The 57,671-nt window shown below is 45.0% G+C and carries 41 protein-coding genes and 1 tRNA gene (1 of these 42 running past the window's edge); 26 read left to right on the top strand and 16 right to left on the bottom strand.

Annotated features, from left to right (window positions below; genetic code table 11):
• Together WD077_13455 and WD077_13450 are read right to left on the bottom strand one after the other, a co-directional pair.
• On the bottom strand, positions 1-690 hold the 5' portion of the coding sequence (locus WD077_13455; GenBank protein MEX0968241.1) for an electron transfer flavoprotein subunit alpha/FixB family protein. The gene continues 282 nt to the left of window position 1, outside the view; 690 of the gene's 972 nt are visible here — the first part of the coding sequence; its start codon is at positions 688-690; its stop codon lies beyond the left edge, outside the window.
• 72 nt (positions 691-762) lie between these two features.
• The gene (locus WD077_13450; protein ID MEX0968240.1) at positions 763-1,503 is read right to left on the bottom strand and encodes an electron transfer flavoprotein subunit beta/FixA family protein; all 741 of its coding nucleotides are present in this window, start codon (positions 1,501-1,503) and stop codon (positions 763-765) included.
• A 45-nt stretch (positions 1,504-1,548) separates the two neighbouring features.
• On the opposite strand from WD077_13450, the gene WD077_13445 reads away from it, so the two are divergent.
• The 4 genes from WD077_13445 to WD077_13430 all read left to right on the top strand — a co-directional run bounded on the left by WD077_13445 (position 1,549) and on the right by WD077_13430 (position 5,083).
• Positions 1,549-1,869 (top strand): tetratricopeptide repeat protein, encoded by a 321-nt coding sequence (locus WD077_13445; GenBank protein ID MEX0968239.1) that lies wholly within the window; start codon positions 1,549-1,551, stop codon positions 1,867-1,869.
• Positions 1,870-1,914: 45 nt separating this feature from the next.
• Positions 1,915-2,664 carry a 23S rRNA (guanosine(2251)-2'-O)-methyltransferase RlmB gene (gene rlmB, locus WD077_13440; protein ID MEX0968238.1) on the top strand — a complete coding sequence of 250 codons (750 nt, stop codon included), beginning with the start codon at positions 1,915-1,917 and terminating at the stop codon, positions 2,662-2,664.
• Between the two features lie 13 nt (positions 2,665-2,677).
• The gene (locus tag WD077_13435; protein ID MEX0968237.1) at positions 2,678-3,790 is read left to right on the top strand and encodes an NAD(P)/FAD-dependent oxidoreductase; all 1,113 of its coding nucleotides are present in this window, start codon (positions 2,678-2,680) and stop codon (positions 3,788-3,790) included.
• 600 nt (positions 3,791-4,390) lie between these two features.
• Positions 4,391-5,083, top strand: a complete 693-nt coding sequence (locus tag WD077_13430) for a hypothetical protein (protein ID MEX0968236.1) — start codon at positions 4,391-4,393, stop codon at positions 5,081-5,083.
• A gap of 281 nt (positions 5,084-5,364) precedes the next feature.
• On the opposite strand, the gene WD077_13425 is transcribed toward WD077_13430, so the two are convergent.
• The 3 genes from WD077_13425 to WD077_13415 form a co-directional block, all read right to left on the bottom strand.
• On the bottom strand, positions 5,365-5,898 hold the full coding sequence (locus tag WD077_13425; protein ID MEX0968235.1) for a transposase: 534 nt from the start codon (positions 5,896-5,898) through the stop codon (positions 5,365-5,367).
• A 93-nt stretch (positions 5,899-5,991) separates the two neighbouring features.
• Positions 5,992-6,525: a transposase gene (locus WD077_13420; GenBank protein ID MEX0968234.1), complete on the bottom strand. Its 534-nt coding sequence runs from the start codon at positions 6,523-6,525 to the stop codon at positions 5,992-5,994.
• A gap of 197 nt (positions 6,526-6,722) precedes the next feature.
• A complete protein-coding gene (locus tag WD077_13415; protein ID MEX0968233.1) occupies positions 6,723-7,283 on the bottom strand; it encodes a hypothetical protein in 561 nt (186 codons plus the stop codon).
• A 327-nt stretch (positions 7,284-7,610) separates the two neighbouring features.
• Between WD077_13415 and WD077_13410 the strand changes: the two genes are divergently transcribed.
• From WD077_13410 to WD077_13370, 9 genes are all read left to right on the top strand, one after another.
• Positions 7,611-9,851 carry a UvrD-helicase domain-containing protein gene (locus WD077_13410; protein ID MEX0968232.1) on the top strand — a complete coding sequence of 747 codons (2,241 nt, stop codon included), beginning with the start codon at positions 7,611-7,613 and terminating at the stop codon, positions 9,849-9,851.
• An 82-nt stretch (positions 9,852-9,933) separates the two neighbouring features.
• On the top strand, positions 9,934-10,590 hold the full coding sequence (locus WD077_13405; protein ID MEX0968231.1) for a DUF4290 domain-containing protein: 657 nt from the start codon (positions 9,934-9,936) through the stop codon (positions 10,588-10,590).
• A gap of 5 nt (positions 10,591-10,595) precedes the next feature.
• On the top strand, positions 10,596-11,915 hold the full coding sequence (gene murA / locus WD077_13400) for a UDP-N-acetylglucosamine 1-carboxyvinyltransferase (protein ID MEX0968230.1): 1,320 nt from the start codon (positions 10,596-10,598) through the stop codon (positions 11,913-11,915).
• Between the two features lie 239 nt (positions 11,916-12,154).
• Positions 12,155-13,255 (top strand): polysaccharide deacetylase family protein, encoded by a 1,101-nt coding sequence (locus tag WD077_13395; GenBank protein MEX0968229.1) that lies wholly within the window; start codon positions 12,155-12,157, stop codon positions 13,253-13,255.
• A gap of 183 nt (positions 13,256-13,438) precedes the next feature.
• Positions 13,439-13,960 carry a TlpA disulfide reductase family protein gene (locus WD077_13390; GenBank protein ID MEX0968228.1) on the top strand — a complete coding sequence of 174 codons (522 nt, stop codon included), beginning with the start codon at positions 13,439-13,441 and terminating at the stop codon, positions 13,958-13,960.
• A gap of 128 nt (positions 13,961-14,088) precedes the next feature.
• Positions 14,089-14,640 carry a nucleotide exchange factor GrpE gene (locus WD077_13385; protein MEX0968227.1) on the top strand — a complete coding sequence of 184 codons (552 nt, stop codon included), beginning with the start codon at positions 14,089-14,091 and terminating at the stop codon, positions 14,638-14,640.
• A gap of 5 nt (positions 14,641-14,645) precedes the next feature.
• Complete coding sequence (dnaJ, locus tag WD077_13380; GenBank protein MEX0968226.1) at positions 14,646-15,815, top strand: molecular chaperone DnaJ; 1,170 nt, start codon at positions 14,646-14,648, stop codon at positions 15,813-15,815.
• Positions 15,816-16,089: 274 nt separating this feature from the next.
• On the top strand, positions 16,090-17,820 hold the full coding sequence (locus WD077_13375) for a PDZ domain-containing protein (protein MEX0968225.1): 1,731 nt from the start codon (positions 16,090-16,092) through the stop codon (positions 17,818-17,820).
• A gap of 64 nt (positions 17,821-17,884) precedes the next feature.
• Positions 17,885-17,957: transfer RNA gene (locus WD077_13370), tRNA-Met, on the top strand.
• Positions 17,958-18,038: 81 nt separating this feature from the next.
• On the opposite strand, the gene accC is transcribed toward WD077_13370, so the two are convergent.
• The gene (gene accC / locus WD077_13365) at positions 18,039-19,529 is read right to left on the bottom strand and encodes an acetyl-CoA carboxylase biotin carboxylase subunit (protein MEX0968224.1); all 1,491 of its coding nucleotides are present in this window, start codon (positions 19,527-19,529) and stop codon (positions 18,039-18,041) included.
• Positions 19,530-19,556: 27 nt separating this feature from the next.
• A complete protein-coding gene (locus WD077_13360; protein ID MEX0968223.1) occupies positions 19,557-20,048 on the bottom strand; it encodes a hypothetical protein in 492 nt (163 codons plus the stop codon).
• 259 nt (positions 20,049-20,307) lie between these two features.
• Here WD077_13360 and WD077_13355 point away from each other — a divergent pair, with 259 nt between their 5' ends.
• From WD077_13355 to radA, 4 genes are all read left to right on the top strand, one after another.
• Positions 20,308-20,862, top strand: coding sequence for a sigma-70 family RNA polymerase sigma factor (locus WD077_13355; GenBank protein ID MEX0968222.1), 555 nt, complete (start codon positions 20,308-20,310; stop codon positions 20,860-20,862).
• On the top strand, positions 20,859-22,274 hold the full coding sequence (locus WD077_13350; GenBank protein ID MEX0968221.1) for a gliding motility-associated C-terminal domain-containing protein: 1,416 nt from the start codon (positions 20,859-20,861) through the stop codon (positions 22,272-22,274). Before WD077_13355 ends, WD077_13350 begins: the two co-directional genes overlap by 4 nt.
• A gap of 41 nt (positions 22,275-22,315) precedes the next feature.
• A complete protein-coding gene (locus WD077_13345) occupies positions 22,316-27,130 on the top strand; it encodes a PKD domain-containing protein (protein ID MEX0968220.1) in 4,815 nt (1,604 codons plus the stop codon).
• A gap of 118 nt (positions 27,131-27,248) precedes the next feature.
• On the top strand, positions 27,249-28,607 hold the full coding sequence (gene radA, locus WD077_13340; GenBank protein ID MEX0968219.1) for a DNA repair protein RadA: 1,359 nt from the start codon (positions 27,249-27,251) through the stop codon (positions 28,605-28,607).
• A 32-nt stretch (positions 28,608-28,639) separates the two neighbouring features.
• Here the strand turns inward: radA and metH are convergent, their stop codons facing one another.
• Both metH and WD077_13330 read right to left on the bottom strand, forming a co-directional pair.
• Positions 28,640-32,329: a methionine synthase gene (gene metH, locus WD077_13335; GenBank protein MEX0968218.1), complete on the bottom strand. Its 3,690-nt coding sequence runs from the start codon at positions 32,327-32,329 to the stop codon at positions 28,640-28,642.
• 703 nt (positions 32,330-33,032) lie between these two features.
• Entirely contained in the window at positions 33,033-33,611 is a 579-nt protein-coding gene (locus WD077_13330; GenBank protein MEX0968217.1) for a sigma-70 family RNA polymerase sigma factor, read from the bottom strand.
• A 175-nt stretch (positions 33,612-33,786) separates the two neighbouring features.
• Here WD077_13330 and uvrA point away from each other — a divergent pair, with 175 nt between their 5' ends.
• The 6 genes from uvrA to rpmA all read left to right on the top strand — a co-directional run bounded on the left by uvrA (position 33,787) and on the right by rpmA (position 40,817).
• The gene (gene uvrA / locus WD077_13325; protein ID MEX0968216.1) at positions 33,787-36,654 is read left to right on the top strand and encodes an excinuclease ABC subunit UvrA; all 2,868 of its coding nucleotides are present in this window, start codon (positions 33,787-33,789) and stop codon (positions 36,652-36,654) included.
• Between the two features lie 208 nt (positions 36,655-36,862).
• Positions 36,863-38,665: a chloride channel protein gene (locus tag WD077_13320; protein ID MEX0968215.1), complete on the top strand. Its 1,803-nt coding sequence runs from the start codon at positions 36,863-36,865 to the stop codon at positions 38,663-38,665.
• A 24-nt stretch (positions 38,666-38,689) separates the two neighbouring features.
• Entirely contained in the window at positions 38,690-39,328 is a 639-nt protein-coding gene (locus WD077_13315; GenBank protein MEX0968214.1) for a MarC family protein, read from the top strand.
• Positions 39,329-39,471: 143 nt separating this feature from the next.
• A complete protein-coding gene (locus WD077_13310; GenBank protein ID MEX0968213.1) occupies positions 39,472-40,167 on the top strand; it encodes a 3-hydroxyacyl-CoA dehydrogenase family protein in 696 nt (231 codons plus the stop codon).
• A gap of 49 nt (positions 40,168-40,216) precedes the next feature.
• Complete coding sequence (rplU, locus tag WD077_13305) at positions 40,217-40,531, top strand: 50S ribosomal protein L21 (GenBank protein MEX0968212.1); 315 nt, start codon at positions 40,217-40,219, stop codon at positions 40,529-40,531.
• A 7-nt stretch (positions 40,532-40,538) separates the two neighbouring features.
• Positions 40,539-40,817 (top strand): 50S ribosomal protein L27, encoded by a 279-nt coding sequence (gene rpmA, locus WD077_13300; protein MEX0968211.1) that lies wholly within the window; start codon positions 40,539-40,541, stop codon positions 40,815-40,817.
• A gap of 251 nt (positions 40,818-41,068) precedes the next feature.
• On the opposite strand, the gene WD077_13295 is transcribed toward rpmA, so the two are convergent.
• The gene (locus tag WD077_13295; GenBank protein MEX0968210.1) at positions 41,069-42,376 is read right to left on the bottom strand and encodes an anthranilate synthase component I family protein; all 1,308 of its coding nucleotides are present in this window, start codon (positions 42,374-42,376) and stop codon (positions 41,069-41,071) included.
• Positions 42,377-42,506: 130 nt separating this feature from the next.
• Between WD077_13295 and WD077_13290 the strand changes: the two genes are divergently transcribed.
• Both WD077_13290 and WD077_13285 read left to right on the top strand, forming a co-directional pair.
• Positions 42,507-43,136: an HU family DNA-binding protein gene (locus WD077_13290; protein MEX0968209.1), complete on the top strand. Its 630-nt coding sequence runs from the start codon at positions 42,507-42,509 to the stop codon at positions 43,134-43,136.
• A complete protein-coding gene (locus tag WD077_13285) occupies positions 43,137-43,592 on the top strand; it encodes an RES family NAD+ phosphorylase (protein MEX0968208.1) in 456 nt (151 codons plus the stop codon).
• Between the two features lie 18 nt (positions 43,593-43,610).
• Here WD077_13285 and rpe read toward each other — a convergent pair whose 3' ends face one another.
• The 6 genes from rpe to WD077_13255 form a co-directional block, all read right to left on the bottom strand.
• Positions 43,611-44,288 (bottom strand): ribulose-phosphate 3-epimerase, encoded by a 678-nt coding sequence (gene rpe / locus WD077_13280; protein MEX0968207.1) that lies wholly within the window; start codon positions 44,286-44,288, stop codon positions 43,611-43,613.
• Positions 44,289-44,434: 146 nt separating this feature from the next.
• Positions 44,435-48,811, bottom strand: a complete 4,377-nt coding sequence (locus WD077_13275) for a hypothetical protein (GenBank protein MEX0968206.1) — start codon at positions 48,809-48,811, stop codon at positions 44,435-44,437.
• Between the two features lie 12 nt (positions 48,812-48,823).
• Entirely contained in the window at positions 48,824-49,648 is an 825-nt protein-coding gene (gene prmA / locus WD077_13270; protein ID MEX0968205.1) for a 50S ribosomal protein L11 methyltransferase, read from the bottom strand.
• Between the two features lie 81 nt (positions 49,649-49,729).
• Entirely contained in the window at positions 49,730-50,488 is a 759-nt protein-coding gene (tpiA, locus tag WD077_13265) for a triose-phosphate isomerase (GenBank protein MEX0968204.1), read from the bottom strand.
• Between the two features lie 40 nt (positions 50,489-50,528).
• Complete coding sequence (locus WD077_13260) at positions 50,529-51,719, bottom strand: GlmU family protein (protein MEX0968203.1); 1,191 nt, start codon at positions 51,717-51,719, stop codon at positions 50,529-50,531.
• 71 nt (positions 51,720-51,790) lie between these two features.
• Complete coding sequence (locus WD077_13255; GenBank protein ID MEX0968202.1) at positions 51,791-52,036, bottom strand: type B 50S ribosomal protein L31; 246 nt, start codon at positions 52,034-52,036, stop codon at positions 51,791-51,793.
• A gap of 309 nt (positions 52,037-52,345) precedes the next feature.
• Here WD077_13255 and WD077_13250 point away from each other — a divergent pair, with 309 nt between their 5' ends.
• A complete protein-coding gene (locus WD077_13250; GenBank protein MEX0968201.1) occupies positions 52,346-57,484 on the top strand; it encodes a PKD domain-containing protein in 5,139 nt (1,712 codons plus the stop codon).
• Positions 57,485-57,671: the final 187 nt, after the last annotated feature.

The raw sequence follows: 57,671 nt of genomic DNA, 5'->3' as shown, positions 1-57,671 counted from the left end.
GGCTCCCAGCGTTTCGGCAAGTTCTTCGAGCGGGCCCCAGTTATCCGGGCTTTTCATGCCGCGTCCTCCTGATACCACCACTTCGGCTTCCGTCAGCGAAAGCTTCCCCGTAGACTTTTTTACTTCCTTAATTTCAGTATTTACCGCAGCATCATCTATTTCTACATTGAATTTCTCAATGGATGCTTCTTTTGGATTTTCCTGCGCCTTCACAGAATTTACCAGCAGTGCCAGCACTTTTTTATCGCTTTCCATTTTAACATGGCTAAAACCCTTTCCACTGAAAACCGGCTTTTTTACAATGAAATCTCCATCCATTTGCGGAATATCAATAACACCGGTTATGGCTGCCGCTTTCATCCTGGCAGCAACTCTCGGAGCAAGCGATTTTCCATTGAAAGTACTGGCGAATATCACGAGCTTGGCGCCTTCCTTTTCTGCTGCCTGTACGATGGCTGCGGCATAACTGCTCACGCGATATTGTTTTAGTTTTTCATTCCCGGCAACCAGTATCTTGTCAGCGCCATATTTTCCTATGGATTTCAGGGTTTCTTCTGATACCTCACCAATGGAAACAGCCGTAACGCTATCTCCTGATTTTTCAGCAATTTGAGAAGCATAAGAAACTGCTTCGAAGGTGGCTTTTTTAAACTGTCCATCCCAGTTTTCGGCATATACTAAAACAGGCATTTATTTTTAATTATGCTGGTTAAATTTTTTGACAATCAGAACAGCAAAAGGTTCTGAACTTAATGAACGGGTTTATATTACTTTGGCTTCTGAGTGCAGAAGTTGAATGAGTTCCCCCGCATTTTCCGGATCTATGTATTTGCATTCACCTTTTTCCTTTGGCGGTTCATATTCCGCAACCGAGGTATGTTTGGTCACATCAGCAGCCGGAACATTCTGAATAGGTTTGGAGCGCGCCATCATAATTCCGCGCATATTCGGAATGCGGGGTTCAGCCAGTTCTTTGGTAGCACTCAGCACCAGCGGCAGTGGCGATTGCAACGTCTCGTGCCCGCCATCAACAAACCGGGTGATGGTAGCTGAGCCGTCAGCAACTTCTACAAAGGTAGACAGCCCAACCGATGGAATTTCCAGCATTTCTCCGAGCAGATCGCAAACCTGGCCACCATTGTAGTCAATAGATTCGCGGCCCGTAATGATGAGGTCAAATCCTTTATCTTTTATAGCTGCGGCAATTTGTTCGGCCACGAAAAAGGCATCGGCAGGTTCAGCATCCACACGCATGGCTTCGTCAGCGCCTATTGCCAGGCACTTTCTGATGATGGCTTCAGATGATGCATCACCTACGTTGATGATAGTAATGGTACTGCCGGAATGTTTTTCCTTGAGTTCAAGTGCCTTCGCAAGTCCGTGTTCATCATAAGGGTTAATAATAAACTGAACTCCTGAGTAGTCAACTGACTTGCGGTCACTGGAAAATTTTACTTTTGTCGTGGTGTCCGGAACCTTGCTCACACACACTAAAATCTTCATAAATCCTTGATTTTTGGGAGCTGCAAACGTACTAAAAAATGAAGAATGGCTAATGATCGCCTGGCGAAACTGGAAGAGATGCAAAAGGCCGATCCTCAGGATCCCTTTCTGATATATGCTATCGCTCTTGAATATATGGGAAAAGGCGATTTTGAGGCTGCGCTGCACCATTTCCTGCGGCTCAATGCAATGGATCCGGATTACCTGCCCCAATATTTTCAGTTGGGCCAGCTTTACGAAGGAATGAACGAACATTCTGAGGCGGCAGCCGCTTATGAACGGGGAATTTCATTGGCTGTCCGGCAGCGCGAGCAAAAAACGCTGAATGAATTGCGGCAGGCTCTTGAATTACTGTCTGAAGATTAGGGCGTTTTTTTCCGGTTTATTTTTAAAATCTTAATAAAGAAGAAATTGAAGTCTGAAAAAGACGAGATCATTTACGGCATCCATGCTGTGGAAGAAGCTGTGGCGGCAGGCAGGGAAATATCCAAAGTGCTGATACAGCAGGAGTACCGTGGCGAAGGGCTGACGGGACTCGTGAAACTGCTAAGGAAAGAGGCCATTCCATATCAGCATCTGCCCAAAGAGCGAATGAAGAGAATGCCGGGCAGGGCACAACAGGGCGTGGTGGCATTTATTTCTCCCATAGAATTTCATGATCTGCAACAATTGCTGCCTGCGCTGTTTGAGCAGGGAAAAATGCCGCTCATTGCTGTGCTTGATGGAATAACGGATGTAAGAAATATTGGTGCTATCGCCCGTAGCGCGGAGTGCTTTGGCGTGCATGCATTAGTGGTGGCGGCAAAAGGGACGGGCGCTATCAATGCTGATGCAGTGAAAAGTTCAGCCGGGGCCTTGCTCAAAGTGCCGGTTTGCCGCGAGAAGAATCTTTCCAATGCCATCCACTTCATGAAGCAATCCGGCCTCATGGCGATTGGAGCAGGAGAAGATGCGAAGAAGCCACTTCAGGAAGCTGAACTTACGCACCCGGTGGTGCTTGTTCTTGGAGCCGAAGGAAAAGGAATTGGAAAAGAAATAGCGGGCCTGCTCGAAGATTCAATTAAAATTTCAATGGCGGGAACTATCGGCTCTCTGAATGTATCGGTTGCTGCCGGGATCATCTTCCATGAGGCCATGCACCAACGGCTGAAAGCGGAATAAAAAGCATGGACCTTTGAAGGATGTAATAATAATAGGAGGCGGCCTGGCGGGATTAACCTCTGCCATTCTCCTGGGCCGCGCAGGATTCGATGTGCTGGTGATAGAGAAAAATCAGTATCCTTACCATAAGGTCTGTGGCGAATACATCGCAAATGAGGTATTGCCATTTTTAAAATCCCTGGGTGTGGAACCGGAGCGGCTCAATGCCACAAAAATTAAGCACTTGCAAATCTCTGCACCTTCCGGCAGGCTGCTGGAAATGCCGCTGGACCTGGGAGGTTTCGGCATCAGCCGGCAATCCTTTGATCATCATTTATATGAAAAGGCAATAAGCGCTGGCACTGAATTCTTGCTTAATACTAAAGTGTATGACGTAAAATTTACGAATGACGTGTTTGAGGTTGAGATTCCCGGCAGAGCGCCCCTAAATGCTAAGGTTGTGATCGGAACTTTTGGCAAGCGCTCGAATATTGACCGTCAGCTCAGTCGCAAATTCATGCAACAGCGATCTCCCTGGATGGGAGTGAAGTATCACGTCCGGCTCGATTATCCTGACGACCTGATCGCACTACACAATTTCCATGAGGGCTATTGCGGTATTGCACCCATTGAGTTCAGCAAAGTGAATATATGCTACCTCACCAGCCGCGACAACCTGAAAAAGCATGGGAGCATTCTCGAAATGGAAAAGCAGGTATTGTATAAAAATCCATACCTGCAGGCGATATTTTCAAAAGCCCATTACCTCTTTATGAAGCCGGAGGTGATCAATGAAATTTCTTTCGGAAAAAAGGAACCCGTATGGAACCATATCCTGATGGCTGGAGATGCAGCAGGAATGATTGCTCCCTTGTGCGGAAACGGAATGGCAATGGCCATCCATGCTGGGAAGATTGCAGCGGAAGAATGCCACCGTTTTTTGAAAAGCGAAACTTCGCGCAGCCAAATGGAGCAAGCTTATTCCCATCGCTGGGATAAGCTCTTCGCGCAGCGGCTATGGGCAGGCCGCCAGATCCAGCGGTTGTTTGGCGAGAAGCTGCTCACCGAGGCGGCCATCAGCATTGCCAAAAATATTCCTCCGCTGGCCCGCTTTCTTGTGAAGAAGACGCATGGGGAGACGTTTTAGGCTGGATGGCGCTATGGGGTAAAAAGTGAATCAGGTGGTAGAAGTTTGGGTGAGTATCAATTACCCTTTTTCACACGGCTTTTTGTTGAAGGTAAATACATGAAACCGCTAAAGCGGTAACGTCACACCTGACATTCGTTACCCCCGGTTTAAACCGGGGGCTATTTAAAAATGATTTTTACGACTTTTAAAATCAAGATATTCTATCATGTACTCAGGCCAGGTTTTCGTGGTAACCTGCCCGTATATCAAAGAAGTAATCAGCAGAAATCAAAGATAGCAGCATTGGTTTTTTTCATTGTGGTTATTGTTTGTGGTTAAAAAATGCTGATGATAATCAGTGGAGAATTGTACTATTATACCACGAGCGGGATAAAATCTTGAACTACAAACAAACCTGTCATTCCTGAATTTCGCGATAGCGGAATATCAGGAATCTCCTGCACATAAAGGCCTTGCCAGGGTTACGTGGCTGCTTTTACAGCGCTGGTGCGAGTTTAGCGACAGCGTAACTCGTACCATTACAGAGGCCAAGCGACTCCGGGCTATTGCTTCTCTCGATAATTTATATCTTAGCGCTATCTTAAAAATTGTAAAACCATGAGAAACCACCTTATTCTTTTGCTACTGTGCCTGTTGTTTTTCACTGGAGCTTATGCCCAAGATCGTGAAATCAAATGGCTTACAGGCGTTACCGTAGGTACATCCCTCAATTCGACCTATTACAATGATAATTACAGTTTCGGCCTCAATGCCGCTGGTGAGGTGAGCCATCGCCTTGGTAACCGGTTTTGGATTACGAGCGGTGCCGGAATTTCCTGGATGAAATATGATTTCGAAGGAGTAGGCATGTCGCATGAAGAGGTCATGAACAGCAGGCGATGTCCAGTAGCATGTTTCAATACTTATGGATATGATTTTGTCAGCAATGAGATTTTATCCTTAGTGCTTCCACTGAATTTGCAACTTAATGTTATTAGCCGAGAGCGATTTTGGGGTGGGTTAAAAGCAGGAGGAAAGTATTACCTGAATTTGGCCGGAAGAATAAATGAATACCGGACTTATTCCGATAAAGAAGGTAATTATTCCTGGAGCTATCACGAACGGGATGGGCTTGCCGGAGAATTACTGCTAAATGGCAATTGGAGTGTAAAACCCAACTTGATATTTTCTATGGACATGGGTTTAGCAGCATTTTATGCGCCCATTCATTTGAAAAATTGGGGAAGTTATGAAGAGGAAATGAACCTTTCTCCTTTGATTAATTTTAAGCTTCTTCTTCCGGGGAGGTAGGGGTTTGGGTGTGGCACCAGCGTTAGGAGGCCATAGCAATTAAAATGAAAAAAAGAATTAGCTTTATCATGATGTTTGGGTTTTATGAGATTAAAGAAATATTAACGATTAATAGTATTTAAAATCGAAACGGCCATCAGTTATATAAATGGTATCAGCGCATTCTCCCTTTTTTGGCACTACGGTCATCCAAAAAGTACCGGAAACGATGTCCTTATCTAACCTTGAAATGTGTAGTTACCGTTGCTGGTGCGAGTTTAGCGATAGCGTAACTCGTACCTTCACAGTACAGCCAGTTTAATAAGTTGATTTTCATTTGCACTGCTGTATTTCCAATGCCGTGGCTCACTTACAAAGCCAGCTTCGACCGGATTGTTGTGAATATATTCAACCTTTTGATCAATAACCGCATTGCTCCACAGTTCAATCGGTTTATTATGCTGTTGCCAAAACTGATAATTCTTAACATTACTGCTCTTTGACCCGGCACGCTTCATCATCCAAAGCAGCCATTCCTTTCGGCTTTCTGCCGGGTTTGTCCCTATAGCTTTTTGCAATTCTATTGAAGTATATTTCTTAAAATCCCTCATCAGATCAGAAGGATTATGATCAGTAGCACTAAAAATTAAATGCACATGACTTGGCATAATGCACCAGTCAAATATTTCCATTCCTTTTTCTTTCTGACAATATTTTAGGCTCTGCACTAAAATCTCACAATATTCTTCTCTTACGAATACATCCAGCCAATAAACGGTAGCAAAACTCACAAAATATAGGCCTTCACTATTGTAGAACTTGTATTTCCTGCTCATGGCTGATAAAGGTACGAGTTACACTGCATAATCTTCCATTGTCATTTCAGATTATTCCGTTAAACTCGCACCAGCAAAGGGTAACTCGTACCTTTAGAGCACAGCCAGTTTAATAAGTTGATTTTCATTTGCACTGCTGTATTTCCAATGCTGTGGCTCACTTACAAAGCCAGCTTCGACCGGATTGTTGTGAATATATTCAACCTTTTGATCAATAACCGCATTGCTCCACAGTTCAATCGGTTTATTATGCTGTTGCCAAAACTGATAATTCTTAACATTACTGCTCTTTGACCCGGCACGCTTCATCATCCAAAGCAGCCATTCCTTTCGGCTTTCTGCCGGGTTTGTCCCTATAGCTTTTTGCAATTCTATTGAAGTATATTTCTTAAAATCCCTCATCAGATCAGAAGGATTATGATCAGTAGCACTAAAAATTAAATGCACATGACTTGGCATAATGCACCAGTCAAATATTTCCATTCCTTTTTCTTTCTGACAATATTTTAGGCTCTGCACTAAAATCTCACAATATTCTTCTCTTACGAATACATCCAGCCAATAAACGGTAGCAAAACTCACAAAATATAGGCCTTCACTATTGTAGAACTTGTATTTCCTGCTCATGGCTGATAAAGGTACGAGTTACACTGCATAATCTTCCATTGTCATTTCAGATTATTCCGTTAAACTCGCACCAGCGTGGGGGAGGTAGGGGTTTGGGTGCGGCACCAGCGTTAGGAGGCCATAGCAATTAAAACGAAAATAAAGAACTAGCTTTCTCATGATGTTTGGGTTTTATGAGATTAAAGAAATATTAACAATTAATAGTATTTAAAATCGAAACGGCCATCAGTTATATAAATGGTATCAGCGCATTCTCCCTTTTTTGGCACTACGGTCATCCAAAAAGTACCGGAAACGATGTCCTTATCTAACCTTGAAATGTGTAATTCTCCAATGCTGCTGGAATCCGTTTCATAATGGCATATAACCGAAGGATAATATGTCCGATACGCTCCACCGCCAAAAGGATAAGTAATTAACCTGAAGGTACCTGTATCCTCTACCAATCGGCTGCCTGAAACAAACCCTATATTTAAATTTTCGGATGAATCATAATCAGGCTCATAGTATCTATTTGCTGAAATACTAAGCTCTCCACTCTTATAAATAGCTTTTGGACCGGTTGTCGGATGTCCCGGCAGCTTATTCGGAAGCCAAAGCTCCCCGTTTACCTTCATGCCAAAAGTGTTCTCACCCGAGGTGGTAATGGGCGGCAGCCCAGGCTCAGAATTAGGTTTAGGTTCGTCTTTCTTCCGGCATTGCATCGCCAGTAATAAAAAGGCAAAGGTTGCAACAAGTATGGTGGCTAAGTTTTTCATGGGGCTGATATTTTCAACTCTTTTGGTAGCGGAAAGTTAATTTTCTTTTCTTAGACCAAAAACTTAATCCCAAAAAGAAATGATATTGCTGCATTACCTCATAACTCCAATGAAGTATAGCGGGTGGCAGTACTTTTTCATGGTTTTTCTGCCGTTAGCGCGCGTTTAGTGTCAGCATAACGCGCGCTAACCTGGATCCAACCCGGTTGGTTAGCGGCACGAAAAACAAATTTATTAAAGTGTCAGTAGCTGAAATCCGGTATATCAGCTTTGAAGCGGTAATTTTGAACCATCTTTTTATCACCAGAGAATTTTCTGAATTAATATATGAAATATCTTGCTGAGCTGAATGAAGTACAGCAGCAGGCCGTGCAGCATGGCGAAGGTCCGTTAATGATCATTGCAGGAGCCGGGTCGGGCAAAACGCGGGTACTCACCTACCGCATAGCCCATTTGCTCCAGAATGATGTAGATGCTTTCCGTATTTTATCCCTAACGTTTACGAACAAGGCTGCCCGTGAAATGCGGGAGCGAATAGAAGCGCTGGTAGGTACCGAAGCAAAGAACCTGTGGATGGGCACTTTCCACTCGGTATTTGCCCGGATATTAAGAATAGAAGCGCACCACATTGGCTATCCCGGCAATTTCACCATTTATGATACGGACGACAGCAAGAGCCTGATCCGCAGTATCCTGAGAGAAGAGGATCTTGATCCTAAGCTTTACAAGCCGAGCCTCGTGCTGAACCGGATCTCCCTCTCCAAGAACAATTTCATCTCATGGCAACAATACCAGGACGATCCTGAAATTCAGGCAGAAGACCAGTCCAATGCCCGTCCTAAATTGGGTTTGCTATATGAGAAATATGCGAAACGCTGCTTCACTTCCGGAGCCATGGATTTCGATGACATTCTGCTGAAAACCTATGAATTGTTTACGCGTCATGCCCCTGTACTGAATAAATACCAGCAGAAGTTCCGCTATGTACTCGTGGATGAATACCAGGATACCAATCATCTTCAGTATCTCATCATCCGGAAGCTGGCGGCCGTTCATCGCAACATTTGCGTGGTGGGAGACGATGCCCAGAGCATCTATGCTTTCCGGGGTGCCAACATTAAAAATATCCTCGATTATGAAAAGGATTATCCTGACCTGGCCGTCTACAAGCTGGAACAAAACTATCGTTCTACGGAAAACATCGTGAACGCTGCCGGGGCGGTGATCAGCAAAAACCGCTATCAACTGAAGAAGGAGCTTTGGACCCAGAACCAGGCCGGCAGCCTGATCAAGGTTTTTAAAGCGCAGTCAGAAAGTGAGGAAGGCAGGATCGTAGCGCAAACCATTTTTGATGAAAGAATGACCAATCGCTATCGCAATAGCCACTTTGCGATCCTCTACCGTACCAATGCCCAATCGCGCGCATTCGAGGAATGGCTGCGAAAACTGAATATTTCGTACCAGATCATTGGCGGCATTTCGTTTTACAGCCGGAAAGAGGTGAAAGACCTGCTGGCCTATTTTCGCCTGGCCGTGAATCCGCGGGATGAGGAGGCCCTGAAGCGGGTGATCAATTATCCCAAAAGAGCCATTGGCAAAACCACGTTGGAGCAACTGATCATTCTGGCCAACAAGAACAGTGTGAGCATTTGGGAGGTGATACAGCACATCAGCCAAACACCGTTTGATGCCCGCGTGAAGCATATTCTTGAAAATTTCCGTGTAATGATCGAAAGCTTCCAGGTGCGGGTACAGGAAACTGATGCCTACGAAATGGGGATGCAGATAGCCCGTGAATCCGGCATTCTGAAGCTGATGTTCGAGGATAAAACTCCTGAAGGTGTGGCGCGATACGAGAATATCCAGGAATTGCTCTCGGCAGTCAAAGAATTTACAGAGCGGGGAGAAGATGAGGATGCGGAGGGCAATGCCAGGAACTTAGCGCTGTTTATGCAGGAAGTGTCATTGCTTACAGATGCCGACACCAAAGATCCCGATGCTGACAGCGTAACGATGATGACCATACATGCTGCCAAAGGGCTGGAGTTTCCGGTGGTGTTTGTGGGTGGGCTGGAAGAAAATCTTTTTCCCTCGCAAATGTCGCTGCAATCCCGTGAGGACCTGGAAGAGGAGAGGCGCCTGTTTTACGTAGCCTTAACACGGGCACGGGAAAAAGTGTACCTCTCATTTGCCAAAAGCCGCTTCCGGTGGGGAACGTTAGTGCCGGGCGAGCAAAGCCGGTTTATTGATGAAATAGATCCCCGCTTTCTGGATTATCAGCAGCCTGCACAAAAGCAGAAGCCGCAGTTTTCGCTGCCCAATCTGACAAAACCGGTAATGAGAAAAGCCAATTTCTCGAAGGCCGTTCATCAGCCATCACCTGATTTTAAACCGGATGATGTGAGTACGTTAGAGAGCGGCATGCAGGTGGAGCACAACCGTTTTGGACAGGGCACCGTTGTGAATGTAAATGGTGACAGCCAAAACCGAAAAGCAACAATTGAGTTTAAAGGTTTGGGACAAAAGCAAATACTGTTGAAGTTTGCCAAAATGCGCATCATAAACTGATAAAGGTTTTTCCCTTTAAAAGATCGTTTTTTGCACCCAATTCTGTTCCCTGAAAATATTTTTTACATTTAGATTTTAAATTATGATTGAAGAAGAATTAAAAATGGAGTACAACTCCAACCGGCCGGAAATGGTGATCCGGGAATATGGAAGAAATATCCAGAAGATGATAGAGTTTACCATAGGAATTGAGGACCGGGAAAAGCGAACCGCAGCCGCCCATGAGATTATTGATGTAATGTCGCAGATTAATCCCGGAGTAAGAGGGCAGGGAGACTACAAGCACAAGCTCTGGGATCACCTGCACCTGATCTCACATTTCCGCCTGGATGTGGAGGCACCGTATCCGCCACCCGAAGAAGATACGCTCAAAACGCAGCCGGATCCCATCCCTTATGCCAGCAATAATATTAAGCTTCGCCACTATGGACGCATAGTAGAGCAAATGATTAAAACCGCTACGGAAATGGAAGATGGCGAGGCAAAAGAAGAATTGGTGGATTCTATTGCCAGCTACATGCGCATGTCATATAAAATCTGGAACGATGACAAGGTAACGGATGAAAAAGTGCTGAACGATCTGAAGAATATGTCAGGAGGCAAACTTCAGCCGGATACCATTAAAGGACAGTTGAAAATACCAGACGCTCCTTCCCAGCATGCAAAACGCCACAGGCGCGACTACCGGACAAACAAAGGGAAGGGACGGAAGAACTTTCGCAGAGGCGGCAAGAAATAAAACGAATGGAATCTTTTGTAATTAACGGACCGGTAAGGCTCTCAGGAACCATACAGCCGCAGGGTGCAAAAAATGAGGCACTACAAGTGATTTGCGCTACATTGCTTACCGCGGAAAAAATTGTGATCCGCAACATACCTGAGATACGGGATGTGCTGAAGCTGCTGGAGATTATCCGTGGGCTGGGCGTAAAAGTGGACCGGCTTGCGCCAAATGATTATGAATTCAAGGCAGATGATATTGATCTGGACTATCTCCATTCCCCTGATTTTTTCAGCAAAGTTGGAAGCCTGCGCGGATCTATAATGCTGATGGGACCGCTATTGACGCGGTTTGGAAAAGGCGTGCTCACCAAGCCGGGTGGCGATAAAATCGGCAGGCGCAGACTGGATACTCATTTTACCGGATTTGAAAAGTTGGGCGCCAGCTTTGAAGCCGATCCTGAACAACGCTTTTACAAGCTGACTGCAAACCGGCTCAAAGGCGCGTATATGCTTTTGGACGAAGCCTCGGTAACCGGTACGGCAAACATTGCAATGGCTGCTGTACTTGCCGAAGGTAAAACCACCATTTACAATGCGGCCTGCGAACCCTACCTGCAGCAGCTTTGCAAAATGCTTAACAGCATGGGCGCCAACATCAGCGGCATTGGCAGCAATCTCCTTGTAATAGAAGGCGTGGAGAAACTAGGCGGCTGCGAACACCGCTGCCTTCCTGATATGATCGAGATTGGTAGCTTCATCGGGATGGCCGCTATGACCCAGTCTTTACTCCGCATTAAAAATGTAGGCTATGAGCACCTGGGCATTATCCCGGAAGTTTTCAAGCGGTTGGGAATACGCATGAGCAGGGAAGGAGACGACCTGGTAATTCATGGACAGGAAGAGTATGAAATTGAGACTTTCCTTGATGGATCTATCATGACTGTGGCGGATGCAATATGGCCAGGATTTACGCCCGACCTTATCAGCATCGCATTGGTTACTGCCACGCAGGCCAAAGGAAATGTCCTGATCCATCAAAAGATGTTCGAGAGCCGGCTGTTTTTTGTGGACAATCTTATTGACATGGGCGCGCAGATAATTTTGTGCGACCCGCACCGGGCCACCGTTATGGGCCTTGCACGGAAACATCCGCTGAAAGGAATCAGCATGCGCTCGCCCGATATTCGGGCCGGGGTTTCTCTGCTGATTGCCGCCCTTTCAGCAGAAGGAAGAAGCACCATTTACAACATTGAGCAAATTGATCGCGGCTATGAAAAAATTGATGAGCGCCTGAATGCGCTGGGAGCCGGGATAGCGAGGGTGAATGCGGCTGGTGATTAACTGCGAGCAGAGCATAACCATACTTTTTGCAATGGAAAGAACGCAACCAAACCGGCCAGTTCAGATTAAATCCTATAACCGTAAATCGTTAAATGTAAGTGAAAATTTGAATTTAATAAAACCCTTATTTTCATTTTTTTAAAAACTATAGAAACACTTCGGTAATACACTCAACCCAAACTTATTCTTTTTCCAGCCGTGATTCAAACTGATAAGACCTTAAATAAGGTTGTACGCAATTGAAAAAATTAATTGTGAATACCTTGCGAACAGCCGGCAGAGTGGTTCCCTTGCCTCTGCTCTTCAAATTAACCGGAGAACAGCTCTTCCTGCCATTTTATCATGTCGTTTCCGATGAATACCTGCCGCATATCAGCCATTTGTATCAATACCGCAACACCCGCCACTTTGAGGCTGATCTTGATTTTCTGCTGAAATTTTATAAGCCGGTCAACCTGCAGGAGCTTAAATATTTGCAGGATGAAAAACTGCTTCACGCCAAACCCTGCATGTTACTTTCCTTTGATGACGGCCTGCGGGAATGCGCTGAAGTCATCGCACCCATTCTCCTGCGGAAAGGCATTCCGGCAGTATTTTTTATTAATCCACCTTTTATTGATAATAAAGGATTAATGTACCGCTATAAAGCGAGTTTGATCATTAATCAAATTAAAAAAGGAATTTCAGAGCCAGTGAAGAAAAGGATCTATGAGATCCTGGGGATTCCTGCCACTTTTAATCTTGAAGCGGCAGTGCTGAAAATCAATTTTTTACTGAAGCAAAAACTGGATGAAATAGCTGAGATACTCGAAGTTAATTTTGCCGGTTTTCTGCTAAAGGAGCGTCCGTATATGACTTCCGCGCAAGTTAAAGAAATGATAGACGATGGATTTAATATTGGAGGCCACAGTATGGAACACCCGCTATTCTCACTGTTATCCTATAATGAGCAGTGGGAGCAGGCGAAAAAAAGCATGGAAGAAATAACCAGGGATTATCAGCAGGAAACTCAGTCATTTTCATTTCCTTTTACAGATCACGGAATTTCTGCAAAACTCATTCAGCAGATGCATCGGACAGGGGTGGATTTTACTTTCGGGAGTGCCGGACTCAAACAGGATTTCAGTTACCGGCATTTACAGCGTTTTCCCATGGAAGGCACTAATCTTCCGGCCAGCGCTTTGGTGAAGGCAGAATACCTGTATTATTTGCTAAAGAAACCTTTGGGGAAGCATGGAATTGACAGACACATGGAATCAACGGATATTAGAATAATTATTAAAATATTAATTTTATTTATTATTTTGTGTTTAACATTATTTTTATTGGAATATAAATAACGACTTTCACACTTGACAATGTAAAAGCAATGGTAAAATCCCACAGTTTAATCTTGTAAGTCACTATATCGGCACTATGGCCCGGTCCCATAGCGAAGAGGTGAAGCTATCTCCAAAACTTTTTCTTCAAAGCTTTCTTTCTGTATTGGAATGGAAATTGGACAACTAAAAGTAAAACTAACGATGATGGAAGTGAAAAGGCTCATTCTGATACTAACGCTATTTTGTTTTGCCATATCTCCTGCTTTCGCACAAAAGGTGGGACTGAACCCCGGAGATCATGCTCCGGAGATCAATCTTAATAATCCCGAAGGCAAAGCCATCCCCCTTTCTTCATTAAAAGGAAATATGGTGTTTATTGACTTTTGGGCTTCCTGGTGCATTCCCTGCCGCAAAGAGCATCCAAACCTCAAAAGGGTATATACCAGGTTCAGGAACGGGGAATTTGACGGAGGACAAAGTTTTACGATTTACAGCGTCTCGCTCGATAAAGTGAAAGCAGACTGGATGCAGGCGATCCAGAATGATAAATTGGAATGGCCCAATCAGGTAAGCGACCTTCAGGGCTGGAAATCTGCAGCCGCCAGAACCTATGGCATCAATGCCATTCCGTATAATCTCCTGATTGATGGCAACGGAATTATCGTGGCCAAAGAACTCAGCGCTGCAGAGCTCGAGGAAATCCTTGCTTCCCGTATAAAGTAGCCGATCCTATATCTCCGGTGTCAGTTTGTCAGCACACCCTGCTGGCAATAATCTTGTTGAATGCGGCCGAAAGGAGAAGAACCAGAATTTTTGATGTTTTTATTGGAAACTCAAATAATAAAAAATCCATGAACGATAAGAAGGAAGAAAAAGAAGATATGAATATAGAGAATGACCTCGTGCCTGAAGAAGAAACAGTTACAGATGAACAGGCTTACGAGGAGGATCCAAAGGATTTGGAGAAAGACGAGTCGAAAGATCGCGATGAATATTATGATAAATTCATCCGGTTATATTCTGATTTTGAGAATTTCAGAAGGAGAACTCTTAAAGAGAAGGCGGAACTTATTACCAATGCCAATGCGAGCCTGGTAGCTGAGCTACTACCTGTATTGGATGATCTGGAGAGAGCCCTGGACTCAATGAAACTTGCCGAAAATGAAGATGTGCTGACGGGGGTGGAATTAATCTATAATAAACTCAAAAGAACGTTGGTGTCAAAAGGGCTGAAGGAAATGGAGGCGATTGGCGAACCGTTCGATCCGGATATGCATGAGGCATTGACAAAAATTCAGGCGCCAAACGATGAAATGAAAGGAAAAGTGGTGGATCAGGTTGAGAAAGGATATTTACTCAACGACAAAATTATCCGCCATGCTAAAGTGATAGTAGGACAATAAGAGGTATGACAAAAAGAGATTATTACGAGATATTAGGTATTTCAAAGGATGCCGGACAGGATGAGATCAAGAAGGCATATCGCAAGCTGGCGATCAAATACCACCCTGACAAGAACCCCGGAAATGCAGAAGCCGAAGAAAGTTTTAAGGAAGCAGCGGAGGCTTACGAGATACTGAGAGACGAGCAGAAGCGCGCGGCTTACGACCGTTTTGGCCATGCCGGTGCAGGCGCTTATGGAGGAGGAGGTGGCTTCAGCGGAGGCGGTATGTCAATGGACGATATTTTCAGCCGGTTTGGAGACATATTCGGTGGAGGTGGTGGCGATCCTTTTGACAGTTTCTTTGGCGGAGGCCGCTCAGGCGGAGGCCGGAGAAGGACTGTATACAAAGGCACGAACCTGCGCGTGAAGGTGAAGGTAACCTTGCAGGATGTGGCAGCAGGCGTTGAGAAAAAGCTGAGGCTCAAGAAATATCTTTCCTGCGAAACCTGCAGTGGTTCCGGTGCAAAAGGTGGCGATTCATTTTCCACCTGCTCCACGTGCCAGGGTTCAGGCCAGGTGCGCCAGGTTTCTAATACTTTCCTGGGGCAAATGGTGACGGCCAGCACCTGCCCCACCTGCCAGGGCGAAGGCAGAGTGATCACCAGCCGCTGTGATGTCTGCCATGGCGAGGGCCGCGTACATGGCGAGGAGGTGGTTACCGTAAAACTTCCGCCAGGCGTGAAGGATGGCGTACAACTGAGCGTTTCAGGCCGGGGAAATGCCGCACCACGTGGCGGAATTGCCGGAGACCTTATCGTGGTTATTGAAGAAATAGAACACAAATACCTGAAACGAGACGGAAGCAACGTTATGTTTGATCTCCATATTGGTTTTGCCGATGCTGCGCTGGGGACAGAGAAAGAAATTCCTACCATTGATGGAATGGTGAAAATTGACATTCCGGCAGGTACACAGGGAGGGAAAATATTCAGGTTAAAACATAAAGGTGTACCACGACTGGAAAACGGGCTGAAAGGCGACCAGTTGATTCATGTAAATATTTATGTGCCCAGAGCCTTCACAAACCAGGAAAAGAAAATATTGAAGGAACTGAGCAAATCAGAAAACTTTCAGCCAAAAGCCGAAAGTGATGAAAAAGGATTTTTTGAAAAAGTAAAGGAAATGTTTAGTTAGTGAATATATTTATGGTTAGGTAGATCCCGTTCCTGAAGCTTGAAAAAAGCAACGGAGCGGGATTTTTTTTGTTTTAATTATTGGAATTTAATTGTGACATTATAGTTATTATTTCTTAATCAAAAATTTTAATTTAAAATTCTGATGTGAAATAGTTAAAAGAATTTTAAAATATTTGATATTTCAATAGAAAATACGGTTTTATCGAATAGCAGATAATGTAGTTTTCAGCACACCCTTAACTTTGCAGAATTATTAAATCAAAATACAATCAATGATTTCCTATACAATTTCATGTGAAAATCCGGCAGGACAGTACCTGCAGATAGAAATGGCGATACCGGAAATAGAGGGGGATAAACTACAATTGCAAATGCCAGCCTGGCGTCCCGGGCGCTACGAGCTCGGAAATTTCGCGAAAAATGTGCAGGCATGGCGCGCTGAAGATATTGACGGCAAATTCCTGCCATTTGAGAAACGTACGAAAGACCTGTGGGAGGTAACCTGTAAAGATATCGATACGGTTGTGGTGAAGTATAATCTTTATGCCTCCGAGCTAAATGCCGGTTCTACGTATGTGGATGCTGAGCAACTCTATCTGAACCCGGTAAATTGCCTGATGTACGTGCCGCAGCGGGCAGGGGAGGATTGCAGCCTCAGCCTCAATGTTCCTGAAGATTACCTGGTGGCGGGCAGTCTCAGGCAAACGTCAGGTCATCAGTTATGGGCACCGGATTTTGACCGGTTAGCTGATTCTCCCATTATTGCATCTGCCACTTTGCAGCACCAGGATTTTGATCTGGGTGGTGTTCAGTTTCATCTCTGGTTTCAGGGAATCGCGCGGCCAGAGTGGAGCCGGATCCAAAAGGATTTCATGGCATTTACCGGGGAGCAATTGAAAGTATTCGGAGCATTTCCGGTAGAAGAATATCAATACCTGTTTCAGGTGCCGCCCTACCCTGTGTATCATGGTGTAGAGCATGAGCGGTCCACCGTCATAGCCCTGGGTCCGGGCTTCGAGTTGATGAAGCCGGAGAAGTATGGTGAATTCCTGGGCATCAGTTCGCACGAACTTTTCCATACCTGGAACGTGAAGGCGCTTCGCCCCGCTGAGATGTATCCGTATGATTTTACAAAGGAAAACTACAGTCCGCTCGGCTATGTGGCAGAGGGCGTTACCACTTATTATGGTGATTATATGCTGCTGAGGTCGGGCGTATGGAGTTTTAATGAATATTGCTATAAAGCCGGTAAAGTACTGAACCGCCACTTCCACAACTATGGCCGCTTTAACTTGTCAGTAGCCGCATCTTCATTTGATACCTGGCTTGATGGCTATAGCGAGGGCGCTCCGAACAGGAAAGTTTCCATTTATCATAAAGGAGCGCTGGTGGCGCTGATCCTGGATGTCCGCTTGCGCAAACGCAGCAATCACAAACTATCGCTGGACACGGTAATGCGCCAGCTTTATGAAAAATTTGCTCTGCAAAAAATAGGATTTACCGAGGCGGATTATAAAGGGACTATTGAAGCAATTTCAGACGAGGACTATACTGACTTTTTTCAAAATTACATTTGGGGCACGGATGCCCTGGATGAGGTGCTGGATGAGGCGTTTGATTTTTTGGGATTAGCGATAAAACGGGTTCCTTCTGCGTTTATGGCCGAACAGCGGCTGGGATTCAAGCTGAATGAGGAGATGATGGTAACGGCTATTGCTCCCGGTTCTCCTGCTGAGGTGGCAGGCCTTTCATTGAAGGACGAAGTGCTGAGCCTTAATGGCATTCCATTACAGGAGAAATACGTGCTCTCGCTCTTTGCGTTCTTCGAAAAGGCTAAGATGAAACTCACTGTCCGGTCGCGGGGAAATTTAAGGACGCTGAAGCTACAGGGCGGGAGTGAGACGTACTACCCGTACCACGAAGTAGTGAAACAGGAACATCCCACAGCAGAGCAAATGCGAAACTTTGAGGCCTGGGCAGGCCACCGGTGGGAGGCAGAATAAGGCATAAAATTAAATGTTTGGAGGACACAAAAAGGAAATCTACATTTGCACCTCGAAAAAACACTGCGGGGTAGAGCAGTTGGTAGCTCGTTGGGCTCATAACCCAAAGGTCGCAGGTTCGAGTCCTGCCCCCGCTACTACTTAAAAGGCTGATAAGAGATTATCAGCCTTTTTTATGTGCCTTGCAAGGAAATAATTTGGTGCGAACGGCAACAGCATTAGGTACCTGCAGTCCGTCTTTTCTTCCAGGCCGCATCGGAAGGTCTTTGAGCGTAGGATGATTTGACTTGGTGCTTGCGCTCCTGCTCTAGGTAGACGGCAAGCAGTGCTGCCACTTCTGCCTCATCCTCATTTTCCTGATACAGGTTATCCGGTGTGAAATGTTTCTGCACGAAATGCGTATCGAAGTTACCTGAGCGGAAAGCCTCATGTTCCATTACGAATTTGCCAAAAGGCAGCGTGTTGGCCACCCCCTCCAGATGAAATTCACTGATAGCGCGGCTCATTCGATCTATGGCTTCTATGCGCGTTGGCGCATGCGTTACCAATTTCGAGATCATCGGATCATAAAAAACAGGGATTTCCATCCCTTCCTCATAGCCGCTGTCCGTTCGTACGCCAGGCCCGTCTGACGGGCGATAACCGGTAAGCGTTCCGGTATCAGGCAGAAAATTGTTGTAGGGATCTTCCGCATAGATCCGCAATTCTATAGAATGGCCGTTCAGCCAAAGATCTTCTTGCTTGAAACTTATTTTTTCTCCGCGGGCAATTTTTATCTGCTCCTTTACGAGGTCAACGCCCGTTACCATTTCGGTTACAGGATGCTCCACCTGCAGGCGGGTGTTCATTTCAAGGAAATAAAAATTAAGGTCCTGATCCAGGAGAAATTCCACGGTGCCGGCACCTTCGTAGTGGCAGGCACGCGCCACATCCACCGCACTTCGTCCGATGCTTTCCCGGATTTCTGGCGTAAGAATGCATGAGGGTGCTTCCTCGACCACTTTCTGGTGCCGCCTCTGGATGGAGCATTCCCGCTCAAAGAGGTGAAGAAAATTCCCGTGCTGGTCGCACAGGACCTGCACTTCAATATGCCGAGGAGAGGAAATATACTTTTCGAGGAACACCGACCCATCCCCAAAGGATGATTGCGCTTCACTCACGGCCCGCTGCATTTGCTCGTGAAATTCGCTGGCAGCGTTGACTACCCGCATTCCTTTTCCACCGCCACCGGCAGCAGCTTTTATCAATACCGGGAAGCCGATTTCCTCAGCTACTCTGGCAGCCTCAGCCAAATCCGAGACGGCCGTATTGGTTCCCGGCAGCATGGGAATATTGTATTGCTTAGCTGCCCTTTTGGCTGCCAGTTTATTGCCCATCATTTCTATAGAAGAAGAAGAGGGGCCGATAAACTTAATTCCGGCCTCCTGTACCTTTTGGGCAAATGCAGCATTTTCAGAGAGAAAACCGTAGCCCGGATGAATCCCGTCTGCTTTAAATTGTAAGGCAGTTTCTATGATCTTATCTCCGAGGAGGTAAGAAGCCGAGGAAGCCGCGGGACCAATACACACTGCCTCGTCAGCATAGCGTACGTGCAGCGCATCCCGGTCAGCTTCAGAAAAAACAGCTACTGTCCCGATTCCCATTTCCTTTGCAGAACGGATGATGCGCAGGGCTATCTCGCCTCTGTTACTGATGAGTATTTTTTTCATGCTAAAGGTGGTGTACGCTGAGCAATATTATTCAGCATCAGGATGCGTCAGTTCCGGGTTATCTATCATCTGGAGGTCAACCCAAAGTTTTTCAGACGGACTCATGGCGCCAAATCCAAGTACACCTCCCGAAGAGTTGGCGATGTGGGAGGCCAGCGTTTTAAAACTTACATAAAGTTTGGTCGCCAGGTTATATTCTATTTTAGGCCATAGCTCATTTACCTTTGCCAGTTTTTGAGAAATCCACAGGTTGCGTCCTTCAGCATTATCCGCAATGCCCTTTAGTTCCTGGATCTTATCCTGCAGGCTCTGATGGAAATTTTCGTCTATTTCACGATAAAATTCGCGAAGCAAATAGTCCTCCTTCATGGTACGAAAATGGGTGATCCGTTCGGCCCATTCCAGTTCCTGCTGATCAATTACATTGTCAGCGCCCGCTATCAGCACTGTAATCCAGGCGGGAACTTCATGAATGAATTTATATTCTTCGGGAGACAAATTTTCTAATCCTTGGTGCATCTATCTTTGATTGTTTGCGTGGGTGCAGGTTTTAAAGCGGTCAAAATTAGAAAATTTAGGGTTATCCATAAGGTAAAGCCTGACCGGAGTTTTTGTGATAAAATGCCAGCGACAGATTGATTTATAAATGCTTGAAAATGAGCAGTTGAATTTCAGCGGGAAATTTTTTTAGAGAAACTGGAACTATTTAGAAATAAAAGCAGGAGCATGGGCAACCCTGAGAAATAAGGCTTCGTCATACACACCAAAGGCAGCAAAAATGCCTGATGAAAGAAAACAGAAAGACATATCACTTGTGGAGAAGTGCATCAATGGTGATGTGCAAAGCCAGAAGGAATTGTTTCAATTATATTATTCAAAGATGTTAGCCATTTGCGACAGATATGCGAAAGACCGGGACGATGCCAAAGATGCTTTGCAGGATGGCTTCATTAAGGTTTTTGAAAATCTCCACACGTTCAATTTTAAGAGTTCGCTGGAGCATTGGATTCGCAGGATCATGGTAAATATGTCCATTGACAAGTACCGGAAAAAGGTTTCCGAACCCTTCAAGGTGGATGTGGACAAGGTCTATGATCTTTCTATTGAAGAGGAAATTCTGACACAACTTGATTATGAAGACCTTTTGGTATGCGTGCAGGAATTACCGCATGGATACCAGACGGTTTTCAATCTTTATGTAATAGAGGGGTTTAGCCATCAGGAAATAGGAGAGATGCTGGGAATAAGTGCCGGTACATCCAAAAGCCAGCTCCATAAAGCGCGTCACCAACTTCAGGAAGCAATTAAACAACGTCTTATTATCAGAAAATGAGCAGCAGAAAAGACATAGAGAGGTTTGATGACTTTTTCCGTGAAGCATTTGACGGGAAGGAAGCGGCCCATACTTCTGCCGAAATGGATGCTGACTGGAACGCGGTGAAATCACATCTGCCTGCAACCGGCAGCACAGCAGGTGGAACTGCTGCAAGTGGTTCCGGTTCGTTTGTGGTAGCTTCCTCTGTGGTGGCCGTTTTAACTGCAGCCCTTATTGCTATCATCGTAATAATGTCTGGCAATGAGAACAACAGTACTGATCTTGAAACAAGTTCGGAGATAAACTTACCAGAGCCGAACAAGGAGCTTGGAATGGAACAAGGAATATATATAGATCAGGAAGATGAAGCTCCGGCCCGTCAAAATCCTGAAAATGATAAGGAAACGGCTATTACTGAACAGAGTAAATCCAGCAAAGAAACCCTGGTCCCGGCAACGGAATCGTTATCCGGAAATGACGACAGGAATAGCGATCTGAGAAATTCCTCTGACCAGACTTCCGGACAGCAACCCCAAAGAATCCGGGAACAAAGCAGGCAAACTGTAAATGTAGAACAGCCGGCAAACCCGCCTTTGCCAACCGATAAGACGACAGAAGATTTGAAGAGAGTTCAGGACAGGTCCGTTACTATTTCGGATAATACCCGGGCTGCAGTTGAGGATTTGAAACTTACCGCTAAAACGCTCTGTCTCAATAGCAGTGTGATTCTCACCACCTCTTCCGCGCCACAAGCGGCTTTTTACTGGCTGAAGGGGGAAGGAATAATCGAAAAGCTTGAGAAAAATACCGAACTCGCCTTTACCTCAGCCGGAGAGAAACAAGTTTGGATTATCAAGAAAATAAATGGAATCAGTACCGATACAGCGATCCTCACACTGACGGTTCATGAAACTCCGGAATCAGAGTTTGTGACGGATATAACACGAATGCCGAACATTGCCTTTAACAATACGAGCCGTGAAGCAACCAGCTACCGGTGGGTATTTGGAGACGGAACGGTTTCCAATGATTTAAGCCCGCAACACCGCTATAATCTCAGTGGTCTTTATCGTCCTTCACTGATCGCTATTAATGATTACGGGTGCCGGGATACTTTTACTGACAGGCTGCAAATAGAAGCTGAAAGTTCACTGGATCTGGCCAATACTTTTACACCGAACGGAGATGGCATCAACGACCGGTTTGAAGTCCTGATCAGTGGTGAAACCTATTTTGAATTCTCGGTAATTGACCGGAGCGGCAATAAAGTTTTCCATAGCAAAGAAAAAAGCAATAGCTGGGACGGCACTGACAGCCGGAACGGTAAACCCCTGCCTTCAGGCACTTATTACTATGTATTGCAGTATAAGTTGCAAGGGCAGCACAGGCCAGTCACCCAAACGGGTGCAATCGCATTAATCCGCGATTAATATTTAATGAATTAAATTTGACCATCTTTTAAATAATCAGAATGATGAAGCGGATCTTTAACTACCTAACCTTGATGATTCTTGCTGTAATTTACAGCAGCAGCAGTGCCTACGGGCAATGCACAATTACGGCCTCGACCCTGGAAGGTTGTGTGCCTACAACCATCACTTTCACTGCCAACTACACCGGCTCTGAGACGCCAACTTCTTTCAAGTTTGATTTTGGAGACCAGACCGTGGTTGTGCAAAACAATCAAAATCCTTCACCTGAAGAACATCAGTATTCGGTGCCCGGTACATATAAACCCAAGCTCACCGTTTATTTGAGCAACGGGGATAGCTGTACCACAGTACTCACCGGGGATATTAAGATTTTTGACAATCCTACTGCAGACATGATCCTTCCGACTAATCTCAAGCAATGTTTTGAAGGAAACTATTTCTGTTTTACTGATAACTCAACAGTAGGTAGCAGCAATTCGCCTATTGTCAAGTATCTCTGGGACTTTGGAGACGGAGACACATCCACGGCAACCAGCCCTTGCCATTCTTATGGTAACAGCGATACCTTTACCATTACGCTTGAGGTTGTTGATGCCAATGGATGTATCGGTTTCATACAACGAGATCAGGCCATTGAGGTATTAAAGCCTCTTAATGCCAAATTTTCTACCAACTATAACATAAGTTGTCCATATACAGATGTAACTTTTGTGAATGAAACCGATTCATTCGGAAAGAATATAATCAGATGGGAATGGGATCTTGACGATGGAGTGAAGTTCGATACTGCCTGGGATGGCTTTAAGCATCGCTTTACGGGAGATGGAAGCTTTAATCCGCGGCTCATTATTGAAAATGATTTTGGCTGTATTGATACATTCCAGTTAACCGGGGGTGCCCAAAATATCTTTTACTATTTCGACATTACATTTAATCCCAATCAGCCAATTTGTTACACTGGAAACAACATTCAGTTTTTCCAGACACCACGGCCAAATGCATTCTATTGGAACTGGAATTTTGGAGATCCGGCAAGCGGTAATCAAAATACCAATGATGAATCGTGGTCACCTTCTCATGCCTTTATGGGAGGCCCGGGATTATATGATATTTCATTACAGATCAGAGAACCCAATTGTATCAGGGACACGACATTTTGTGCTTACGTAGATTTAAAAGGTCCGCAGGCAATCATTAATCTTAATCCTCCTCCACCTAATAATTGCCGGAGGCCTGCACCCATTCCTATTAGTTATCTAGAGAAGCTGAAGTACAATGAATGTTTCAGGAGGAATCTAGGAATTACCACGGTGGACCATGTAACCATTGACAGCGTTTCTCCTTTCATCGTAAGCTCCACGGACGTTTATTGCAATTCCGCAATTGACACCTTTACGGTGGATACTACCTTTTGCGGACCTTTAATGATGATTGATACTACCTTTACTCTTATACCTACAGGAACAGAGTATGAACTGGACTCAATTCTGGTTACAGGAACCTTTCAATGGGATCCGGCCAATGATCCTATTCCTACGGAGCCAATATTTACAAATTATTCCGGAGTATGTAACATGATCAGTATGCATGATACAGATATGTTTACTCCTTCCTGCAGTGGTCCAAACCTGGTAAGGTTTGTCAACAACTCGAAGAAATACAGGCTTTATGACGCTATTGATAATACTCCACCATTTGCGGGCTATCCTGATCGTTGTAAAATTCCAAGCTACCCCTGGGGCAGTGATAGTATGCAATACTTCTGGAACTTCGGAGATGGCGACCAGTGTACTTCTACCACTGCCAATCCGGATGTGAAATGTCAGTTTTCGACTGAGATACAGCCCTGGCATCTTTTTGAGGATTCAGGTTGCTACACCGTTAGCTTGCGAGTAATTGATACGGTTACCCAATGTACTTCTACGGCAACCCAAACCATTGTACAGGAAGCGCCTCATGCCGGCCATGATGACATAAACTATCCGGGCCACATGACCTGGGAAAGACAACTCAGAACGCCCCCATGGCAAGGACCTCAAACCTTTAGCTATGAGGGAAATAAGGGCGTCCAGTTGCATGGTGCCCCTTGTCTTGGATTGGATTATCCGCAGCAAATTGACCTGAGCGAAACAGAACCAGATTGTAACCGGGAGTGGTTTGCAATGGTATTTGACTCTGCGAATGATCAAACACTTCAGGATTCCTGTGAAAGACAAGTTTATGACCCGATTACCGATACTTATACCACTGTTAAAGATGTCTATAAAGAATTTAACTGGGTACCAAAGCCAATTCTGGAATTGCTAGGTATGCAATGGATCTATAATACCCCCGGCTGCAAAACCATTGGGTTAATCATTAAAACTGGCGATTGCTATGATACGGCCTGGTATCACAATTACAAATACTTCCCGGATCTTGACCCACGCTTTGAGTTTATTGATCCTGCCACTGACTCACCACTTACCGTTTTTTGCCCGCCTCAGCCTGTGGACATTACTCCGCTGAACCAGAGCCAAACGGGTATTGTTGAGTACATTATAAGGGCATTCAATACTACCAATCCTTTAGCTCCTCCTATTACGTTATTTACTGATACTTTTACAAAAGCAATGGATACCGTTTATACGATATGTGATACAACGCAGTATACAATGGATAATACTACCAATCCACCCACAAAGATTTATACGAATTGCCTCAGCTTCCCTGAGTTTGGGTGCGGAACTATACCGGAGGAGATGGAAGATTTGTTGCTTCAACCTGATCTTGCCATTACCGATACACCGCAGGTATCCCCGGACACGATATTTACAGTTTGTGATACAACCCAATATACACTGGATAATAACACAGTGCCTCCCACGAAGACCTATACAGCATGTTTCACCTGTTATTCCGGAATTGGATGTGTGGAGAGTGGTCAGCCTAAACCGGTTACGCTGGCCGACTTGCTTAGTGAGCCCAATGCTGATATCGTGGAAAAGGTTGTGATGCTGGATCTTGCGGATACTTTGCACAAAAATTTTGAGGAGCCTGGTGTTTACACTATTGCAGGAAGCATGAAAAGCTATTTTGGCTGTTCCCGTAGTACTTCACAGCAGGTCTTTGTGGGACATATTAATGAGTTTTTCCGGAGTGATACAGTAATATGCGTAGGTGAAACTGTTCATTTTAAGGATTCTATATTCTACTGGCACCGTTGGGATCCGATCAATTACCCGCTGGGTTACGATCCTAAGCCCTACTGGGATGATCCGGAAGGATATCGTACCTGGACACCTGAACCTCCAAATCAATTTGAATCATTTGAGTGGGATCTGGATGGTGATGGCGTAGCCGAAACCTTTGATACTCCCGATCCTTCATTTACCTACAATGCTATCGGTTCTTATCCTGTAACGTTATGGACCACGGATAGCCTTGGTTGCAGGATTGCCAATACCAAATATATTCACGTTGTAGGTGTAGATGCCAGCATTCACCTGGATTCGTCAATTTATTACTGCGTTCCCAAACCGATACAATTTATTGACAGCTCCGTGACCGTGGATGACAATCCTAATCCTTCCATTCTTTTAGATTCAATTGCCCATTGGGATTGGGATTTTGGAGATGGCAAAACGCACAGTTTCCTGGAGAATCCAATTCACACTTATACCAGTAACGGAGACTATACTATTACCCTCATTGTGAGAAATACGACAGGATGTGCCGATACTACTAGCATTGATATGTCGCTCATAGGTCCTAAACCGATGTTCGAGGTTATAGGTGAAAATGATGGCTGCGCTCCATTCGAGCTACAAGTGCGGATATTAAGTGATAAAACCGAGGGCCGGGGTTTTCAATGGAACTTGGGTGATGGTACCAATCGGAATACCTCTTATTGGGGTCCCAATGGAGATCCGGAAGGAGAAATCGTAACGCTGAGATATGATAAACCCGGCACCTATTATCTTTCAGTAACCGCTACAGACAGTATTTATGATCCTGTGCAGGGGCGTTACAGAGAATGTAAGGCAGAATGGCCTGATCCCGATGATCCGAACAGGGACAGTTTTGAGGTAATTGTTCACCCTCCCGATTCAGTAGACTTTACTATGTCAGACACAGTTGTTTGCCCGGGTGACGAAATCACTTTCATGGATGATGCTGATCCGGATTATGATGAGTTTAACTGGGATTTCGGTGACGGTACGCAGGCTTCAGGTGAAGTTGTTACCCATTCTTATGATGAACCTGGCAGATACCTGATACGGTATACTCCTACCGGGGCTAATTGTCCGCGGGTGGATAGCGGCTATGTAACTGTATCAGAGGTAGCTGTTGGTTTTGAAATACAGGATGGTGCTGACGTTACAAAACGTAACCTGATCAATACCTCTTCCGGGGCCAGTAATTATATCTGGGTGATCAGGGATAATACAGGAAACATTCTTGACAGCTTTGAAACCACCAGCAAGGATCCGTTTATCCAGGAGTTCCCGGGAGAAGGCACCTTTGAAGTATGCCTGACTGCTGAAAATGCAAGCGGCTGCAGTGCCCGAACTTGTAAGGTAGTTACCGTGGAAATTGAACTGGTGATCCCCAATGTATTTACGCCAAATAACGATGGCACCAATGATAACTTCGTGATCGAAATCGCGGGTGAATTAATGTATGAGTTGGTGATCTTTAACCGTTGGGGCGAAAAGGTATTCGAAAGCAGTGAGAGGACTTATACCTGGAATGGCCTGGTGAATAACACCGGTGCAGAATGTCCTTCCGGTGGCTATTACATGTTGTTCAAATACCAACTGGCAGGACAAGAAGAGAAAGAGCATACCGGAACAATTACCCTTATCCGGTAGATCTGAATCTTTTAATCTTTATTTATAGAGGCTGCTCCCACAGGGGGCAGCCTTTTTTCGTTTGTTGCAAAAGAACCTTTCGATTATTAGCTTTCAACATGGATTTTTTAAACTGAAAATGGCAAAATCAAGAACTTTCTTTGTATGCCAGCAATGTGGCTACAAAAGCATTAAATGGGGCGGGAAATGTCCCAGTTGCGGAGCCTGGAATAGTTTTGCTGAAGAAGTAGAGATAAAGGAAACGCGAAGGAAAAATGAGGTTGATACCGCGACCTTGAAGAACCGGTTGGAGCCTCTGGGGGAGTATACTACTGAAAGTACGGAACGCTGGGTAAGTACTGATCAGGAATTTAACCGGGTGTTGGGCGGTGGAATCGTACCCGGCTCGCTTGTGCTGCTTGGGGGAGAACCGGGAATTGGCAAATCCACCCTGCTTTTACAGATTACTCTGAATTTGCCAGCGCAACGGATACTCTACGTAAGCGGTGAAGAAAGCCTGAATCAAATTAAAATGCGGGCAAAAAGGCTTGATCTTAAAAACCCCGATTGCTATCTCCTGGCAGAAACCAATTTTGAAACCATAGCTCAGGCCATGAAAAGTCTGGAACCTACGGTCGTGATCATTGATTCCATTCAAACGCTCTATCATCCTGATATTGAATCTGCACCCGGAAGCGTTCCGCAGATCCGGGGTTGCACCGCAGAACTCATACAAATAGCCAAGAAGCGCGGGATCGCCATTTGTCTGATCGGCCACATCACTAAGGAAGGATATATTGCCGGACCCAAAGTGCTGGAACACATGGTGGATACGGTGCTTTACTTTGAGGGTGACCGCCACTACAATTACCGCATATTGCGCACAATAAAGAACCGGTTCGGTTCCATCTCCGAAATCGGGATATATGAAATGACCGGAAAGGGATTGCAGATCATTACCAATCCATCAGAGATATTGCTGAATCACCGGGAGGAGATGCTCAGCGGCATATCTGTAGCGGCTATGCTCGAAGGTATCCGCCCCATGCTTATCGAGATACAAGCTTTGGTAAGTCCTACCTTTTATGGAAATCCGCAGCGCACATCAACCGGTTTTGACAGCAGGCGAATGAGCATGCTCCTGGCCGTACTCGAAAAACGTTGTGGTCTGAAATTAAATTCACAGGACGTCTTCCTGAATATTGCCGGTGGGTTGAAAGTGGAAGATCCTTCAATAGACCTGGCAGTGACGGCTGCTATTGCCTCCAGCTTTGAGGATATTGCGATTCCCGGAAATATTTGCTTTGCCGGAGAAGTCGGCCTTTCAGGAGAGATAAGGCCGGTGAATCAGGTAGAGAAGCGAATCAGCGAAGCCGAAAAACAAGGATTTTCCAAAATCTATCTTAGCAGCTTCAATAAGAAAAGCATCAGCAAGGAATTCAAAATTGAACTGGCCTTATGCAACAGCGTGAATACGTTATTGGAAATGATTTTTTAGAATAAGCCCGATGGGAAATTTTGGGCCTACTCTTACTTAATTATTGCATCCACCATCACCGGTTCGGGATCATAGCTCAGGTTTGGAGCGAGCCAGCGTTCAGCCTCTTCCAGGGTCATGCCTTTTCGCTTCGCATAATCATCTACCTGATCTCTCTTCAGTTTTCCGACAGGAAAATACTTGCTCTCAGGATGGGCGAAGTAAAAACCGGAAACAGCAGCAGCCGGCCACATAGCACAACTTTCAGTGAGCGTAATGCCGATATTATCGGTAATTTTTAGAAGATCCCAGAGCAGGCGTTTTTCTGTATGGTCCGGGCAGGCAGGATAACCCGGTGCAGGCCGGATCCCCTGATATTTTTCCTTGATCAACTCATCATTATCCAGCGTTTCATCAGAAGCATATCCCCAAATCTCCTTTCTTACCTTTTTGTGCATTAACTCCGCGAAGGCCTCGGCAAGGCGATCTGCAGCCGCTGAAACCAATATTGCATTGTAATCATCATGGTCGCGTTTATATTTATCTGCCAATTCCTGCGTACCGAAGCCTGTGCTCAATGCAAAGAATCCCATATAGTCATGATCGGAGAGATAATCTGCCAGAGAAATGTTCGGGATATTTCTACCCTTTTTTCCCTGCTGACGAAGCATGTTGAACCGTTGTAGCAAATCTTCGCCTTTAGGATTCAGCACTTCCACGGTATCAGCACTGCTTTTTCTTATTGGGAATATTCCAATTACGGCTTTTGCTTTCAGGAGTTTTTCATTGATGATCTTGTCCAGCAAAGCGTTTGCGTCATTAAATAACTTCTTTGCCTCTACGCCCATTTCAGGATGCTCAAATATATTGGGATACTTTCCCTTTAATTCCCAGCTCTGGAAGAATGGTGTCCAGTCAATGTATTGCCGGATTTCGGAAATGGGATAATCCTCAAAGACTTTAACTCCGAGGTGTTGCGGTTTTGATACCATTTCGGTTTTGGGAACGAACCGGTTCCGGACGGCCTCGCGATAGCTCAGGTACTCCTTAGTTTCAGAACGATTAGCATGGCTTTTCCGCATCTGCTGGTATTCCTGTGCAACACCCTCAACATAGCTATTGCGGGTTTTATCGCTGAGAAGATTCTGCACAACCGTTACGCTACGGCTTGCATCCAGCACGTGAACCACCGGATTTTCATATTGAGGTGCCACTTTTACCGCAGTGTGTATTTTACTGGTTGTCGCTCCTCCTATTAATAAAGGTTGCGTCATATTTCTTCGCTGCATTTCCCTGGCTACATGCACCATCTCGTCAAGTGAAGGCGTTATGAGTCCGGAAAGTCCAATTATATCAGCCTGCTCTTTTTCGGCTGCATCCAAAATTTTATCGGCCGGCACCATTACGCCCAGATCTACCACATCGTAGTTGTTGCAACCCAGCACTACGCCCACTATGTTTTTCCCGATGTCATGCACATCGCCCTTCACAGTGGCCATCAGCACCTTTCCCTTGGCCTTGTTTTTTTCGCTTCCTTTCTTCTGCTCCTCTATGTAGGGAATGAGGTGTGCTACCGATTTTTTCATCACGCGGGCACTCTTCACTACCTGGGGCAGAAACATTTTGCCTGCACCAAAGAGATCGCCTACCACGTCCATACCTGCCATGAGCGGCCCTTCAATCACCTCAATGGGCCGGGCATATTGTAACCTGGCTTCTTCCGTATCTTCAATAATGAAATCCACAATGCCCTTTACCAGGGCGTGTTTGAGGCGCTCTTCTACCGTTCCTTCGCGCCATTCATCTTTTTTTACCTCGCCCTTTTCATCCTGTTTCACTGTTTCTGCATACTCTAGCAGTCGTTCAGTAGCATCATCCCGTCTGTCGAGTAAAACGTCTTCTACACGCTGCAACAGCTCCTTGTCTATTTCATCATATACCTCAAGCTGGCCGGGGTTTACAATCCCCATATCCATTCCGGCCCGGATTGCATGATAAAGGAAAGCCGAGTGCATAGCCTCCCGCACTTTGTCATTGCCCCTGAAGCTGAAGCTAATATTGCTCACGCCCCCGCTCACTTTGGCGTGAGGCAGGTTCTGCTTTATCCACCGTGTGGCATTAAAGAAGTCTACAGCATAATGCCGGTGTTCCTCAATACCGGTCGCCACGGGAAAAATATTGGGATCGAAAATGATATCCTGTGGCGGAAAGCCTACCTCTTGGGTGAGGATGTTGTAGGCCCGCTGACAAATCTGTATCCTGCGTTCATAAGTATCTGCCTGGCCTTCTTCATCGAAAGCCATGACGATGACGGCCGCACCATATTGCAGCACCTTTTGCGCATGCTCGCGGAAGGAGTCCTCCCCTTCCTTCATGCTGATTGAATTGACTACGCTCTTTCCCTGAAGGCACTTCAGCCCCTGCTCTATTACGGTCCATTTGGAACTGTCCACCATTATGGGCAGCTTTGAAATATCAGGTTCGGCAGCCATCAGGTTCAGGTATTTCTTCATGGCGGCTTCTCCCTCAAGCATTCCCTCATCCATGTTCACATCCAAAACCTGTGCACCGCCTTCTACCTGGTCGCGGGCTACCGAGAGGGCTTCTTCGTAATTCTCTGTTTTAATCAGGCGCAGAAATTTGCGGGAGCCGGTTACGTTGGTTCGTTCTCCCACATTCACGAAGTTGCTTTCGGGGCGCAACACCAATGGCTCCAATCCGCTCAGGCGCAGATAATCCTCCACTTCCGGTATTATGCGTGGCTTATATCTGGCAGCTATTTCTGCCATTCTTTCTATGTGTTCGGGCGTGCTGCCACAGCATCCTCCCACAATATTCACAAAACCTTCTTTGCAGAATTCCTCCATCAAAGCACCCATCTCTGCGGCTGTTTCGTCATAACCGCCAAACTCGTTAGGCAGTCCCGCATTTGGGTAGAGAGATGTGAAAACCGGAGCCTTAGCTGATAATTCCTCAATATAGGATCTCATCTGTCGTGCTCCCAAGGCACAATTTAACCCGATGGTGAGCAGGTTTTTGGTGTGCATTATAGAAATGAGAAATGCTTCAGTGGTTTGGCCTGAGAGCGTTCTGCCGCTCATGTCCACGATCGTACCGCTGATCATTACCGGTAGTTGCACATCTTTTTCACGACTCACCTCTTCAATGGCAAAAATGGCAGCCTTGGCATTTAGCGTATCGAAGATGGTTTCCACAAGCAAAATATCCACACCCCCGTCTATCAGTCCGCGAATTTGTATGGAATAAGACTCCACGACCTCGTCCCAATTAACGGCTCTGAAACCGGGATCATTCACATCCGGGGAAAGTGACAATGAACGGTTGGTCGGACCAATCGCTCCTGCTATAAATCGTGGTTTATCAGGGGTCAATGCCGTATATTCTGCCGCAGCTTTTAATGCCAGTTCAGCAGATGTTTTATTCAATTCATAGCTTAGATCCTCCATACCATAATCTGCCTGCGCAATGCTGGAACTGGCAAATGTGTTGGTCTCAATAATATCAGAGCCGGCTTCTAAATAATCCCGGTGTATATCCAGGATCATCTCTGGTTGAGTGAGTGACAGCAGGTCGTTATTTCCCTGTACATCCTGCGTCCAGTTAGCGAACCTCTTACCGCGATAATCCGCCTCAAGAGGTTTATACCGTTGTATCATCGTTCCCATCGCACCGTCTAAAATCAGGATCCGCCTTTTGAGAATTTCTTTTATATCGTATTTCATCTTTTTTTTGCGGTTTAAAGTACCATATCAAAGGTTCCGGCAAAGGTAATTCACATAATAGCCAGAACTAGAGAAGTGTGTTCAAAAAAGGGAATGAAAATGATCAGCCTTTGGGGAACTTGAATTCCGATAGGTGTGACATTTATTTCCAGTTTGAAAATTCATGGAAAGGCCAGGTTCATTTGCGTGGAGGACGCGGAGGAGTCAGGGTTATTATTAAAACAAGCATAGAAAATATAATTTCTTAAATGATAAATAATAGTAAACGCTCCGTATTTTTTGGATTCGTTATTAAAAAGATAAAAACCCGGAACGAAAAAAGCCGCCATAGAGTGGCAGCTTTTTATTAACATTTTAAAAACAACAGGAAATTATCGTGAAGTTTCCAGCCGTCCTGAAAGGGATTGGGAAAATTCGAGAATTAATTTAATGCTGGATGGGTCTGGCTTCATCCTAAGTTCTTCAAGACTTACATTCATTTTTTTGAGGGACTTATAAAACGCGCATAATTCTAAATCACTTTTGATTGCAATGGCAATTTCTTCCCGTTCAAGAGGCCCGGTCTCATTATAAATGTACCTGATAACATCATCCTCTGTGTAAGACTTTCTCATAAGCGCAAGGTAAATTATTTTGTCTGTTTAAATCACCTCAATAAACGCCTGTGGCAGAAGATTATTTTCTTTTAGCGGAAAAATATTTTCTACAATGTGATCTGATGCTTTTCGATGAGCTTTCTCAGATTGTTGAGGGCATAGCGCATTCTTCCTAAGGCCGTATTGATGCTCACACCAGTAAGTTCTGCAATTTCTCTGAAAGGCATCTCAGCATAATGCCGGAGGATGAGTACCTCTTTCTGTTCATCAGGGAGCTGCTGGATGAGCAGCCGTAGCCGGCCGTGAGATTGTTCCCGAATCATTTCATCCTCCCGGTTTTCTTCCGCTATTTTTATTACGGAAAAAATGTCGAAACCGTCCGGATCAGTTACTGAAGGCATCTTGCTGGTTTTCCGGTAATAATCTATTACCAGATTTCTTGCAATCCGCATCACCCAGGGAAGGAATTTGCCTTGCTCCTGATAGTTGCCTTTCTTCAGCGTTTTGATCACCTTTACAAAAGTGTCCTGAAAGATGTCCTCAGCTAGGCAACGGTCTTTTACAAGGAGATAAATGGAAGAGAAGAGTTTGGTTTGATGCCTGTTAATGAGAAGCTTTAGGCTTGTTTCGTGGCCATCAATATATTGCTGGATAAGTTGCTCATCACTCTGAATTGGTTTACGCATGTTCTTGAAATAGTTAAAAGTTCTCGAAGAAATGTTAAGCGTAAACTTGTCTCTATAGGCCGAATTGATTATTTAATTTTGCACTTGAAAATGAGTGATGATTCCGTGGTGGAATTGAACGGCAAGTTAATAAAACTTTTTCAAAACAACAGGGTAGGCAAAAAAAATTTATCGAATGCAGAAACTGCAGGATCTGGATCCAAGAGAATTTATACTGATCAAAAACGCACGGCAGAACAATCTTAAGAACATTGATCTTGCAATTCCTCAAAAGAAACTTGTAGTGATCACGGGCGTATCAGGCTCGGGCAAATCATCCCTGGCCTTCGATACTTTATACGCTGAGGGACAGAGGAGATACGTAGAAAGCCTTTCAGCCTATATCCGGCAATTTACCGGAAAGATCAATAAACCAGAGGTTGATTATATTAAGGGACTGTCTCCTGCTATTGCCATCCAGCAGAAAGTTAAGACCAACAATCCGCGCTCTACGCTCGGCACTACTACTGAAATTTATGACTACCTCAAGCTGCTGTATGCACGTATTGGCCGCACCTATTCGCCTGTTTCGGAAAAAGAGGTGAAGCTACATACAGTGGATAATGTACTCGCTTACCTGAAGGAACAGGAGGAGGGCATGAGGGTACAAATTCTTGCTCCTATTATTACCGGTCCGGGCCGCGACCTTAAAAAGGAGCTTTCAGTTATTCTTCAAAAAGGCTTCTCCCGCATAGCGCATAAAGGCAAAGTATACAGCATCGAAGACGTAATCAGCATTTTTGAAGCTGACAAAAGTGAAGCGAAGCTGGAATTAGCCGGGCTTGATATTATAAGCAAGAAATTTATCCAGGAAGCACAATTACTGATAGACAGGATTGTCATTAAATATGAGGATCGTGACAATGACAGTCGCATCGCGGATTCTGTACAGACAGCTTTTTTCGAAGGACATGGTACCTGCATAATAGAGTTAAACCCTTCGGAAGATGAGCCAAAGCAGATAGAGTTTTCTAATCGCTTTGAAGCCGATGGGATCGAATTCGAGGAGCCTTCTGCAAACCTTTTCACCTTTAATAATCCATTTGGTGCCTGCCGTTCATGCGAGGGTTTCGGAATGGTGATTGGCATTGATGAAGAAAAAGTAATTCCCGATCCCTCGCTATCAGTTTATGAAGACGCTGTAGCCTGCTGGAAAGGAAATAAAATGAGCGAATGGAAAGACCAGTTGCTCAAAGCTGCGTCAAAGGCTAACTTTCCGATCCACCGGCCGTATAATCAATTGACTGCGGATGAAAAGGAAGCACTGTGGAAAGGAACCCAATATTTTGACGGTATTCGGGAGTTTTTCAGGTACATTGAATCCAAGCAATATAAAATCCAGTATCGCGTGTTGCTTTCCCGGTATAAGGGAAAAACAAAATGCCCGGAATGTGAAGGCACCCGGCTGAGAAAGGAAGCTTCTTATGTGAAGATCAACAATGTTCCCATTACGGCACTTGTCGTGAAGCCGGTAAAAGACCTTCATGAATTTTTTGACAATCTTAAACTTACTAAAAGCGAGCAGGATATTTCCAGGCGAATTCTGGTTGAAATAAAAAGCCGCATAAATTTCCTGCTGGACGTAGGACTGGGCTATCTTACCCTTAATCGTGCATCCCGTACATTATCAGGCGGTGAATCGCAGCGTATTCAGCTTGTTACTTCGCTGGGCAGCACGCTTACAGGCTCTATGTACATCCTGGATGAGCCAAGCATTGGCCTTCATCCACGGGATACGGAAAAGCTGATCACCATATTGCAGCGCCTGAAGAAGCAGGAAAATAACGTGATAGTAGTGGAGCATGATGAGGATATCATGCGGGCCGCAGATTATATTATTGATATTGGCCCGTTTGCCGGGAGAGATGGCGGAAAGGTCATTTTTGAGGGAGATATTTCCAGCATGGAAAATGATCCCGAGAGCCTGACAGGTAAATACCTGACGGGCGAACTAAGCATTCCTTTGCCAGCAAAAAGACGTGATCCCGATAATTTCGTTGAAATTACCGGAGCTCATAAATACAACCTGAAGCATCTTGACGTTCGGTTCCCGCTGGAAGCGCTCACGGTAGTAACGGGAGTTAGCGGCAGTGGCAAATCCACGCTGGTCAGGGAGATCATCCACCCTGCTCTCACACAACAGGCTGCGGGAGGCTCCAAAAGCTTCAGCACTTTAAGCGGTAGCTTTCGTCAAATTACACAGGTAGAATATGTGGACCAGAATCCGATCGGGAAGTCCTCCCGTTCCAATCCGGTAACTTATCTAAAGGCTTTTGATCCCATTCGGGAATTGTACTCGAATCAGCGTCTGGCGAAAATCCATGGTTTTACACCTGCTTTCTTTTCATTTAATGTAGATGGCGGGCGTTGCGATGTGTGCAGTGGTGAGGGCATTATTACACTGGAAATGCAGTTTATGGCCGACATTTCATTATTATGTGAAAAATGCAATGGGAAGCGCTACAAGGAAGAAGTGCTGCAGGTGACTCATAAAGACAAGAACATTTATGATGTTTTGGAAATGACTGTAGATGAGGCGATTGAATTCTTTGATGAAGTGCCTCAGATTACAAGTAATATGATGCCGCTCCGCCAGGTAGGGCTGGGCTATCTGAAACTGGGACAATCGTCAGCAAACCTGAGCGGGGGTGAGGCGCAACGGATAAAGCTGGCCTCGTTCCTTTCCAAAAGTAACAGCCAAAACCACATTCTTTTCATTTTTGATGAACCCACTACCGGACTTCATTTTCATGACATTCATCATCTCCTGGCCGCTTTTAATGCCCTCATTGAAAAAGGACACACCGTAATGGTAATCGAACATAATCTCGAAGTAATGAAATGTGCCGACTGGCTTATTGACCTGGGCCCTGAAGGCGGTGAAGAAGGCGGATATTTAGTATTCCAGGGAAAACCAGAGGAAATCCTGAAGGAAACCAGCAGCTATACCGCGCAGTACCTCAGAAAAAAATTGAAACCGGAGATTGCAACGTCCGATATATAAACCTGTAAAGTATTGATCTGCAACTCCATTTTTAAGCTCCCAATTAAATTATTGCAAATTCTTTTGTTTTAATTATTTAATGAAATATTAAAAGGAGCATAGAATGATTTTTTACAGGCTTATTTCTTTTCTTCTCAAAGGCCGCTGCTTTCCGTTCCGAACAGTAGTTTTGTGTCCATTTTTTTAAAAAGGGAACTGTCTCACCTCTATGTTTTTTAAAAAACTTTTCCACGACTTCCTCGTCTGGCGGGTGAGAAATATCAGCAACAAGAACTTCATTTTTCTTTTGAGTTTCCTGGTGGGAATATGTGGCGGACTGGCGGCCGTGCTGCTCAAAACCACGGTACATACCATCGGAACCCTCCTTATCAACAGCTTCAACAATATTTATGAAAGCTATTGGTTCTTCATTTTTCCGCTTATAGGCATTCTCCTGACGATCCTTTATAAATATGCATTTATGAAGGGTAAAATTGGTGGAGGTATTCCCAATCTGCTTCACGCCATTACGCACAAATCAGGACTGGTGGAGAAGGATAAAATGTACAGCCACCTGATCAGCAGTTCGGTAACGGTAGGATTTGGTGGCTCCGTTGGGCTTGAGGCACCAATAGTAACAACCGGTGCCGCGCTGGGATCCAATCTGGGCCGGTGGTTTCATCTGGGTCATAAAAAACGTACGCTGCTGATTGGATGCGGTGCAGCAGCAGGCATTGCCGGAATCTTTAATTCGCCTATTGCCGGAGTCATTTTCACCCTGGAAGTGCTGATGCTGGAACTTTCGATACCGGCCTATATTCCGTTGCTTATTGCAGCCGTCACTGCTGCGCTCATATCCAAGTATCTGACGGGTGGAGAGATCCTCTTTAACTTTCAGATTACTGACACCTTTCAGATCAGCGAGGTACCTCTTTATATTATGCTCGGAATAATTTGCGGGCTGCTCTCCGTCTATTTCACCCGCCTCACTTTCAGGATCGAATCCGACCTGCGGCACTTCACGCATCCTCTGAAACGTGCGTTGATCGGGGGCTCTGGTCTGGGCTTGCTCATTTTCCTTTTCCCACCCTTATATGGCGAAGGCTACGTTACGCTCACAAGGTTGATTGATAATGAGAGTGCCGCCATTATTTCAGAAAGTTTCTTTCTGGAGGATAATACTAATCAGTGGGTATTTCTGCTTTTCATGGCAGGCGTATTAGCATTTAAGGTTTTTGCCACATCGTTTACCATTGGCGCTGGTGGTAATGGAGGAGTGTTCGCGCCATCAATGTTTGTTGGCGGGCTTTCAGGTTTTGTGATGGCCCGATTCCTTAACCTCACCGGGTTTTTAAGCAATCCGCTGTCAGAGAAGAACTTTATATTGGTGGGAATGGCCGGAGTTTGCAGCGGTGTGCTACATGCTCCGCTCACGGCAATTTTCATTATTGCAGAGATTACAGGCGGTTATATTCTGATGTTGCCGCTAATGATCGTTTCGGCCATAGCATTTGCCACCACTATGTATTTTGAACCGCATTCGCTTTATACCAAGCAACTGGCGCTACGGGGTCTCCTGGTTTTTCATAACCGGGACAAAACTGTGTTGACCCTGCTGCGTCTTCAGCGCCTTATAGAAACCGATCTGGTGGTCGTGCATCCTGAAGCCTGGCTGGAAGATCTGGTGAAAGCCGTTTCCCGTTCGCGAAGAAATATTTTTCCCGTAGTGGATGAACATGAGAAAATCCATGGTGTGATCCTGCTTGACGATATCCGGGAGCTCATGTTTAAACCCAAACAATACAAGCTCGTGCAGATCAAAGACCTGATGCATGCTCCCTCTGATTATGTATATATTGATGAAGACATGGACAGCGTTATGAAAAAATTCGATACTACCGGAGACTGGAATTTGCCGGTGATCAATCATGACCGCAAATACATAGGGTTTTTGAGTAAATCCAAAATTTTCAATCATTACCGGACGCAACTCATAAAACAGGGGCAGGAAGATGAACAGATCATTGACTAGCCAGCCGCTAAATCCATTGATATAATGTCAGAAAATTTTGCTTTCGCACTTCTTGCTTTTACCTCCTTTTTCACGCTGATGAATCCCATCGGTGTGATGCCAGTTTTTATGACGATGACCGGCAGCCTGAATGATACCCAACGCAGGCATACAGCGCAGAAAGCCGTAGTCGTTGCTTTTGCCACGCTCATCATATTTGCCTTTTCCGGCCAGTTGCTGTTCAAGTTCTTCGGAATTTCTGCTGACAGCTTTCGCGTGGTGGGCGGAATCATCTTTTTCCTGATGGGTCAGGATATGCTCCACGCCAGGATTGGAAAGATTAAAGTTACAGAAATGGAGATAAAGGAGTACGTCACGGATATTTCGATTACTCCGCTGGCCATCCCCATGATCTGCGGGCCAGGAGCCATTACTAATGCTATTGTATTAATGGAAGATGCTGAAACCTTCTCCAAAAAGGCGATACTTTTCGGAATCATGTTTCTGGTCTGCCTTATCACGTTTCTTACGCTCTGGAGTTCTTCGCGATTCATTAATCTCCTGGGAGATACTGGCAATAAAATCCTTATGAGGTTGATGGGGCTGATCGTTATGGTGATAGCAGTAGAGTTTTTCTTCAGCGGCCTCTCACCAATTTTAAGAAGAATATTAAAAATGGAATAATTGATTTTTTGCAACCTGAATTTTCATTGTACGGTAAGTCTTTGATAGCCCTTCAAAGTTTTAGAAACTTTGGAAAGAGTTTCACAGTACATTGCCGGATTAGGGACAACATAAATTTTAGCTACCAATTAAAACGAAAAACCATGAAAATATTTGTCACAGGAAAAGATCAGCGCATAGCTGAACTGCAGGAAAAAACCGGGAAATTGAAAGGGCTTGATCTGATTGTTTCCGCGAGTGCCGAACAAATAGTTGATCAGGAAATAGTGCCCGGAGATATTATTCTTGATCTGAACCTTGACGATCAGCCGGAAAATCTGGAATTCTATACTTCGATGAAGGGAATTACGGTGCTGGGATGTGCCGTAAAAATGCAGTTGGCTATGATGGTTTATCTGCTGGATGAGGAGGTGGAGTGTAACTTATATGGCATCAATGCCTTGCCTACCTTTATAAACAGGCCAATACTGGAAATGAGTACTTTGCATAAACCGGTTACAGATTCTCTGAAGGAAATAATAAAACAGCTTGGCTGGAATATAAGCGAGGTAAAAGATCGCGTTGGGATGGTAACGCCACGGGTATTGTTCATGATCATCAATGAGGCAAGTTTTGCACTCCAGGAAGGTACGGCAGGCATGGATGATATTGATCTGGCTATGCAACTCGGCACAAACTATCCACGCGGACCTTTCGCCTGGGCTGACGATGCCGGGATAGAGGAGGTATGTGAAACCCTGGACGCGATCTATATGGATACGGGGGATGAGCGCTATAAAATATGCCCACTCATGAAAACCAAATATTTGAGGGGAGAAAGTTTCCGGCAACCAGAATAAGTATAAAAATTTATTCAGTTCCCTTACCTTTGCAGCCCTAAATCAGGAAATGATGTACGCAATTATAAGTATCGGAGGTCAGCAATTTAAGGTCGAGAAAGACCAGAAACTCTTTGTGAATCGCCTTGAAGGCCAGGAAGGTGACACTGTGGAACTTGGTAACGTAATGTTGATGGCAGATGGCGATAATTTTTCTATCGGCAGCCCTTCTATTGACAAGGCCAAAGTGAAGGTGAAGATCCTGAAGCAGGAGAAAGGTGATAAGGTAATAATCTTCAAGAAAAAGCGCAGGAAAGGCTACAAAGTAAAACGCGGACATCGTCAGCATTTATCCCAGGTACAAGTTCAGGAAATCCTAAAGTAAAAAAGTTATGGCCCATAAAAAAGGTGCAGGCAGTTCATCGAACGGCCGCGAATCAGAAAGTAAACGACTCGGAGTAAAAATTTTCGGAAGTCAAACTGCGAAGGCAGGTAATATTATCGTTCGCCAGCGCGGCACCCGCCATCATCCGGGAAAGAATGTAGGTATGGGTAAAGACCATACGCTCTTTGCCCTGACGGATGGCATCGTTACGTTTGTCAAAAAGAGAAATGACCGTTCTTTCGTATCAGTTCTCTCAGAGGCTGAAAGGGAAGCTGCGAAAGCTTAGATCAGAAATCTTTTTTGGAAAGTTTTGGCTTTATTTGAAAAACAGAAGGCCTCCGGTTTTGGGGGCTTTTTTTATGGGATAAATTTAGGATCAGGTTTTACTTTTTCGGAAAAATTGAATAACGTGAATTTGGTATTTGCTTTTGCGATCTAACCTTAAATCGCAAAAGATCAGGTTACCCAAGAAATGCTGATCAATTTTATCCTTGGAATTAAAAATATCGATATAAATTTTTAATTATTGAAGCTGAACTATTTTTCCAGGATTTGCCTGATGGCTTCAATCTTTAGCAAACATTCTTCATATTCTTTTTCAGGAACGGAATCATAGGTGATGGCGCTGCCTACTGTAAGAGAAAGGTATTGTGTGGCTGCATCATAGAGCAGCGTACGGATCACAACATTGAAATCGAAATCCTGAGAAGGAGAGAAGTAGCCGATGGCACCTGAGAAAACACCCCGCCTGGTATTTTCATATTTTTCAATAAGTTTCATGGCCATGAGCTTGGGGGCTCCCGTCATGCTCCCCATAGGAAAGGCATTGCACAGGGCTGCTACGGGATGCACTTCCTCGCGCAGTTCTCCTACTATGGTCGAAATCATCTGATGCACATTCGGGAAAGGATATATGCCAAAGAGGTCTTCCACTTTTACGCTTCCTACGCGGCAGCTTTTGGAAAGATCATTTCGTACGAGATCTACAATCATGACGTTTTCCGCCTTTTCTTTTTCATCATTGAGCAGTTGAAGAGCGAGTTGCCGGTCTTCTTCATCCGTTGTTCCGCGCCTTATCGTACCTTTTATCGGCTGACTGATCAGTCTGGAGCCTTCTTTTTTAAGAAAGCGTTCCATGCTGGCGCTGAGAATAAATTTGTCATGAATACGACAAAAGGCAGAAAAGGGATTAGGTGAAATCTCGCAGAGATTAAGGTAAAGCTGAAAAGGGTCTGCCTGCATATTCTCCATGTAAAACTCCTGGCAGAAGTTCATTTCGTACACGTCACCTTCAATAATGTGCTGACGGATGTGCTCTACGGTTTCCAGATATTTATCCTTGCTGATCCTATTTTGAAATATGGATTGGGAAATTTTGGTAGTTTCCGGTCGCTGTATAGGAGTGCAGGCCATTACCTCCTCCAGAAGAAACTTTGGCTGCCGCTTATCTGCTATAATTTCTATACTCTTTCCTTTCAATAAGAACAGAAATTCAGGTTCAAAGAAATAAGCATTAGGAAAGTGCAGGTGATCTTCATTGTGGCTCTCCAAGTGTTCGGTTTCATTTTTAAGATCAAATCCCAAATAGCCAAACAGCCAACTGTTGTGATGCTTAATAAATTTCTGAAGCCTGGAAAAGACGGGAGGTTTCAAGGTCAATTCCTGCCTGGCCTCAGCCGCGATAATGAGGTCGTAGCTATGATAATATTGATGCTTCGCTGGATCGCTCTGTTTCTGATAATAGCCATTGCTGTTGAGTATACAGCATACCTCAAATTGTTGAAGCCAGTTTAACGCCTTCAGCATAAATTGATGATGATCGCTAAGTGTATAAGTACCGAGCATTGTTCTTTATTGGTGGCAAAGATCAATTTTCCACAGATCATCAACCCCAGGAAAAATGATGATGAAAGTTTGGAAGTCCGGGAAGATCGGAGTAAATTTACGGCTTCAAAAGAGTAAAAATACATGCTGCATGAAAAAGTCTGATATAATAAAGAAAATGGCAAAAGATGCTAACCTGACAGAGGTTGAGGCCGCTCAGGCTTTGGAATCTTTCATTAAGGCCGTGAAAAGTGCCCTAGATGCCGGAGAGCCTGTCTCTCTATCAGGATTGGGATCTTTTTCCCCAGGGCATAAGGAAACTAATTTTGAACTGACCCCAGAAGCCCCCATCACAGTGAACGAGCCTGTTCTTTCCTATATTTCCAGTTATAAGGAAACTATTTCCAAGGCCGAACTCCTGAATTTACTAGGAGGCAACATAGCCTCGCATATTCTCATAGATGAACTATTAAAAATCACGGCATTGCCCCTTAAGGTTTTGGCTGAAAGAGTTTTTGAGATGACGCCTAAAACCTTGACATCATACCGGCAGGAAAAGAGGTATCTGCCCACAAGATCTGTAGAAACCATGATAAAATTAAAGGAGCTATATTTTAAAGGAATTGAGATTTTTCAGTCCAGGGAGCAATTCAATAAATGGCTTGCTGAACCTGCATACGGTCTGGGGAATAAGCCGCCTCTTTCTTATATTAGTTCTTCCACAGGTATAGACCTTATTTATGAGGAGTTGTTGAAGATTGAATTTGGAGCTACTGCCTGAATGGAGCTTTACCGGATAACATTGGCTAAGTGGGCTGGCGACCTCGTGGCTTCTGGCCGCGCTGCACGCTGGAATTCAACGGGTGTCAGAGTAATTTATACTGCATCACATCGTTCTCTCGCATGCCTGGAAAATATTGTTCATCATAATGAGGTGTCACTTCTGGCAGCATTTCGCATTATGGTGATTTACGTTCCGGATCAAATATTTTGCGATACCTTGAAAATTCCGGAATTGCACGAGGGATGGAGTGCGTCAGACCCGGCAGCTTACGATCTTTGCCGGCCCTTTGGCGACAGATGGGCTGCATCGCTTTCATCATTGCTGCTGCGCGTACCGTCTGCGTTGATCAAAGGCGAAAATAACGTCCTGATCAACCCTTTGCATCCAGAATTTCGTTTTGTCTCGTTGCTGGAATCGGAACCTTTCCTTTTCGATCCCCGAATAAAATCCTGAGCGGTCTTTCTAAAAAGATCAAACGATGTGGCTTCTTTCGCGATCTGCTTTCTTGAATGCTGCAATGGTGGCTTCCGGATCGCTGGAGGAGAAAATGGCGTTACCGGCTACAAGAATATCGGCTCCGCTGGCTGCAAGGTCTGCGGCATTCTCCAGATTGACTCCTCCATCCAATTCGATACGTGCCTGGCTGTTTTGTTCCTGGATGAGATGCCGGAGTTCCTGCAATTTGTGATGCGTTTCCGGGATAAACTTTTGTGCGGCAAAGCCGGGATTTACTGACATCAGAAGTACCAGATCGAGATGAGGTACAATGTTCTTCAAAAGGGAAATAGGGGTATGTGGGTTAATGCTTACACCTGCCTTAATCCCCGTTTCATGAATTTGCTGTATGGTGCGATGAAGGTGCGGACAGGTTTCATAGTGTACGGTAATAATTGACGCTCCGGCTTCGACAAATCTTTCTATATACTTTTCCGGCTCTACGATCATCAGGTGGACATCGAGGGGCTTTTTGGCGTGCTGCTTCAACACCTGCATTACCGGAAAACCAAAGGAGATATTGGGTACAAAACGGCCATCCATAATATCCACATGAATCCAGTCGGCCTGGCTGCGATTCAGCATTTCAATGTCTCGCTGAAGATTGCCAAAGTCAGCAGAAAGAATGGAGGGAGCGAGGATAACAGCCATGATAATGAGGTTTGAGTTCTTTGCAAATTTCAGTGATCTGGGAGTAGAGAACAATTATCCAAAAAAATCAAATAATGATATTCGCGGTAATTAATGATTATTAAAGCATTGTCATAACAATGTATAGGTGAACAGAAAAGGGCAATGCATTAGATTTCCATATCCCGTACAAAAATGTCTTTTTGTCGTTTGGTGGCTACCCGGACCCGATATTTGCCTTTGTTTGTTTTATTGGCGCCCTCACGCACGGCAGTAATAAATTCTTTGTCTGATGAAAGAGAATACATTGTACCATAATAATAATAGAAATAATAGAATTGTCCGGGCTGGGTTTCCATCAGAATGGTGAATTTATCGCCTGCTCGTTTAGTGCTAATATCAATGGCACCATAAAGTACCTTGTTTACAGATCTTCCGTCCACATTGGCAAGGCCCACTTTTTCCGTAGTGTGAAGAGATTCTGTTTGTTGGTCCCAAACAAATCGGACATTGGTGAAAAGCAGCGTGGACTTCAGGGCTTTATCATCAGGGATAAGGCCGCCTTGTGCGCTGGCCAGCACCTTTTCTTTGTCTTTTTCATCTTCCACCAAAGTGGAGAGGCCAAGCATTGCGAGATCTGAGCTATTTTCAGGAGCCGGCAATCCGGTTCCAAATTGCTGCAGTGAGTCGGTCATCAGCTTTAATGCAGTATTATCAAAACCAAAGTTCACAGTCATAACTACATCAAATACAAACTGAGAATCTGAGGGACTGAAATTTACTTTGCCTGCTGAACGTGAAGTTACATCGCGCATGTTGCCAGCCAGGTTCAGCGGGCCTTCGGCATACACATCTCCTGTGCGGTCATTAAAGCGATAGAAAATTCCTTCTGTTGCATTATTATATAATTTGTCAGGATCAGCAATTACAAAGGACTGCCTGGCTTTGTCATAGAAAAGGACGCCTTTCGCTCTGAAATATTCCGGATGGCTGTACTGCTTTTTTCTACCAAGAAACACATTGTATACATGCTGAGAATCTGTAGCAAGGCAGACGGCCGCGAAGATTTCAAGGCGGTCTTCACTTTTTGTTGCAGTATCAATGGTGAAGTACAGTGAATCTGGCTTTATCTCATCGTTGTAGCGAAACCAGGTTGTGCGTAGCTGGGGGAATTTATGCATCGCCAGTATGAAACCATTGAAATTGAGATGTTTCCGAATACTTAGTAATTCAACATCTCCTTTGTAATCAAATTTTTCATCCAATTGGAAATCGGAAGAATCCGATACCTGCCCCGTTGCAATGGTCTGGCCCTCAATGTTTACGCCTATGGCCTTCATGTCAATTTTGTAGGTTTTTTCACTGCCATCCACGTAGTCGTAGATGCCGGAGCCATTCATGCTTTTCCTGCCTTCTACTTTGATGCTGGCTTCGTAAATACGGTGGAGGTTGTGAAGAGTGTCCGTTTTCAGTTCAGAATTTTTAAGGACCCGCATATTCGCACCGGCCTCTACGTAAACATTCTGGCTGTCAGGAAACACGTGAGAATCTGCAACTTTAATTAGCGGTACTTCATGCGCAGCGATAAGGTAATTTTTCAGATTCAGGTCAGCATTGCCCACGGAATAGCGCAATGAATCCTGGTCATTGTGCCAGGAAAGGAAAACGGCATCCTCAACCGCCTGGCTTTTGCCCTTTTCCAAACGCAAATTTTCTTTGGCAATATCCCACTCCATATTTTCCAATGAGGTGGCGTAAACGTTTCTGGGCATTTCAGTGGTTACCGTATTTAGGTTGGAAGTGCCTGTCAGCTTTTGATTTGGAAGATTAAGCTCCATTTGAATGTTGGGCGTGTTGAATGCCAATAAAGTGGAATCTTCGATGGTATGGATCTTAAACGAAGCGGTCTCTGCTTTTATATCCTTTCTGTAAAAAGCAAAAAGGTTTGAAGCCATGATTCCCCGCTTGTAGTAAAGTTCACCTTTCCCGGCAAGCCGTTGAGGGGTTAGGATCAAATCTCCATTGTATACGATATTTTCCGTGTAAAGCAGGAATGGCTCTGCTTTCTGCCTTATATCCATTGTATCAGCATAAGGTATCCAGTGGGTCTGCACATTTCTTCCCGCCACTTTCGGATATATATCTTTACCAGGATCAGGAATTGAGAACTCTTCTGAATTTGAGTTCATAGAATCGGGAAAGAAGATAATATCGCTGGACTTGTTTGTTGAAGCGAGGTATTCTACTTCTCCTGTAGCTCTGAAGCCTTTGTTGCTCAGGTTCACCACCATGTCACCTGTGCCTTTGCCACCGTAAAGCGGCCAACCTCCTGATGGGGAAGTTTCAGTGAGACCGAGTGAGTAATCATCCTGGATCACGAGTTCACTTTCTATATCAGGGATAATATTGGCCGAATGCAGCGTGCCGCCAAAAGTCAAACCCTGTATGGTAAAGTTATCGAGGCTGTCAATCGTAAAGGGACGGATGGTAAAGAAGAACTCTTCACGATTGTAAACGCCCTGGTGAATGGCGGGATTATCATAAAATACGTTGGCAGATTTGGTACATTCAAAAATGGGATATTCAGAAAAATCTTTTAATCCTGATTTATTAAAAGGTTGATCTATGTATAGATATCCTTTCACATTTTGAAGTACCGTTTTAATTTGCTTATATCGGGTTACATCGTTATCATCTTTTTCAGGAAAAACAAATTTTACAGAATCCACATTGTCGAGGGCAATTCTGAACTGCTTGTAATCCAGTTTGAATTTTTCCCCATAAAAATCAAAACGGCCTGAATGCACATGACCATCAAATTCCATATCAAGGTTCTTCTTAAGAATAATCGTTTGGTCCTTGGGAACGATCCAGGTTTTTTGTGAATCGCTGAGAAGGGCAGTGGGAACGCCTTGCAGCGTAAGGTTAAATGTTTCGAGGCTGAGGCTGGCATTTGCCAGTTTGCTGATGATGGATTTGAAACGGATCACATCATAATCATCCCGGCCATGGTGCGAATTCACATAATGAAAGAGCTTATCCTTCAGGCTTATCCAGCCATTATTTATGTCATAGTAGAGGTAGCCCTCGTTGCTGAGGAGAATTACAAGGCGTTCAATATCGCTGGGTTTTGCGCCCATGTTATTCGCCAGGTCCTGTATGGAAAATTCCTTGGTGCCGATGCGCTCAGCAAAATGCTTTATTACCGCCAGTGGGTTGTAGTCGAGAATACTCTGGATACGGTCATAGCGCGTATCGCGAAAATAGTTGGTAGATTCAAAAATAGCCTCGCCTTCCGTGTTGGTGATCAGCTTCATATTGATCATTGGCTGCTCCACTTTCCAGACAATACCCTCGTAGTACATTTCCAGGCCATGATAGCTGTCAAAAAATGGCGCCTGGTATAAGCCTTCATCCCTTCTGGAGGCAGTAAGCTCCTTGTCTTCTATTAAATACTGAAAATAAAGCTGAGGATGATAAATGGAATCTTCTTCACCGAGGTAGATAGAGCAGCGCGCCCGGGAAGAATGAATTCGGTCAGGAAGCAAGGTGAAAATCTTGGAGCGTGCTCTGAAGGTGGGAACGCCATTATAAGTGATCATAATGCTGGCATCGTAATCGGGCCCGCCAATTCCCTGAAGTTTGCCGCCTTCCATTTGGAATCCACCTTCATAGAACACATTCTCAGCGAGGTCATCAATCTTAAAGGTTCTCTCGAAGGCGGTGAATCGGGGGTAGGAACTGTTCTCGTCCTGCACTCCGATGAATGCTTTGTCTTCCAGCCGTCCTTTTATGGCTCTGTCACCAAAAAACTGCTTGTGGAAAAAAGTAACGCTATCAACTGAATAGAAAGGCTGATTGACGTCCACCTGGTATTCGTCCATTTCAGCATACACAACGTCTTCCGGCAGTCCGAACCGGGTCCAAAGTACCTTTCCGCCTTTACCTTTGAAGATATTATCAGAGGTGTAGAGTTTTCCGCTGGTCTGGAAAATCGTGATGGTATCTCCTTTTGTGACGCATCTGAGATCGAATTTTCCAAAGCTGACGACCGGTTGTTCATTGTAAAGCAGAGAATATTCATTGGTGGCCAACCAGGTTTTTGAACTGCTTGCATAAATAGCTTCCTGCCTGAACAGCCCCTCAATGGTTTGATTAAACAGGTTGAACTTTCGCGTATCTTCTTCCAGCAATTTCATTAGAATAAAATGCCAGTCATTGAATTTTGAGCTATCAATATTGTGCTCTTCAAAGGCCAGCAGATTATTGACATATTGTTCTACCACCCTTGCATTCTTTTGCCGCTTGGCATACATTAGTTCCGCGGTTTCAATTATTTTTCGCTGTTGCGGTTCTGAGTAGGATCCTGCTGTCCAAAAATCTTCAAATTTTTTCAGGCTCTCAATAAAGGCTGGATTGGGCGTTTTGCTGAAGTCCTTGCTTAGCTCTTTCGGGAAGCTGCTAATACTACCGGAGAAATGCGTTCGCTGAGCAAAAGCGTAGACTGACATAAACAGGAGGGGGAGAAGAAGGAGGAATTTTCTCATTTATGGTAAATATCAATATTTTATGAAAACTGCGGCTGCCCATTGTTCTCGCGCTAATTGCGCAAGCAGGTGGAATTTCGATTTCAGGGCGGCCAAACTCACGGATGAAAGATCCTGAAGAATGAAGCCGCTCGCAATAAAAAGACCACTTTCCGGCACAAAAGAGCCGATTTGATTCATGGTTCCTATTATGGTGTTGCGCGTAATATTCGCCAGAACCACATCTGCTCTGATATCTTCAAAATTATTGATCTCCCCCAACTTTACGGATACCCGGTGGCAATCGTTCAGTGCAAGGTTCTCTACAGAATTTTCAACGCAAACCGGATCATTATCAAAGGCTAATATTTTTTGCGCACCTTCTTTCTCCGCCAGGATAGCCAGGATCCCGGTTCCGGTTCCGTAGTCAATTACGCTTTTGTTGTGTAGGTTTTGTTGCATCATTAACTCCATCATCATGCTGGTAGTGGCGTGATGGCCGGTTCCGAATGCCATTTTCGGATTGATCACCAGGTCATGCCTGTAGCGGGGATCAGCCGGATGAAAGGGAGCCCGGATGCGTACTTCGGGAGTGATGACCACGGGCTGAAAACTTTGTTCCCATTCTTCGTTCCAGTTCCTGTCAGTAACAGGTTTGTAGCTCCATCCGGCAATATGAAACTGATCCATGATACCCTTAACGGCCGCTATATCAAGGTCATTCTCATTTATGTATGCTTTCAGTATGTTTTCTTCCTCTTCAAACCCTTCGAAGCCGGTTTCAGTCAGCAGTGCTGAAAGAATTTCGTGCAAACGGGGAGAAGAGGGAATCGAAAAAAGGAGATAGGTTGCTGGCAAAACAAAGTAGTGATCAGGATTTCAGGCAAAGATGCTGAAGCCAGGAAGAACATGTGGAAATCATTGCGGCTGTAAAGAATTTCAGGATTTAATTATACTGAGAAAATCATCCACTTTCAGCGAGGCACCTCCAATAAGGCCTCCGTCAATATCCGGCTTGGCCAGGAGCGAAGCGGCATTGTCCGGTTTCAGGCTGCCGCCATAAAGTATGCAGATATTTCCGGCAATATCGTCCTCATATTTAGCTCTCAGGAAATGCCTGATAAATTGGTGCATATCCTGCGCCTCCGCAGGCGATGCCGTCTGGCCGGTACCAATCGCCCAAACAGGTTCATAAGCAATAATCACCTGTTGCATTTCATTGGCTGTGAGATGGAATAACGACTCCCGTATCTGGCGACTCACCACCTCATATTGTTTGTCAATATTTCGTTGTTCCAGCGTTTCACCACAACAGAAGATCGGTTTTAAACCATTCTTGATGGCGAGGGTCATTTTGTCTGCTAACTGCTGATTTGTTTCGCCAAATATTGCTCGCCTTTCACTGTGGCCGATGATGACGTATTCTGCTCCTGCAGATTTTATCATAGCGGCAGATACTTCGCCTGTGAGCGCACCCTCATCCTGGCTGGAACAATTTTGCGCTCCGCAGGCAATTGCTGCCTGGCCTTCTGCAAGAGATGCTATGCTTGTAATATGAATAAAGGGTGGGCAAAAAATCACCTGTTTATCCTCAAGGTCATCTTCTTTTAATTGGTGAATTATGGCCTTTGCCAGTTCCATTCCTTCACCGAGTGTTTTGTGCATTTTCCAGTTGCCTGCTATAATGGTGGGTCGCATTGTAGTTTTTTTAAGTAATAAAAAGGATAAAACGCATACCTCACGTCCTGTTCTCAGCAGAGTTCTCAAAAATGTGTTTCAATATTTTCACATCCTCGTCTGACAGATTCAGTTTTCTGCGTGCCATTACCGTTCGGGCTACCTGCATTGCTTTATCAAATTTGAATGTGGAGAAACCCGCAGGCCCTCCCCAGCTAAAGGACGGAATAAAAGTTCGCGGGAAGCCGCCCCCGAAAATGTTGCTGCTGACGCCCGCCACTGTTCCAGTATTAAACATCGTATTAATGCCGCACTTTGTGTGATCTCCCAGGAAGAGGCCGCAGAAAGTAAGCCCGGTGTCCTGGAAACTTTGGGTGTTGTAGTTCCAAATCTTGACCGGTTCATAGGTGTTTTTCAGGTTGCTGTTGTTGCTGTCAGCCCCGATGTTGCACCATTCACCAATCACTGAGTTACCTATAAACCCGTCATGCGCTTTATTTGCGAATCCGAAAAAGACGCTGTTGTTCACCTCCCCGCCTACTTTGCAATGTGGTCCTATGGTGGTGCCGGGATAAATTTTGGCGCCCATTTTCAGCGTTGAATGTTCACCCAGGGAAAATGGCCCTTGCACCAGCGACCCTGCCGTCACTGTTGCTTCCCTGCCAATATATACAGGGCCCTGAGAGGCATCAATGCAACAGTAAGTGAGTTGCGCTCCTTCCTCAATAAATATGTTTTCAGGATTGATAATATGGACATCGCTGCCTGTTCCTGCGCTCTTCCTGTTTTTGGTAATAATGCGGAAATCCTTTTCTATCTCTTTGCTGTTCAGCGAAAATATGCTCCAGATTCCCTGGAGGCAGGAGAGAGGTTGTGTATACGATAATGTCTGAATTTCAGCAGAATGCTCATTCTCTTGCCACTGCCGCCACTGAGCTTGTGACCCGCAGAATGCAATCACCTGGTCTTCGTTCTTGAGCAGGCTGCCAGGTTTTAGCTTTTTCAGTTCCGCAGCAATTGCGGCATCCGGGAGTATTGAAGTGTTTATCAGCACATTGATCTCCTTCCACTGTGCTGTGAATTTTCTTGAGAGATATTCTTCAGTCAGAAAAGAGGGAAGTTCGCCAAGGTAATGTTTCCATTTTTCCTGGATTGTGAGGATGCCCGTTCTGATGGCGCCCACAGGGCGGGTGTAGGTAAATGGGAGGAATTCGCTCCAGCGTCCCCAGTCGGCTAAGATGTAGTTGCTCATGGCTTAAAAAGTAAAAAGCTTCTCCCGATTAACCAAGAGAAGCTTTATGATAAGAACTTAGGAGACTGAATTTATTTCCTGTATTTGTTTTTGAATTTTTCCACCCGTCCGGCAGTATCAACGAAGATTTTCTTTCCGGTAAAGAAGGGGTGGGATGTATTGCTGATCTCCAGCTTGTAAAGTGGCAATTCCTGGCCTTCCCACTCAATGGTTTCTCCCCTTGTGTCAACACAGGAGTAAGTAAGGAAAGCCTCACCATTACTCATGTCTTTAAATACAACCTGGCGGTAATTTTCCGGATGAATACCTTTTCTCATGATTCGCTACCTTTAAAAATTTGGGAGTGCAAAGATAAAAGGATTAGGATTTATTTCAAACCATCCGGATACTTTTAATCGCAATGGTAATTGTACGAATCAATTTCTTGTTTTTGATAATTTGGTTTTTGGCAATTACCCAATATGCAGAGAGAGACAAGTATCTCGTGCATCGAAGTCACCTTTGACAAAAGCCGGGAGAAAAAGCCTTTTCCAGCTAACAATGCTGTTTTTCCCTCTTAGGTTGTAAACATCTTTTCAAGACTAAAATCCATAACTTGTACCCTTCAAATCCAATAAATCAAACTCATGAAAAAACCTGACTTATTCTTCGCCACCATTCTTTTGGCCTTGGGCGGCATTTTTATGTTTCCGGTTGCAAGCCAGGCGCAGCTTAGCGGAAATTATACGATAAATCCCACCGCATCTGCCAGCAGCACGAACTATCAGAACTGGGCATCTGCCGTTGGGGATTTAATTTCCGCCAGCCGGACGGATCTCGGAACAGCACAGGGACCGGGCGTAAACGGAGCTGTAACCATCACGGTTTATGATTCGGTTTACAATACTCAGGTGGAAATTACCGCGATAACCGGAGCCTCTTCCACCAATACCATCACCTTCAAGTCAGCAGGAGGAGACAGCACAGCTTGTGTGCTGAGACATGCTTCTTCCGCCTTCACTTCGGATGATTATGTGCTGATGCTCAATGGGGCTGATTATATCACTTTTCAGCAAATCGGCTTTGAAAGAACCGGCACGAATGCAAACTCTACGGTCATCCAGCTTACAGGTGATGCGGACTACAATAAATTTATCCGGTGCTGGATGCAGGGCCGCAGGATGCCCAGCAATTCCAGCCTGGGTTTCCAATATGGTATAGGTTCAATATTCCATTTCACGGGAAATGCTGACAACACTGAGATCAGGCAGAACAAAATGATCTATGGCTATAATGGCATATACGGGACCCAGTCAGCTACAAATAATACTATTAAGGATAATGTGATTGACACCAGTGGCTCTGCAGGCATCTATCTGACCTCCCAGAGCAACCTTCGCATCATCAGTAATACTTTTAATATGGGTGATTTTGGGCCGAGTATGGGGCACTATACTTCTTATGGCTTACGGATAGAAAGCTCGCCCTCTATGTTGGTTACAAAAAACAAAGTTTACATGATGGCAACCAACGGCCAGGTGGTAAGAGCCATGATCATTGCGAATACCACAAGTACTGCCTCGGCTCCGACTATGGTCACCAACAACTGGATATGGGCCGATGGGGGAACTGGCGATTGTACAGGCCTCGCAGTATACTTAGTGAACTATGTGAAATTCTATTACAACAATATTCTTATCACCAATTCACTGGCAAATGGCAGTGCTTATTACCACTATGCCACCTATTCCAATACTTACGTTAACCTGATAAATAACAGTCTCGTAAATAAAGGCGGAGGCTATATTTATAATGTACCGGGCACAAACACAGGCGACATTGATACCGTGGATTATAATAACACCTACGTCAGCGGATCAAAATTCGCAAACTGGGGTGGCACCGATTATAATACACTGTCCGCCTGGAAATCAGCTTCCAGTAAAGGGTCAAACTCGGTGTATGGAGATCCCGGTTTTACTAGCAATACAGACTTGCATGTCTCCAACATTAACCTGAACGGGAAGGCCCGGCCCTACACCAGCGTACCGGATGATATTGACGGGGAAATCCGCAATACCTCCACTCCTGATATTGGGGCTGATGAGTTCTTTCCGGCTGCAAACGATGTAGGAATTTCCAATCTGGACAGTCCTCACACTTTTTGTGCTGGAACAAGAAATGTCAGGGTGACCTTTCAAAATTATGGTATTGATACCGTTAAGAGTCTTGATATTGACTGGAGCGTGGATGGCACCTCACAAACTTCCTATAGCTGGACCGGTTCTGTGGCTCCCGGAAATTCCTCTTCCTCCATTCTCCTTGGCAGCTATGCTTTTTCTGCAAATACACCTTATACATTTAAAATATGGACAACCGACCCTAATAATTCGGCTGATCAGAAACCCAGTAATGATACTCTCACCAGTACGCGCTTTGCCGGGATGAGCGGATCATATTCTATCGGCAGTTCTACCAGCGCGGATTACAGGGGATTCAATGAAGCAATTACAGCAATGACTTCCCGCGGAATATGCGGCCCCATTACTTTTAATGTAGAGGATGGTACCTACAATGAACAGATCACGCTGGTGCAACTGCCAGGGATGGGATCGTCAAATCCGGTAACATTCGAAAGCCAGAGTGGCGACAGCAGCCTGGTGATTGTAACGCTGCCTTCCACCACCGCCACAGGAAACAATAATGCGGCTGTACAGCTAAGGGGAGCCGATTATACTACTTTCAGGGGTATTACTTTCGAGCGGACTGGCAGCAATACTTTTGCGCAGGTAGTGCATATTCTCAATGGTTCTCATAATAATACCTTTTCAAATTGCCAAATGATCGCCACGCGGGTATCCACCGCCAATGCGAATGGCGTGAATATCTGGTCAAATCTGGATCGGGATACTGGAAACGTATTCCGAAATAACCGGATAAGATTTGGCACCCACAATATTTTGTATTCAGGTACAACAACAGATCACGAAACAGGAACCATTATAGAAGGAAATTTTTTCGACAGTGCATATAGCAGCGCGGTGCATATTCAATTCAATGACGGAGTAATTGTCCGGGGAAATACTTTCAGAAATGTGAGCGTTCCGGGTACTGGCAACTTCGATCTTCACTTGCAGGATTGCGACAGCGCGATCAGGGTTATGGGCAATTATTTTTATGACGCCAATTCAGAACTCGGTCTCCTTATATCCATGAATGATGCTTCCTCAGCTAATCCCGGTATAACGGCCAATAATTTCATTGTGAAAAATTCGGGTACAGGCATTCGGTTGGATGGCGTGAACGAGCATAAGGTGGTTTTCAACAGCATTTACTTTTCAGGAACGGCTAATAATAACGCAGGCATTGCCACTACCAGCAGTTCCTCCAGCGACATTACCCTTTCCAACAATAATATTGTAATGGAAGGCGGATATGTATTTAATATAAGTTCAGCCTCACAAGTAGGGCCGAGTGACCACAATAACATATTTGCTAAAGGAAGCCAGTATGCTGTTTGGGGTAATATTTACAACAGCCTGTTCACACTGAAAAACGGAACCTCCAAAAACGCATCTTCAATGGCGGTGGATCCTCTTTTTATTTCCGGGACTGATCTGCACGTGCGCAATTCTGCATTAAAGGAAGCAGGAGTGCCCATTGCAGGTGTTACCACGGATATTGACGGTAATCTGCGCAATACTACAAATCCTGATATCGGAGCCGATGAATTTGAATTGGTTGCGGACGATGCGGGCATCACGGCCATTCTTGATCCTGGAAATGGAATATGCGAAGGAAACTGGCCTGTGAGAGTTGTTATCAAGAATTTTGGCGGGGATCCTTTAACCAGCGCTACAATCAACTGGCGCGTGGCAGGCATCAACCAAACTCCTTATAACTGGACAGGTAACCTCCCTACTGATAGCACGGATACAGCAGTAATAGGCAACTACAATTTTGCCGGTAACACAACCCCGTTGATCAGTGTGAAGAGCACTTCGCCTAATGGAGAAACGGATGGCATTACCATGAACGACAGCACCTTCACCGGGCGCTTCATCAATCCAAAGCCTGCCGTGGCATTAGGGGCTGACAGCAGCATTTGTCTCGGAGATTCGACAACGCTGGGACCTCCCGCAGCAAGTGGATTTGAATACCAATGGAAAGACCTGGCAGGTACTGTTCTGGATTCTGTAGCAGAATACACGGTTGCTCCCACGTCAAATATTACTTTGGTACTGGAAGTTACCCGCACAACTACCGGCTGTTACAATAGCGATACCATCAGTCTTACTGTGAATAGCAGGCCTGTGGCTGTTGCCGGGTCGGACCGGACCATCTGTCCTGGCGCCTCTGTGCAGATCGGTTCTAGTTTCCAACCGGGCTTTGGTTTTAGCTGGACAAGCCAGCCTCCGGGATTTGTATCTACCGCTTCCGGGCCTATTGTTTCTCCATCCCAAACCACCACTTATATCCTGAAGAAGACCATATCTTCTACAGGCTGTTTCGATATTGATTCAGCGGTAGTAACCATTTCACCTCTACCCACTCCACAAATCCAGGGCGATACTGCAATCTGTGAAGGCAATAGCATTACATACAGTACAGCGGCCAATACGGGACACAGCTATGACTGGCAAGTTGCTGGCGGTCAGATCATCAGTGGGCAAAACACTGAAACGATAATGGTTGAATGGACAGGCACCGGATCAGGAAGTATAACGGTAATCGAAACCAATGCGGACAATTGCACAGACAGCACATCCCGTAGCGTTACGATCTCACCAAATCCTGAAGCCGGAATGGAGATCAGCGGCAATTGCGTCAATCGCCCTGTCAGCTTTTCAGATACCAGCGCGAATGTCATTTCAAGCCTGTGGAGATTTGGGGACGGGCAAACCGGAACACAGATAAACGACAGCCATACCTACACGTCTACCGGCAGCTACATCGTAAAACTTATCGTGAGCAATAGCTTTGGCTGCTTTGATTCTACCGAACAAACATTGGATATCATTGATCCGCCAACGGCAGATTTTACCACAACGGGTGCTTTGTGCGAAGGGGAAAGCGTGGCATTTTCTAATCTTTCTACAGATGGAAATTCCTATATGTGGGATTTCGGCAGCGGACAGACCTCCAGCCAGGAGAATCCTTCATTTACCTTTACTACCGCAGGTACGTATGATGTGAAATTGTTTGTAACCGGTACCGGATGTGATGATTCGGTAATAAAGCAAATTACCATTCATCCTCTGCCGGATGCAGGATTTTCCACAAGCGTTTCAGGCCGTGATGTAAGCTTTGTACCCAACAACACCACAGCCGCTACCTACCTTTGGGATTTTGGTAATGGCGAAATTTCTGGCGACATGTCGCCCACCCACAGTTTTGATATTGATCTCGGCTGGAGGATCATTTCCCTCACGGTTACTGGTGCGGAGGGCTGCTCGGCTACCTTTACCGATTCGGTCTATATTGATTGGGTGGGAATAGAGGAATCATTGCCGGCCTCGCTCGTTTCGCTGTCTGTTACTCCGAACCCATTTCGTGCGCACTCCCGCATTGCTCTTGAACTCGCGAAAACAACACACCTGGAGATCAGCCTCTTCGACTTGCAAGGCCGCAAGATCAGCACCTTGCTGAGCGGAAACTTTTCTGCCGGAAAGGTACATACCGATGTGAAAAGCGATGAACTCAAGCTAAACGAAGGCGTCTATATTGTTCGGATAATGCTGGACGGAAGAACGGTGACCAGACAACTTGTAAAGGCTGGAAATTAATAGTAATGACAAATTAATATTTTGATTAAAAAAAGCCCGGACTCATCCTCCGGGCTTTTTTAATTTATCTGTGTTAAATAAAAACGTAATGCTCAGCGCCCATCATAAAATTTGAAAATTAGAAATAATCTTATTAGGTATAGGCGCTTAGGTAGCAATATGTTATTTTTGCTCCATGTTAAAGAGA

This window comes from Bacteroidia bacterium, from assembly GCA_040880525.1.
GTDB lineage: Bacteria > Bacteroidota > Bacteroidia > CAILMK01 > JBBDIG01 > JBBDIG01.
This window is presented reverse-complemented; position numbering and strand designations above follow the sequence as displayed.

What these genes read in the sequence shown, in the direction of transcription:
- WD077_13450 (MEX0968240.1), bottom strand. Translation starts at nt 1,503, where the DNA reads ATGAAGATTTTAGTGTGTGTGAGCAAGGTTCCGGACACCACGACAAAA.
- WD077_13445 (MEX0968239.1), top strand. Translation starts at nt 1,549, where the DNA reads ATGGCTAATGATCGCCTGGCGAAACTGGAAGAGATGCAAAAGGCCGAT.
- WD077_13430 (MEX0968236.1), top strand. Translation starts at nt 4,391, where the DNA reads ATGAGAAACCACCTTATTCTTTTGCTACTGTGCCTGTTGTTTTTCACT.
- WD077_13425 (MEX0968235.1), bottom strand. Translation starts at nt 5,898, where the DNA reads ATGAGCAGGAAATACAAGTTCTACAATAGTGAAGGCCTATATTTTGTG.
- WD077_13420 (MEX0968234.1), bottom strand. Translation starts at nt 6,525, where the DNA reads ATGAGCAGGAAATACAAGTTCTACAATAGTGAAGGCCTATATTTTGTG.
- WD077_13415 (MEX0968233.1), bottom strand. Translation starts at nt 7,283, where the DNA reads ATGAAAAACTTAGCCACCATACTTGTTGCAACCTTTGCCTTTTTATTA.
- WD077_13410 (MEX0968232.1), top strand. Translation starts at nt 7,611, where the DNA reads ATGAAATATCTTGCTGAGCTGAATGAAGTACAGCAGCAGGCCGTGCAG.
- WD077_13405 (MEX0968231.1), top strand. Translation starts at nt 9,934, where the DNA reads ATGATTGAAGAAGAATTAAAAATGGAGTACAACTCCAACCGGCCGGAA.
- murA (MEX0968230.1), top strand. Translation starts at nt 10,596, where the DNA reads ATGGAATCTTTTGTAATTAACGGACCGGTAAGGCTCTCAGGAACCATA.
- WD077_13390 (MEX0968228.1), top strand. Translation starts at nt 13,439, where the DNA reads ATGATGGAAGTGAAAAGGCTCATTCTGATACTAACGCTATTTTGTTTT.
- WD077_13385 (MEX0968227.1), top strand. Translation starts at nt 14,089, where the DNA reads ATGAACGATAAGAAGGAAGAAAAAGAAGATATGAATATAGAGAATGAC.
- dnaJ (MEX0968226.1), top strand. Translation starts at nt 14,646, where the DNA reads ATGACAAAAAGAGATTATTACGAGATATTAGGTATTTCAAAGGATGCC.
- WD077_13375 (MEX0968225.1), top strand. Translation starts at nt 16,090, where the DNA reads ATGATTTCCTATACAATTTCATGTGAAAATCCGGCAGGACAGTACCTG.
- accC (MEX0968224.1), bottom strand. Translation starts at nt 19,529, where the DNA reads ATGAAAAAAATACTCATCAGTAACAGAGGCGAGATAGCCCTGCGCATC.
- WD077_13360 (MEX0968223.1), bottom strand. Translation starts at nt 20,048, where the DNA reads ATGCACCAAGGATTAGAAAATTTGTCTCCCGAAGAATATAAATTCATT.
- WD077_13355 (MEX0968222.1), top strand. Translation starts at nt 20,308, where the DNA reads ATGCCTGATGAAAGAAAACAGAAAGACATATCACTTGTGGAGAAGTGC.
- WD077_13350 (MEX0968221.1), top strand. Translation starts at nt 20,859, where the DNA reads ATGAGCAGCAGAAAAGACATAGAGAGGTTTGATGACTTTTTCCGTGAA.
- WD077_13345 (MEX0968220.1), top strand. Translation starts at nt 22,316, where the DNA reads ATGATGAAGCGGATCTTTAACTACCTAACCTTGATGATTCTTGCTGTA.
- radA (MEX0968219.1), top strand. Translation starts at nt 27,249, where the DNA reads ATGGCAAAATCAAGAACTTTCTTTGTATGCCAGCAATGTGGCTACAAA.
- metH (MEX0968218.1), bottom strand. Translation starts at nt 32,329, where the DNA reads ATGAAATACGATATAAAAGAAATTCTCAAAAGGCGGATCCTGATTTTA.
- WD077_13330 (MEX0968217.1), bottom strand. Translation starts at nt 33,611, where the DNA reads ATGCGTAAACCAATTCAGAGTGATGAGCAACTTATCCAGCAATATATT.
- uvrA (MEX0968216.1), top strand. Translation starts at nt 33,787, where the DNA reads ATGCAGAAACTGCAGGATCTGGATCCAAGAGAATTTATACTGATCAAA.
- WD077_13320 (MEX0968215.1), top strand. Translation starts at nt 36,863, where the DNA reads ATGTTTTTTAAAAAACTTTTCCACGACTTCCTCGTCTGGCGGGTGAGA.
- WD077_13315 (MEX0968214.1), top strand. Translation starts at nt 38,690, where the DNA reads ATGTCAGAAAATTTTGCTTTCGCACTTCTTGCTTTTACCTCCTTTTTC.
- WD077_13310 (MEX0968213.1), top strand. Translation starts at nt 39,472, where the DNA reads ATGAAAATATTTGTCACAGGAAAAGATCAGCGCATAGCTGAACTGCAG.
- rplU (MEX0968212.1), top strand. Translation starts at nt 40,217, where the DNA reads ATGATGTACGCAATTATAAGTATCGGAGGTCAGCAATTTAAGGTCGAG.
- rpmA (MEX0968211.1), top strand. Translation starts at nt 40,539, where the DNA reads ATGGCCCATAAAAAAGGTGCAGGCAGTTCATCGAACGGCCGCGAATCA.
- WD077_13295 (MEX0968210.1), bottom strand. Translation starts at nt 42,376, where the DNA reads ATGCTCGGTACTTATACACTTAGCGATCATCATCAATTTATGCTGAAG.
- WD077_13290 (MEX0968209.1), top strand. Translation starts at nt 42,507, where the DNA reads ATGAAAAAGTCTGATATAATAAAGAAAATGGCAAAAGATGCTAACCTG.
- WD077_13285 (MEX0968208.1), top strand. Translation starts at nt 43,137, where the DNA reads ATGGAGCTTTACCGGATAACATTGGCTAAGTGGGCTGGCGACCTCGTG.
- WD077_13275 (MEX0968206.1), bottom strand. Translation starts at nt 48,811, where the DNA reads ATGAGAAAATTCCTCCTTCTTCTCCCCCTCCTGTTTATGTCAGTCTAC.
- tpiA (MEX0968204.1), bottom strand. Translation starts at nt 50,488, where the DNA reads ATGCGACCCACCATTATAGCAGGCAACTGGAAAATGCACAAAACACTC.
- WD077_13260 (MEX0968203.1), bottom strand. Translation starts at nt 51,719, where the DNA reads ATGAGCAACTACATCTTAGCCGACTGGGGACGCTGGAGCGAATTCCTC.
- WD077_13255 (MEX0968202.1), bottom strand. Translation starts at nt 52,036, where the DNA reads ATGAGAAAAGGTATTCATCCGGAAAATTACCGCCAGGTTGTATTTAAA.
- WD077_13250 (MEX0968201.1), top strand. Translation starts at nt 52,346, where the DNA reads ATGAAAAAACCTGACTTATTCTTCGCCACCATTCTTTTGGCCTTGGGC.